We start from the raw sequence: 57118 nt of genomic DNA, 5'->3' as shown, positions 1-57118 counted from the left end.
TTGTCAGCCAGGTCACGTTCGAGCAGCTCACCAATGGGCCCACCTGGCGCCAATACTCTTCGACGCTCGATTTGATTCGCGGCCTGCACAATCGCAGCCTCGACTTCGGGGCCGATGTGCGTGTCGCCATCCACACCCGGATTGTGCAGCCACTGCTCGACACCACGCTGCTGCTGATCGGACTGCCACTGGTTCTGCGGAGCGACAACCGCAACGTGTTCCTGGCGATTGGTCTGTGCATGCTGGCGACCACGCTGTTCATGCTGGTCAATATGGCCTGCCAGTATCTGGGGTCGATCGCGTTGGTCGATGCGGCCATGGCCGCGTGGTTACCGCTGTTGATCTTCGCCCCGGTGGCGGCGTTCACGATCGACCCGCTCCGGATCTAGCAGCACTGCGAATACTTCGCCGGGCTGCTAGCCGGCTTCGGCCGCATGCCGCTATTCTGGATGCCGTCTTCGGGGGAATGAGTTTCGGCCCGACGGGAACGCGCCGATGATCGATGATCGCCCACCGTGGGTCGAAGGGCTCACGATTCCGCAGGTGTTTGCCCAAACCGTGGCACGGCATGGGGACCAGGAAGCGCTGGTATTCTCACAGGCAGGACTGCGGGCCACTTACGCGGAATTCGATCGATTGGTCTACGAGGCAGCCAAGGGGTTGCTGGCCCTCGACGTGCGCCGCGGCGAACACGTCGCCGTCTGGGGCACGAACGTCCCGGAGTGGGTCATTCTGCAGTTCGCCACCGCGCGGATCGGCGCCGTGCTGGTCACGATCAATCCGGCGTATCGCTCCTTCGAACTCGACTTCGTGTTGCGGCAAAGCGATGCCGTGGCATTGTTCCTGGTCGACCGGTTCAAAAGCTCGGACTACTTGGCCATGCTCCGCGAGGTATGTCCCGAGCTGCCCCATAGTTTGCCAGGAGATTTGCAAAGCGAGCGTTTTCCGCGGTTGAGGGCGGTCGGGGCGCTGCGCGGCGCGGCACCTGCCGGTGTCCTGCCCTGGCACGAGTTGCTCGATCGGGGACGGATGATCGATCGACGCGACCTCGAGCAGGCCTCTCGGGAACTGACTCCCGAACAGACGATCAACATTCAATACACCTCGGGCACGACTGGATTCCCCAAGGCGGCGATGCTGTCGCACCGCAATTTGCTGTTGAACTCGTATTACGTCGGCCAGCGGCAGCGAATGAGCGCGGCGGATCGAATGTGCATCCCGGTGCCGTTTTACCATTGTTTCGGCTGCTCGATGGGGACCATGTGCGCCGTCGTCCATGGCGCGACGATGATCATCCCGGCCGAATACTTCGAGCCGGCCGCCACGCTCGACGCCGTTGAACGCGAACGCGCCACGACGCTCTACGGCGTGCCCACCATGTTCATCGCGCAGCTCCAGGACGCCTCGTTCCCGCGGCGCGACCTGACGAGCCTGCGCTCGGGAATCATGGCCGGCAGCCCCTGCCCGATCGAGATCATGCGCCAGGTCGTCGACAAGATGGGAGTGCGCGAAGTCACGATCGCCTATGGTCAGACTGAGGCCTCGCCCGTGATCACGCAGACCGCCTGGGACGACCCGCTCGAGCTGCGCGTCGAAACCGTGGGAATGCCGCTACCCGGCTTGGAGGTCAAGCTCGTCGATCCCGAGTCGGGTCAAGAACTCAGCGAACACGAGCAAGGCGAGCTATGTGCCCGCGGGCACGCCGTGATGAGCGGTTACTATCAGGACCCGGTCGCCAGCCAGAAGGCGATCGACGCCGAAGGTTGGCTGCACACCGGGGACCTGGCTACGCGGCTGCCGAACGGCTATTACCGCATCACCGGCCGATTGAAAGACATGGTCATCCGTGGCGGGGAGAACATCTATCCCCGCGAGATCGAAGAGTATCTGTTTCGCCATCCGGCCGTCGAACAGGTGGCCGTCGTGGGCGTGCCCGACGCGAAGTACGGCGAGGAATTGTGCGCCTGGGTCAAGCTCAAGCCGGGTGCCAGCGCCCTGCCCGACGAGCTGCGTGAATACTGCCGTCTGGCCTTGGCACACTACAAGGTGCCGCGCTACGTGCAGCTGGTCGCAGAATTTCCCCAGACCGTGACCGGCAAGATTCAGAAATTCAAAATCCGCGAGTGCGTTATCGCCGACTTGGGACTGAGCGAGCCGGAGACGGCATAGCCGGCTGCTCGGGATGGCGCGCGAGCGACTCGTGTTTGCGCACGTCGCGCATCTTCGATTCGTAGTTGTAGGCAAACGTGACGATCGGCCAGGGATGCGGATCGTCGAACAACGGCATCGACTCCAGCGATTGCCGCGCCGACAAGTGCCGCTCGCGGATGTCGTAGATTGCCAGTGCCTTCACGGTTCGCTCGCGGCCGTGTTGGCAATGAATCCAGACGGGATAAGTCGCCGGGTCGTCGAGTATCTGTTCCATCCGTTCGACGCTGTCGTAGTCGACGTTCCAGGTGTCGTTCGGCGGAAACGGCAACTCGATCAGTTTTGCGCCCGCACCTTCGACGGCCCTGCGTTCGCTCAAATTACGATCGCCCATTTCGCCCGGGTAACAAAGATTGACGACCGTCTTGATCTTGTACTTGCGGATCAGCTCGGCGTAGACGTCCGACTCGAGCCACGCGGAACGGTAGACGCGATTCGGTTCGTGTACGGCGAAATGCTTGTAGCGATGCCGTTGATGGAGGACCGCGGCGATCACGAGCAGCGCGATCGCTACGCCCACCATCAGCATCCAACGTCGTTCCAGCAGCTTGACCCAACTCGACGGCATACCTCGCTCCTCGGCCGGCTGGCCGACTGCAGTGCTAGCAACCTTCGCCGCCATAGCGACCGCAGGCATGAATAACCCGTCGTGGCCATCCGCGTCGAGAGCGCTTCGACAAGGACAAACCGGACTTGCCCGCCCCGCGAGCTTCGGCGTAAACCGGGCCGTATGACCGCCACCAAAGCTGCGCACGCCGCTCCGTCGTACCTCGCTACCCGGGCTCGCTTTAGCGCCGCGGCCACCGCGAGGCGCTACCCCGACCGCTGGCGCCCGACGGCGCGCGATCGCCGCGAGCAGGCCTGCATTCTCCAAGGGCTGTCCAGAGTGCCGCGCGGCGCCCGGGTGCTCGACATGCCGTGCGGATCAGGACGCTTGCTCGAACTGCTCACCAAGCGCGGGTTCGACGTGATCGCGGCCGACTTCTCGCTTCCCATGCTGCACCGCGCCGCGGCGACCGATCGCACTTTGGACGAAGCTCAACCGCGGGCGTTCGGACCGCGACTGCTGGCGGCCGACGCGCTCGCCCTGCCTTTTGCCGGCGATGCATTCGACGCCGTGATCTGCAATCGATTATTCCACCACTTTTCCGAATCGGCCGCACGCGTCGGGGTGCTCAACGAATTAGCACGCGTCTGCCGTGGCACGATCGTGGCGTCCTTCTTTCACCGGTCCTCGATGGGCGCCTGGCGATTCTGGGCACGCCATCGGCTGCGAGGTACGACGCCGTCCGATCGAATTCCCATCGCTGCTCAGGTATTTGCCGCGGATGCCCGTGCGGTCGGTTTACGCGTGGACCGGTTTATCCATGTCGCGCGCGGAATTTCGCCGCAGTGTTATGCCGTGTTGCGGCGTCCCTGAATCTCGCGCAGCGCGAACGGCGCGATCCCATCCCACGATGGTCTTCTCTCGAACCCCTCCTTCGGGCCAGAAAGGGAGCGGAACGCGCGTTCCGCGAGGCCAAACACTTTCATCATTCTTAACTCGACTTATGCTCATGTATTGATCCGTCGAGGTCAAATCCGCCGGTCTTGCTCGGCCGGTACCCCGTAGGCCCGCGCGCATGTCCGAACCCCGAACGACACAACGCGCGCTGGGCATCACGTTTGCGATCTGTCTGGCGCTGTCGGCCACGAGCACTCTCTGTGCTGCCGGGGGCGTGCCGTTCTTCCCGGTGCGCTACGTGCTCGATGCCGCGGCCGCGGCCGTGCTCGTGTTGACGGCGATTGCCGTGGTCTTCCGGCATCGCATCTATCGCTATGACCGGGTGATCGTCTGCACGACCGGTGTCCTGCTGATGGCCGTGCAATTGGCCGCCGGCTCCGGCGAATACTGGCTGTTCGGCGACGGGGGCCTCATGGTCGGGACGTCGTTCAAGCGGCTCGTGTTGCAGCCGCTGGCCGACGTGGTGCTCGTGCTCGGTGCGTATGGGTTGTCGTACCTTTACCTTTTCGGTTGGGAACAGCGCAACGACGCCTTGCGCCGCGCCGAGAGCGAGGCCGCGCTGCAATCGAGCGCCGAAATCCTCGAACAACGCGTCGTCGAGCGTACGGCCGCGCTGGAAGCCACGAACAGTCGCCTGCAGGCCGAAATCGAACGCGGCTCGCAAACGGCGGAAAAACTGCGCGGTCAACAGCGCGTGCTCGAGGGATTGCTGGCCGCGCATGATCGTGATCGCCAGATCCTGGCCTACGACATTCACGACGGGCCCGTGCAACTGCTCACCGGCGCGTTGTTTCAGCTCGAGGCGGCCCGCTCGTTGTGCCCGGAGATCCCGCCGGAGGCGCTGGAACAGTTCGTGATGGCCTTGGGCCAGATCCGCCGTGCCCTGCACGATTCGCGGAACGTGATCAGCGGCATGCGGCCCCCCATTCTCGACGAACAGGGGCTGATCGAAGGCCTGCGCTACCTGGTTGCCGAACATCTCGAGGCCGACGGCTGCCCGGTCGAATTTGTTCACCAGGGCGACGGCCGGCGTTTGTCGCCCCTCATCGAAGGCACGATCTACCGCATCGCCCAGGAATCGTTGCAGAACATCCGGCGCCACAGCCGCGCGAGCCAGGCTTGGCTGCACCTGGACATCGGCGCGGAAACCATGCAACTCGAGGTCCGCGACAACGGCGTCGGCTTCCTTTTCCCTTTCGAAGCGCCAAGCACCGGGCGGTTCGGCATGCGCGGAATCTTCGACCGCGCGTCGGCACTCTTGGGCCATGCCTCGATCCAATCGGCCCCTGGTCAAGGCACGCGGGTCGTCGTCGAATTGCCCTGCGTCGATGCCCTGGAACGGGCGATTCGCGACCGGATGCTCGCCGAGGCGACGCTGGCCGAGCGCGAGCGGCTGTACCGGTTGTTGGCCGACCATTCGTCCGACGTCATCGCGCGCCACGCGGCGGACGGCACCGTGCTGTATATCTCGCCTTCGTGCAAAGGGATGTATGGCTACGATCCCGAGGACATCGTGGGCCGGTCCCCCTTTGAAGTGGTCCATCCGGACGATCACGAGCAAGTGCGCGCCAGCATGGCCGAACAAGAGGCGCGGTCCGAGCACCTGCGATTCACGTTCCGTGCCATGAACAAACGGGGCGAAATCCGTTGGATCGAATGCTACGGTCGGCGAATCATCAACGAGGAGACCGGGCAGATCGAATACGTCACGGACTCGCGCGACGTGACCGACCGGCACGATGCCGAAGAGCGATTGCGAACGAGCGAGGAAATGTTTCGTTCGACGATCGTTTCGGCGCCCATCGGCATCATCATCGGTGAAGGCGACCCGGGCAACATCGTCTATGCCAACCCGAAGGCGCGCGAGATGGCCGAGGACACCGACGGCAACATTCTCCGCGGCCAGAATTGGCACCAGCTTTTCGATCCCGTCGAGTTGGAGCGCGCCTTTCAAGCGGTGCTCGCCGGCGTGGTGCACCGCCAGTTCAACGGCATCACCTTGCGAGTTGTCACCCGCAGTGGTCAGGAAAAATGGGTGCGATTCGTCGCCGACATCGCGCGCACGAATGGTCCGTCAGGGCCGCGCCGGATCGCCCTGGCCGAGGACGTCACCGAGACAATTCGCGCCGATGCCGCCCGTCGCGAGGCCGAATCCCGGTTCGCGGATCTGGTCGCGGCCTTGCCCGACATGGTCTTCCGCGTGCGCTACGACGGCACGCTCGACGATTACGTGCCCGCCGAGGGGCTCGCGCCGCATGTGCCGGCGGCGCAGTTTCAGGGACGCCGCCTGAGCGAAGTGCTGCCCCACTCCGTCGCCGAGGCCGGACTACATGCCATCGAACGCGCGATCGAAACGGGCAGGTTGCAAGTGATCGAATACGATCTTCCCGAGGCCGACGGAGTCCGACGCTACGAGGCCCGCGTAGCGCCGACCACGGGACGAGCCGCGTTCGTGTTTGTGCGCGAAATCGCGCCGCGAGCGACGCGCGATGGACACGACCGCGAGCACACGACGGCCGGGGCCCCACACCTGGGCGCTACCGGCGACCTGGGCCTGTCACGGGCCGCGGCGGTGCACCCGGTGCAGCCAGACCCTGGTAGAGCAGGTCCGTGACGCGCGCGGCACTGTCCCAGCCGCGGAGCGCCCCCTTGAAGGTTTTTGCCCACCGCGGCTGTTGTTAGTCTTATTGGCATGATGCAAGTTGAGCCGGTCACCCTCGTCGGACGCCATGTGCAATTGGAGCCGCTGACCATCGAGCATCTGCCCGAATGGCTCGAAGTGGGCCTGTCGGGCGATATCTTTCGCTGGTTTCCTTGGCAAATCGACACGCCGGAGACTCTGACTCTGTACCTGCAGGGGTGCCTGGCGTTCGCCGCCGAAGGCAAGATCGTGCCGTTTGCAACCCGCGATTTGGCCTCGGGTCGCGTCGTCGGTGGAACGAGCTTTCTCGCCATCGAGCCGGCCCACTTTCGGCTGGAAATCGGCGGAACCTGGCTGGCGCCCGCCTGGCAGCGGTCCGGTTGCAACACCGAAGCGAAACTCCTGCAGCTGACGCACTGTTTCGAGCAACTGGGCTGCATGCGCGTCGAATTCAAGACCGATGCCCTGAACACGGCGTCGCGAGCGGCGCTGTTGCGGATCGGGGCCAAAGAAGAAGGCACCTTTCGCCAGCACATGCTTTGCCCCGGCGGCCGGCGCCGCGACAGCGTCTATTTCAGTGTCATCGATCGCGAATGGCCGACCGTCAAACAGCGGCTGGCAGCTCGACTGCAACCAGGCTAGGCAAGCCGGCCGCGGCGCACCGGGCGCAACCTGGGCGAGGCAGCCGCTGGTGCCGTTCCCTCCGGCCAGCGGGCATGCTCAACTAAGGCCCTCGCGGCCGCCGTGTTTCGATCGCCTGCGGGGATTGCGGCGGCCAATTCATCGTCAGGGTTCGAGGCTGCCTCATGGGCCTGCTCAAACCAACGCCATTGCCTTACGACCCGCTGGAATGGGTCAAGCTTCCCTTCCGCGAGCGTGCGCAACAGGTGTGCCGCGCCTGGGCGTTGCAGGGATACGGGGCCCCGCTGGCCATCTATTTCGTCTATGCCCTCAAGATCGCCGCATACATCGGCGCCTGGATCTATTTCTGCTCGTGGTCGCCGAGTCTGGGCGGTTGGACCACGTTCAGCTCATGGTGGCTCGAGCCGCTGGCGTTTCAGAAGGCGATCCTGTGGAGCATGCTGTTCGAGGGGCTCGGTCTGGGCTGCGGCAGCGGACCGCTCACCGGCCGTTATTTTCCGCCGATTGGCGGCGCGTTGTATTTTCTGCGGCCGGGCACGCTGAAGCGTCCCTTCTTCGCCGGCCTGCCGGGACTGGGCGGCAACCGGCGGACCTGGATCGACGTCGCCTTGTACCTGGCGCTGATCGTTTGCCTGCTGCGCGCGCTGGTCGCCCCTGCGCTGGCCGTCGAGCATTTGTTGCCGATCGCATTGCTCGTACCTGTGCTGGGCCTGGCCGATCAAACCGTGTTCCTGGCCCTGCGTGCGGAGCACTTCTGGACCGTCACACTGTGCTTCCTGTTGTCGAGCAACTGGATCGCGGGGGCCAAGTGCGTGCAACTGGCGCTGTGGTTCTGGGCCGGCGTATCGAAGCTGAACCACCATTTCCCGACGGTGGTTTGCGTCATGACCAGCAACAGCCCGTTCACGCGGTTCGCGTGGTTGCGGCGCCGGATGTACGCCCACTATCCCGACGATCTGCGGCCCTCGCGGTTGGCCGTGGCGCTAGCACATTTCGGCGCGGCGCTCGAATTCTCGGTGCCGTTGACCTTGGCCTTCGTTCCCGGCGAGTTCGGGCTCAAGCTGGGCATGGTTCTGATGTTGATGCTGCACGTGTATATCACCAGCAACGTGCCGATGGCGGTGCCAATCGAATGGAATTTCCTGGTGGTCTATAGCGGCTTTGCGCTATTCTGGGCGCACCCCGAGGTGTCGCCGCTCGATCTGCGATCGGCGCCGCTGGCGGCGTTGCTGCTGGTGGCGCTGGTGCTGGTGCCGCTGGTCGGCAACTTGTTTCCCGAGCGCGTGTCGTTCTTGCTGTCGATGCGCTACTACGCGGGCAACTGGCCCTATGGCGTGTGGCTGTTCCGAGGCGACAGCTATCGCAAGCTCGACCAGCTCACCAAGTCGTCACCCTGGGTCTACGATCAACTCGAGCGTTTCTACAATCGTTCGTCGGCCGTCGGGCTGGTGGGCATGGTGATGGGCTTTCGATTGATGCACCTGCATGGCCGCGCCTTGGCCGACCTGATTCCCCGGGCGGTCGATCGGCTGCAAGACTACGAGTACATGGACGGCGAAATCATCTGCGGCATCGTCTTGGGCTGGAACTTCGGCGACGGCCATTTGCATGGGGAGCCCCTGATCCAGGCCATTCAGCAGCAGTGCCATTTCGAGTCCGGCGAGCTGCGCTGCATCCTGATCGAAGCGCAATCCCTCGTCGGCCGGACGCTGGCCTATCGCATCGTCGATGCGCACGACGGCCAAATCGAGCAAGGCGCGCTCGATATCGCTACGCTCCGCCACCGGCAACCGTGGGAATGACGTGACCGAGCCCGACGTGGTGATCATCGGTTCCGGTCCCAATGGGCTGTCCGCCGCCGTGGCCCTGGCACAGGCCGGCGCCGCGGTGGTCGTGCTCGAAGCGCGCGACGACTTGGGCGGCGGCACTCGAACGGCCGAGTTGACCCTGCCCGGCTTTCACCACGACGTGTGCTCGGCCGTGCACCCGATGGGCATCTTGTCGCCCTACTTGCGGACCTTGCCGCTGGCCGAGCACGGCTTGCACTGGATCTGCCCTCCGGCGTCGGTAGCGCATCCTTTGGACGACGGTCCGGCGGTGCTGCTACGGCGGTCGCTCGACGAGACGATCGCCAACCTCGACCCGGTCGACGCGGCGACCTATCGCCGGATGGTCGAACCGTTCTTGGGCAATCCGCACGGGTTGCTGCGCGACGCCTTGGCCCCGCTGGGCATGCCCCGCCATCCCCTCTTAATGCTGCGCTTTGGGCTGCAGGCGATCCGCTCGACCACATCTCTGGCCCGACGTTTTCGCGGCGATCGCGCGCGGGCGTTGTTGGCCGGCTGCGCGGGACACGCGATTCAGCCACTGGAGCATCCGTTCACGGCCGCCTTGGCGCTGATGTTTCTGATCACAGGCCACGTCGAGAACTGGCCGGTCGCCGCGGGAGGTTCGGCGTCGATCAGCCGTGCGCTGGCCAGCTTGCTGGCTGCGCTCGGCGGACGGACGCAAACCGGCACGTGCGTACAATCGCTCGACGACCTGCCCGCCGCGCGGCTGTATTTGTTCGACACTAGCCCTGCACAACTGGCGACGATCGGCGAACCGGTGTTGCCGCCAAGCTACGTGCGGCGGCTGCGTCGTTACCGGTATGGCCCTGGCACGTTCAAGCTCGACTTCGCGCTGTCCCGGTCGATCCCCTGGCGTGATTCGCGCTGCTTAGAAGCCTCGACGGTGCATCTCGGCGGCACGCTGGAAGAAATCGCCGCGGCCGAAGCGGCCGTCTGGCGCGGCGAGCATCCCGAGCGTCCGTATCTGCTCGTGAGTCAGCAAAGCGAGTTCGATCGATCGCGCGCGCCGCAAGGCCAGCACACCGGCTGGGCGTATTGTCACGTGCCGTCGGGTTCCACGGTCGACTTGACCGACGTCGTGGAGCGGCAGATCGAACGGTTCGCGCCCGGCTTTCGCGATTGCATCCTGGCCAGGCGAACGACCACGTGTGCCGACTTCGAGCAGTACAACCCGAATTTTGTGGGCGGTGCCGTCACCGGCGGAGTGGCCGACTGGTCGCAATTGTTCACGCGCCCCGTGGCGCGATGGAATCTCGATCCGTATACGACCCCCAACCCGCGCGTGTTGATTTGCTCGGCGTCAACGCCCCCGGGCGGCGGCGTGCATGGGATGTGCGGCTACCATGCCGCGCAGACGGCGTTGCGGCGGCTGTCGAGATTCCGCGTGTCGCGGTTGCGCGCCGATTGAACGCGGCTGGGCCTCTCGAAGCTGCCTTGGTCGCGCAAACTCTTGTAAAAAGCGAATGAGACCGGTGGGACTCGAACCCACGACCCTGGCATTAAAAGTGCCATGCTCTACCGACTGAGCTACGATCTCGCAAGCTGCTGCAGGTGAGTCTCGCCCTACGCGCCGTGAGCGTCAAGGGCCTGCCGCTGCAGCAGTCACAGCGATCTGCCCGCTGCGCTGTTTCTGAAGCCCCACCACGCTATTTCTGAAGCAAGGCCGACTCGTCAAAAGTCGCCAGATTGATCACCGTTCGCTCGTGGGACGTGTAGACGAGCAGAATGCGGCCGTCGGCGGCTTGAATGACGTACGGATACGCATAGTCGTAGGGCCCCACGGCAATGTTGCGGCGATGGGGATAGCTCCGGTCGCCGTCGGTTGACAACGCCACGGTCAACGGCGTGCGATCGGTCATGCTGTCGTTGTACACCAGCAGCAGGTTTCCGCTCGCCAGCCGCAAGAAATCGACCGCGGCATTAGGGTTGGGAAACTTCGTGTCTTCGCCTTTGCTCCAGGTGCGCCCGCCGTCGTGCGATTCGCTCCGGACGATGAAACCATCGGGAATCGGATCGTAACCGCCGCCGCGCCGGCAGTAGGCCACGAGATGGCCAGGGCTCAATTCGGCCGCAGCCGGTTGCAGGTTACCTAGCCGCGACTCGATGCGTTGGCTCTCCGTCCAGGTTTGATCGGCAGGATGAAAGCGCAGAAAGTAAGACGACGTGTCGGGGCCGACCTTTTCGATGTCGTGCCCGGTCTCGTGGTAGACCGGCAATAGGTAGTCGCCGTCGGCCAAGGCGAGCGGACGCCCGCGCACCATGGTGCCCTCTTCGAGCGTCAACAGCGCAGGATCGGACCAGGTCTGCGCGCCATCGCGTGAGATCTTGAAATTGATCCGCGAACTCGACCACGTGTCGCCGAATCGCACGACGTAGAACAACCAGACCAGCCCATCGGGGGCCTGCCAGACCACGGCGTTCCCCTCTGAGCGAAACGGCGTATCGGCGATCACGACCGGCGCCGTCCATTGCTGGCTGCCCTTGGCCAGGCGCGACCCGTACACGGCCGTGTCCCGGGCATACTCGCCTTCGCCGCCGTAATAGGCGATGTACAAGTCGCCGCCGGCCAACTCGGTAATCGAAGCAGGGTGCTTATAGGGCCCCGGCGCCTCGGACCCGAACACGCGCTGGACCTGCACCTCTCCGGCCATCGCCGGAACGAAGAACAGTCCCGCAAGTACGAACATCCCGGCCGTCTTCACCATGTGTATCCAGGGTCCTTTCCCGCTAAGCGTGGCCACCCCTGGCCCCGAGAATAACCTGGCGCCGACGATGAGACGAGCGGTACCGCCCGGCAGGGCCGTTTCCGCCGGGCGGCTGCTCCACTAGAATGCTCGCCGTGCGACAAAAACGCTCGCCCCGCTGTTGAAGGGAATTGTCGATGGGAAGACTCGTTGGCTCCGTATTGACGCTGGTCCTGGGTGTCTGGTTCGCTGCCGCGGCCCAGGCCGACGAGCTGGACGATGCCGTGGCACAGATCGCCCTCGTGGCCACCGAAGGTCAGGGGAACGAAGCTGCAGGCGTCGCGTGGGCCACGCTGGCCCAGACCAAGTCCGGCGAATTGCCCCGGCTCCTGGCCGCGCTCGACCGAGCCAGTCCGTTGGCAGCCAACTGGATTCGCTCGGCCGTCGACGCGGTCGCCGACAAGGCCCTCGACAGCGGTGAAAAGCTGCCGGTCCAGCAACTCGAAGAATTCGTGCGTAACCAACGCCACTCCCCGCGGGCGCGGCGCGTGGCCTATGAATGTCTGTGCCGTGTCGATGACCAGGCGCCGGACCGTTTGATCCCCGGCATGCTCGAAGACCCCAGCGTCGAATTCCGTCGCGATGCCATCGACCGGCTGATTCCGCAGGCAGAAGCGGCGATCAAGGCCGACAAGAAACCCAACGCGGTGGCCATTTACCGCCAGGCCTTCATGGCCTCGCGCGATCTCGATCAGGTGCAACAGTTGGCCACCGAGCTGGAAAAACTCGGTGACAAGCCCGACCTGATCACGCATCTGGGTTTCCTGATCAACTGGCAACTGGCCGGTCCCTTCGACAACACCGACGGCGCCGGTTTCGACAAGGTCTACCCGCCCGAAGCGAAGCTCGATCTGAACGCTGAGATGCCCGGGAAGAATGGTCCCGTCAAATGGCAGGCGCATTCCACCGGTGAAGCGCTCGGCAAGGTCGACCTGAACAAGGTGCTGGGCAAGGAAAGCGCCGTCGTGGCTTATGCCTTGGCCGAGTTCAATTCGGAACGGGCCATGGAAGTCGAGATCCGCTATGGCACGGCCAACGCCACGAAATTGTGGGTCAACGGCCAGCTCGTGGCGGCCGACCAGGTGTACCACGCCGGCAACGAGCTCGATCAATACGTGGCCCGCGTGGCGCTGCAAACGGGCCGCAATCTGATTCTGTTCAAGCTTTGCCAAAACGCGATGAAGGAAGACTGGGCCCAAACTTGGGACTTTTCGCTGCGGGTCTGCGATGTCACCGGTGGCGGGATTCTTTCGGCCAAGGTCGTGGCCGCGAATCGCTGAACATTCGACAAACCAGGTAAGGGAATCAGGCATATGAGCAGGTGGGTTTACTCGGCGGCGATCTTGACGGCCTGGCTGTCGCACGTTGCTGCGGCGCCTGCGGCCGACTGGCTGCAATTCCGCGGCACGGACAACACGGGCGTTTCCGCCAGCACGGCCCCGCCCGCCGAGTTTGGCGACAAAAAGAACGTGGCTTGGAAGGTCGAGCTGCCCGGCGACGGAGTTTGCGGACCGATCGTGCTCGGCGATCGCGTGGTGGTGACCGCCTCGAGCGGCCCACGCCAGGATCACCTGCACATCCTCTGCTTCGACGCGGCACAGGGCAAAAAGCTCTGGCAGCGCTCGTTCTGGGCCACGGGGCGAACCCTACACCATCCGACGAGCGCCGTGGCGGCGAACACGCCGGCCAGCGACGGCGAACACATCTTTGCCTTCTACTCGTCGAACGATCTGATCTGCACCGACCGCGATGGCAACGTGAAGTGGCTGCGCGGACTGACGCACGACTATCCGCACGCCGCGAACGACGTGGGCCTGGCTTCATCGCCAGTCGTGGTGGACCAGGTGGTCGTCGTGCAAATCGAATGCCAGGGCGACTCGTTCGCCGCCGGCATCGACGCGCACACCGGCAAGAACCGTTGGCGCATTGCCCGGCCAGCTAACGCCAATTGGGCCTCGCCAACCGTGCTCACCATGCCCGATGGTCGCTCGGCCGTCGTGTTGCAGTCCGGCAAGTCGGTGGAAATCTTCGATCCGCAGACCGGCAAAGAAATTGCCCGCTACGAAGGCGATACGCAAACAATTCCTTCGACCACCGTGGCGGGCGACGTGCTGTTCGCCCCCTGCTCGGGCCTCACGGCGCTCAAGCTGCCGCGCGAGGGCTCGACCATGGAGGTCTTGTGGCAAGCCGCGAAGCTGAGTCCCGGGGCAGCCAGCCCCGTGGTCTACAAGGGCCAGGTCTACGCACTCAATCGGGCCGGCGTGTTGATCTGCGGACGTGCAGCCGACGGCGAAGTGCTGTGGCCCTTGCGTCTGCCCGGCGGACCCTATTGGGCCACCCCTGTCGCGGCCGAAGACCGGCTGTATTTCGCCAGCGAGAAGGGCACCGTGCACGTCGTCCAGGTCGGCGTGGAGAAGGGCGAGATTCTGGCCAGCAACGAATTGGGGGAGCCTCTGCTCGGCACGCCCGCGGTCGTCGACGGCGCGCTCTATGTCCGGGGCGAAAAGCACCTGTGGAAGATCGCCGCGCCGTGACCCGCACTGAGACGGTTCGAACGTCGGGGCCGATCGACGCGCGCATACGGCCGCCGGGGTCGAAAAGCATCACGAATCGGGCCCTGGTCTGCGCGGCGCTGGCCGATGGCAGTTCGACGCTGCGCGGCGCGCTCGACAGCGAAGACACCCAGGTCATGATCGCCGCCCTCGGCCAGTTGGGGATCAAAATCACGCCCGGACCTTTGCCCCGGTCATTTTCGGTCGAGGGCGCCGGCGGCCAGATCCCTGCCACCGAGGCCCACCTGCACGTCGGCAACAGCGGCACGACGATGCGCTTTCTCGCGGCCATGCTCTCGGTGGGCAAAGGGCATTATGAAATCGACGGCGTGTCCCGGATGCGCGAGCGGCCGGTCGGCGACCTGCTTGAGGCCCTCGTGCAATTGGGAGCCAAGGCCACGAGCCTGACCGGTAACCTGTGCCCGCCCGTCTGCATCGAAGCTGACGGACTGCCCGGCGGAACCGCGACGGTTCGCGGTGATATTTCCAGCCAGTTCCTCAGCGGCCTGCTGATGGCGGCCCCCTACGCACGTGCTCCGGTCGAGCTGCGGGTTCCCGGGCCGCTCGTTTCGCAACCCTATGTGCAGATGACACTGGACGTGATGCGGGAGTTTGGAGTCGAAGTGAACGTCTCCTCGACCAACGGTGCAACCTACTCGGTGCCGACCGGGACCTACCGCGCGCGGGACTACTCCATCGAGCCTGATGCGTCGGCCGCCAGCTATTTTTTTGCCGCGGCTGCGATCACCGGCGGGCGCATGACCGTCGAAGGGCTGTCGCGCAAGAGCCTGCAGGGCGATGTGGCGTTTGTCGACGAGTTGGCCCGGATGGGCTGCCAGATCGAATCCGCGGACGATTCCATCACGGTCGTCGGCCGGCCGCTACGAGGGATCACGACGCGGATGACCGATATCAGCGATACCGTCCAGACGCTCGCGGCCGTAGCCTGCTTTGCCGACGGGCCCACGACGATCACCGGCGTGGGCCACATTCGCCACAAGGAAACCGATCGCATCGGCGACTTGGCGCGCGAGTTGCGCAAACTGGGCGCGCAAGTCGACGAATTCCCCGACGGACTGCACATCGTGCCGGGGCGCCTGCAGGGCGCCACGATCGAAACCTATCGCGACCATCGCATGGCCATGAGCCTGGCGCTGGTGGGACTGCGGGTGCCGGGCGTGCAGATTCTCGACCCGGACTGCACGGCGAAAACGTACCCCGAGTTTTTCGCCGATCTGGCGCGCGTCACCGCGGCCACGGTCAATTGACCTAACGGGCACCAAGTCGATGTTCATTCACCGCCGTAATCCGCTCGATCCGGTCGGTGGCACCGAAACGCCCGAAACGGTCGCGATGCACCGCCGCAAATGGCTGCGGGCGGCGGGGCTCTCGGTGGCCGGGATCGCGGCCACCGGCGCCGCGGGCTATGCCGGCTGGCAATGGTGGCGCGGCGATCCGGCCGACATTCTCGCGCGCGGTGCGCCCACGCCGGCTGCTCCAGGGAAGGCGCCGGTCGCCTACCCACTGCGCCGCGACGAGCGATTCGCGTATGGACGAGCGGAAACCATCGAGGTCGAAGCGGCGCGCTACACGAATTTCTACGAGTTCTCGCAGTTCAAGTCGTCGTGGAGGTTGGTCGAGCCCTTTCGGACGACGCCCTGGGAACTGGTGATCGACGGTCTCTGCCGGACGCCGCGGCGCATGCCGATCGACGATTTTCTTGCCCGCTATGCCGATGCCGCCTGCGAGCGGCAGTATCGGCATCGCTGCGTCGAGCGTTGGGCCATGGCGATTCCCTGGAGCGGAGTCCCCTTGGCCCGTGTGTTGAAAGACGTCGATCCCCTGCCCGCGGCGCGTTTCGTGCGATTCACTTCGTTCTTTCTTCCCGAGCAGGCCGGCGGCTTTGAGCGCATGCCCGAGGCCCCGTGGCCATATACCGAAGGGCTGACGCTTGATGAGGCAGGCAATGAATTGACGTTTCTAGCCACGGGGATGTATGGACACCCGCTGTTGAAGCAGCACGGCGCGCCGATCCGGCTCGTCGTGCCTTGGAAGTACGGCTACAAGTCGATCAAGTCGATCGTCCGCATCGAACTTGTCGCCGAACGGCCAGCGACTTTCTGGTCGACGCTAATGCCCGAGGCGTATCCGTTCGAGTCGAACGTCGAACCGGACGTGCCGCGCCCCTGGCCTCAGGACACCGAACGCATGCTGGGAACGAACGAAGAATTCGTAACCCAGCTCTTCAACGGCTATGGCGACTATGTCGCGGGCCTCTACCGCTCGAATCCAAGCGGCTGAAAAACCCTGCACGCTCAAGCACGCGTGCTTGCACTCCTCCGCAGCGATGCCGCGGACAGGAAACGGCAATGGAAACCAGCTTGCCAGGCCATCGAACCGTTAACCGGCCAGACCAATGCGTGCCGATGCCTCGCGCAACAGGGCCTCGGCGCGCTGGAGCAGGGCCGACTCTTCACCCTGGCGAAGGCGAATCGTATCCGGATCGGTGGCGATGAAGTGGCTACGGCAATGCTGGCAAGTCACACCGCGGCCCAGATACTCGACGTTGATCTCGGCCGAACGGCCACAGGTCGGGCACTCTTGGCGGTAGAAAGCTGTCCGACGCATTGGGTATCTCCCTCCACCTTCTTGTCCACAATCCCCTGGGACACCAAGATGGTAGCGAGTCGGTCAAGCTCGATCAAGTATATCCGCCGAAGAATTGGTCATATGAATGGCTCTTTTTTGGAAACCTATTTGGACCATTTGATGCGACGGTCAAAGCTTCACTGATCGTCCTTCATCGCTTCGATCTGCGGCAATTAGTCGCAATCTCCGCGAACATTTCAAGCGCAGACAGTCTCAACAACCCATTTGAACAAAACATCTTAGGTCGATCTTTCAAGTCACCGCGCGAACGACGTCTAGCCGTCGTCCCGACCCTGATATCCTTGGTATCAACCTCGAGCAACGGCTGGAGTTATGACGCTGGTGAACGTGTTTTTCCCGACAAACATGGAAAACGACGATCACCATCTACAGAGGGGTTTCCATCGCCCTCCGCGTCGAGATCAGCGCGCCGCAACCCAGTCTATGAGCTAGGCTTGCGATGACAGGTTGCCGCACCCTATCGGGGTGAATACGGCTGCTTCCTGCAAGAGGTTTCATTCCAGGTAGCGTCAAAATGGAGAAACTCTTCACGCGGACCTTGCCGGCGCTGTTTCTCGCCATCTGCACGCTGCTGGTGATTTTGCCGCAAACCAGCGGGCGCGTGATGGCCTTCGTCGCACAGTTGGTCTACGGCAACTGACGCCAGGCCCGGCTCAAACGCGCCGGGACCCGTTCATTCGGCGGTCAGCCGAATGTGTTCAACGCCGTGGCGCGTCATCCACTCGAGCCAGGCCTCTTGTTCCTCGGTAAGTTCGAGTTCGGTCCTATTTTCGCTGTCCAGAGGCGAAACAATGCGGACTACGCCGTCTTCGAGGCAGGTGCGCGCTTCATCCAGTCGAACCCAATATTCGCCGGCGGGCAGTTTCGGGATGCCGTGCTCGCCGGGGACCGACATGAAATAAGCCACCTCGTGGCGAATCCGGTCAGGCATCACCAGAGGAGCAAGTTCGGGCCGGCCTACGGCGTGAATCAAAGTCGGCATGGAAGCAAGGCAAAGGCTGACGGTCGTAACGGCTGCGGGGACACAAACGCCTGGAGAATCGTCCGCACGGAACTAGCCACGGTATCGCATCCTGGCTTCCGGGGCCATGGCGGGCCGAATTGGGATTTCCCGATTGGCGGCCCCGAATCTCTTTGGTCGATGCTTAACAAAGAGGTACATGGGGGGGAATTCCAATGAATCGTCGACGCAACACCTGGTGCTGCAACTCGACGGCCGCCGCATTGGTGCTGGCTGTTTCGACGGCCATGGCGTCGACGCCGCGCCCGGATTTTCCGGATTTCAAGCAGGTCGTTCACGTCGTTCGCCAGCAGTTCGCCACTGTGCGTCCCACGTGGCGCCCGATCGAACTGATCACGCAATCGCAGGTCAGGGCCGCGCTCGACACCTTGGCTGCGCGCGGCTGGAAGGTCTCGGACCGCGACGCGATTCTCAAGAGCGTGATCGCCGACGGTGATTCGCTGGCGGTGCAATTGAATACCCCCGCCGGGCGCAAGTTCAGCGAACGGATTGCCTCGCTGCCCGGCGGCTATGACCGTGTCGATCGGTTGCGCAAGATCCCCCGCGGAGAGCGTTTCTTGAAGGACATGATCGCCGGTCCGGACGGTGACAAGCTGATCGAGTATTTCACGACCACCCCCGGCGGAGCGGAAATGGGACGGATGCTGGGCAGCGTCCCCGGCGGTGCGCGGTTCAATCAGCCCACGGGCATGATCTATACCGAGCGGCAATTCATCGCCCGGCTCGCCGAAAGTTATCAGCGCGACCTGGCCGAGCGGCAAAGCACGGACGCATCGAGCGGCCGTTAGCGGACGGTCGTCTGCCGCGGTGCCGCAGCGTTTCGTACGGGCAACTCTTCGACCCGCCGAATCGAGCGAATCACGACCGGCTCGACGGGAATCAATTCGAATTGATCGGTGGTGCGCGTTTCGACCTTGGCAATCCGGTCGAGCACGTCGAGCCCCTCGATGACCGACCCAAAGGTGCAATAGCCGTAACCCTCGGCCGTGCGGCTGCGGTGGTCCAATCCAGCGTTGTCGTGCAGGTTGACGAAGAATTGGCACGTCGAACTGTCGATCGACGACAGGTCGCGGGCCATGGCAATCGTTCCGCGGACGTTCTTACCGCCGTTATGTGCCTCGTTCCGGATGGGCGTCCGCGACGGCTTCTCGGCCAATTCGGGCGTGTACGCTCCGGCTAAGGCGATATAGCCTTCGACGACCTGGTGGAAAATGGTCCCGTCGTAATGTCCCTCGTCGACGTACTGCAGAAAGTTCTCGACCGTCAGCGGTACGTGTTCCGAGTCGAGTTCGACCACAAAATCGCCGAGGTTGGTGGCAATCTTGACGCGGGGTGGGCCCTCGGGTTCGCGGCGGGCCATGCGCACGTCGGACTCACTTGCCTGTGCCTGCGGTGCCGCGTGATCGGCCGGTTTGCTGCAACCGCCCAGGCAGAGCCCGCAGCCCAGCACACCGGCGAGCTGTAGCCAGATGAATGCGGGAAACGCGTTATGAAGCCGCGGTGCCCGGCTGATCAAACGGCAGACGCGCCGCAGCGGCGAAAGCGCAGCGTGGCTGCGGACACGACCCCCAAGCGATCGGTTGCCTTCCATGGCGATGCGATCTCCGGCCCGAGTGCAGCCCGGGAACCATGGCCCGGGACGAATTAGCGGAGCGGTATGATGCGACAGCACCCCCTGGAAATGCAAGCTCGGTTTCAGCCCTGCTGGCAGCCGCGACGAGCGCGGCGGTGATTCATTTTTTGCGCCAGCGCCGCAACGCGTAGGTAGAATCAAGTACGGAACCCCGTCGCGATCGGTCCCGGGACGGGCGAAGAGGCCGCATGCCGGAAGCCGCATGTCGAATCGCTGGTTGAATTTGGCGATTATTGCCCTGTGGCTGGCGAGCATGACTTGGCTGGTCGTGGCCAAGGTGCTGCCGCCGCTGCTCGTCGGCGAGCCGCCGTCGTATGCCAGCATGCTGGATGGTGGGCCCCAGCATCTCGCCTGGGATATCCTGCTCGACGATCGACGGGTCGGCGAGGCCCGCAGCACGCTCGAAGACCGCGGAGGATTGACGAGCCAACTGACGAGTGACGTGCGACTCGACGGGCTGCCGCTCGACAAGGTGACGCCACCGTGGATGGTCCCCCTGATGAAGGCCATGGGCGGAGTTAACCTGGCCGGCGCCGAAATCAGCCTGCACGCTCAGAGCTGGATCAACATCGACCCCTTGGGGCAACTCATCGACTTCACCACCGCGTTGAGCTTCGGCGAACTACACGACTTCGTGCAGATCCACGGCGAGGTCGACGAAGGGCGGCTGCCGATCGAAGTGCGCTGTGGCGATCTGCGAACGCGTACGATGGGGTACTTGCCGCCCTCGGGCATGATTTCCGACGCGCTGTCTCCCCAGGGCCGTTTGCCAGGGCTGCGCGTCGGCCAGCGCTGGACCGAGCCGGTCTACAGCCCCCTGCGACCGGGCAACAGCCCCATGGAGATTCTGCAAGTGAGCGTCGAGCGCCAGGAGCCGCTCGAATGGCAAGGCACGCTCGTCCCGACGCTGGTGGTCGAATACCGCAACGATGCGGGCGCGAAGCTGGGCGCTGACGATCGGGTTCGTGGCCGGATGTGGGTCCATCCGCGCGGCGACGTCCTCAAGCAAGAGATGTATCTGCTCGAGACGCGGCTGATCTTTGTTCGCAAGACGCCGCTGGACGGCGCGCGCTCTGAGAAAGCGGTCGCAGCCCGCACGCCGGTGTCCGCAGACGAGCGAGGCGCGCCATGATCGAGCTGGAACACGTCTCGAAGTCTTACGGGCGCAAGCTGGCCGTCGACGATCTGCACTTGACGGTGCCCCAAGGTGAGCTGTTCGCCTTTCTGGGCCCCAACGGCGCGGGCAAGACGACGACGATTCGCATGCTCGTGGGCTTGCTGCGGCCCAGCTCGGGGCGCGTGCGGCTTTGCGGGCACGACGTGACGGCCAATGCCCGCGCCGCGGCGCAGTTGCTCGGCTACGTGCCTGACGAGCCGTACTTGTACGACAAGCTCACGGGCCGCGAATTCCTGCAGTTCATCGTCGACATGTACGGCATCTCGGGGAGCGAAGGCACGCGATTCATCGCCCAGCAGATCGACCACTTTGAACTGTCCGCGTTCGTCGATGAGCTGACCGAAACCTACTCGCACGGCATGAAACAGCGGCTGGTGTTTGCCGCCGCGATGCTCCACCAGCCGCAGGTGCTGATCATCGACGAGCCCATGGTCGGGCTCGACCCGCGCAGCGCGCGGCTGGTCAAAGACCTGCTGCGCGAACGGGCCTCGGCGGGAACGACGATCTTCATGTCGACGCACACCCTGGCAGTGGCCGAAGAGATTGCCGACCGCATTGGCATCGTCGATCACGGGCGGCTCCGCTGCCTGGGAACGCTCGACGAGCTGCAGCGCGAACTCTCGCTGCACGGTTCGTCGCTGGAGCGCATGTTCCTCGAAGTCACCGGGGCGAGCAACGCGGCGCCGGCGCCTGCCGAAACGGTACCGGAATAACGGCCGGAGAACTGCATGGCGAGCCTGCCCATCGTCGGTCGATTGCTGGGCGAGCGCGAAGAAGCGCTCGTCTTCGGGCGATTGCGCCGCACGATGATGGGCAATGTGCTGCATCAGGCGCTGACCGAAGGACGGCTCCGCGTGGCCGTCGTAACCGCGCTGAGCCTGACCTTCTGGCTCGGCCTGTTCTGGCTGTTTGCCGACGCGTTCACGTTCTTGCAGGACGTCCTCACGCACCCGGCCACGAAAGAACAGACCATCGAAACCATCTTCGACGTGTTCTTCGTCTCGTTGATGGTGATGCTCACGTTTTCGACCGCCATCATCCTCTACGGCGCCTTGTACCGGACGCGTGAAGCGGAATTCTTGATGACCCTGCCCGCGCGGCCGCAGCGGGTGTTCCTCTTCAAGCTGCGTGAGGCCGTGCTGCTGAGCAGTTGGGGGTTTGTGCTGCTGGGCACCCCGGTGCTCGTGGCCTACGGCATCGTCACGCTCGCGCCCTGGCATTTCTTCGCGTTGCTGATGCCGTTCTTGATGGCCTTTGTCCATGTGCCAGCGGCCATCGGGGCGATCCTTTGCCTGGTGGTCGTCGAATGGCTGCCGCGGCTGCGGATTCACCTGCTGACGACCCTGGCGGTGCTGTTCCTGGCCGGCGCCGTTTACTTGGGCTGGACCGTCTTGCAAGAGCCGGTGAACGGCCTGTTCACACCCACCTGGTTCCGCGACATCCTGGCCCGGCTCAGCTTCAGCAAGAATCGCCTGTTGCCGAGCTGGTGGCTGTCGCATGGGCTCCTGGAAAGCGCCGCGGGCCGGCCGACGGAAAGCCTGATGTTCCTGACGGTGTTGATCGCCAATGCCCTGTTTGGCCAATTGCTCGCGGTCCTCGTGGCCGGCAAGTTGCTGCGACCGGGCTACGCGGCGCTGCACGGCGAAAAAGCCGGGCGCGTGCAGGTCGACCTCGGCTGGATCGATCGCGCGGTCGACCGGCTGGCGTATCCGCTGCCGACCTCGATGCGTCTGTTGCTGGTCAAAGATCTGCGGTTGTTTCGGCGCGATCCCATTCAATGGTCGCAATATGCGATCTTCTTCAGCCTGTTGGCGTTTTACTTCTTGAACATTCGCCGGCTGAGTTACGACGTCAGCCACGTGTCGTGGGTCAATGCGGTGAGTTTTCTCAATCTGGCCGTGGTCGGGTTGATCGTGTCGATTTTCACCAGCCGGTTCGTATTCCCGCTGATCAGTCTCGAAGGCCGGCGGTTCTGGATCCTGGGACGACTGCCGCTGGCGCGCGACACAATTCTGTGGGGCAAATTCGTGTTCTCGCTGGCCGGCTCGCTGGTCCCAGCGTTGTTGCTGGTGCTGCTCTCCGACTGGATGCTGCAAGTCCGCCCCGTGGTGTTGGGGTGCCACCTGCTGAGCGTGGTCGTGCTGGCCGTGGGGCTTTCGGGCATTGCCGTCGGCCTGGGGGCGCTGCTGCCGAACCTGCGCGAAGAATCGCCGTCGAAGATCGCCGCCGGGTTTGGCGGCACGCTCAACCAGGTGCTGAGCACGCTGTACATCGTCGCGGTGACGGCGCTGACTGCGGTGCCGTGCCATTTCTACACGGCCTCGTCGACTGCCCTGATGCCCGTCACCTTGCGTTGGGTGCTCTCCGGACTGGCTGCCGCGGTGCTGATCGGCGCGCTGGCCACGGTTTGGCCCATGTCGCTCGGGGTACGCGCCTTTCGACGGCTGGAAATGTGAGCTGGCATAGCGCAACCCAAGACCGCACAAGCCCTTTGCGCTCGACTCGAGGAGCCGTATAATTCGCGACGTCGAGGCCCTGTTGCACAATTCGTAGCGCACGGGCCCCCTCGTCGCGGCTCGTCGAACCCTCTAGGATTTGAGAGACGAACTGCAGGAAGGAAACGCACGAGCGATGAGTGCCCCGCGACGGCGGCTGCGTGTCGGAGCCGTCAACTACCTGAATACCAAGCCGTTGATCTACCGGCTCGACGAGCTCTATCCCGACGCCGAGCTGGTGCTCGATCTGCCTAGCCGATTGGCCGACCGCCTGGCGGCCGGCGAGCTCGACGTGGCCCTGATCCCGTCGGTCGAGAGCTTTCAAGATCCGACCTACTCGATCGTGTCCGACGCCTGCATTGGCTGCCGCGGTCCGGTCTGGAGCGTGAAGCTGTTGAGCCGGGTGCCGGTCGAGCGGATTCAGTCCTTGGCCCTTGATGAAGGGTCGCGCACCAGCGCCGCGTTGTGCCGGATCCTGCTGCACGAGCGGTATGGCCTGCAGCCGCGGCTTGAACGGCTCGATATCGGCCAATCGCTCGAGGACACCCGCGCCGACGCGGTGTTGTTGATCGGCGATCGCGCGATCCACTCGCCGCCGGGCCGGTACGACGCGGTGTGGGACCTGGGCGATCAATGGTGCCGCTGGGCCGAGTTGCCCTTCGTGTTTGCCATGTGGACCGCCCGCGCCGGCGTCGACACCTCGGGCTTGGAGCCTGCGTTGGCCGAATCGCGCGACTTAGGCCTGCGCAACCTCCCGCAAATCGCCGCCGGCGAAGCGGCCAAGTTGGGTTTGACTGAGCCGGAATGCATCGGTTACCTGCGCGACAATCTCCATTTCACGCTCGGCCCGCGCGAACAGCAGGGTCTGGCGTTGTTCCACCGTCTGGCCGGCCAGATGGGCCTGGCCCCCAAAGGAGTCGAACTTGACTTCTCCGCTTACAAAGATTCTTGACAAAGCCGTCGCCGGCGAGCGGCTCTCGCCGGACGAGGGGCTGCAATTGCTCGAATCGCACGACTTGACCGCCCTGGGCCAGGCGGCCGACGCGGTGGCGCGCCGCCTGCACCCCGAGCCGTACCGCACGTACAACATCGACCGCAACATCAACTACAGCAACATCTGCACGGCGGTGTGCGATTTCTGCGCCTTCTACCGGGGCCCCAAGGATCCGGAAGGCTATGTCCTGGACCGCGCCGAGATCCTGCAAAAGGTGCAGGAAACGGTCGACCTGGGCGGCGAACAGATTCTGATGCAAGGCGGGTTGCATCCGCATTTCAAGCTCGATTGGTACGAAGACCTGCTCGCCGATATCAAGCGGCACTTCCCCCAAGTCAACATTCACGCGTTCAGCCCGCCGGAAATCCACCACTTCACCAAGGTCAATAAGCTCTCGCTCGAAGAAGTGCTCGGCCGGCTCAAGACGGCGGGGCTGGGCAGCCTGCCCGGCGGCGGTGGCGAGATCCTCGTCGACCGCGTGCGCAAGGAGATCACCCGCGGCAAAGTGCTGACCGACGATTGGCTCAACGTCCATCGCGTCTGGCACCGCCTGGGTGGCCGCAGCAGCGCGACGATGATGTTCGGCCACGTCGAAACCCTGGCCGAGCGCATCGAGCATCTCGAGCGGCTGCGACAACTGCAGGACGAGACGGGCGGCTTCACCGCTTACATTTGCTGGACGTTCCAGCCCGGCAATACCGAGCTGGACCATCTGCCGCCGGTCGGCGCCTTCGAGTATCTCAAGACCCAGGCCGTGAGCCGGCTGTATCTCGACAACATCGCCAACGTACAGGCGAGCTGGGTCACACAGGGCTTGAAGGTCGGTCAGCTCGCGTTGACCTATGGCGCCAACGACATGGGCAGCCTGATGATCGAAGAAAACGTCGTGGCCTCGGCCGGCACCGTGCATTACCTGACGCTCGAGGAGATTCGCGACGCGATCCGCGAGCAGGGCTATGTTCCCCGGCAGCGCAACGTGTTCTACGAGCTGATCGACGAGCCGGGCGAGGGTCCGCAGGCCTCACAACCGGTAATGGCCGTTTAAGCGGAGCGGCAAGGGAACTGCCCCCGCTCGATGGTGGTTCTCCGCGCCGGAAACGGGCTCGATAAGCTAAATTCTGGTATCTCGAAGTTGCTGCGGGCGGTTGCGCTGACGGGGCGCACACGCGGGGAGATCGCGGCCACCGGCGTCCCTGAGATCGGCCTGCCGTTCATGATTCACGTCCGCGAGTTGCGCAAGACTTACGCCGACCTTCGCCGTGGCCAGCTCGTGGCCCTGGGGGGCGTGACCTTCGATTGCCACGAGGGCGAGATCTTCGGGCTGCTTGGACCCAACGGCGCCGGCAAGACCACGACCTTGCGGATCCTCAGCACCATGTTGCGCCCCACCGGCGGCGCGGCCACGGTTAGCGGCTACGACGTCGTCACGCAGGCCGCCGAGGTGCGCCGCCAGATCGGCTTCATCACGGCCAACACCGGCGTCTACGACCGCATGAGCGCCTGGGAGATGGTCGGCTACTTCGGCCGCCTGCACGGACTCGACGAAGACCACCTGCAGGCCCGCATGGAAGCGATTTTCGCCCGGCTGCAGATGGACGAGTTTCGCGACGTGCTCGGCGCCAAGATGTCGACCGGCATGAAGCAGAAGGTGTCGATCGCCCGCGCCATCGTGCACGATCCGCCGGTGCTGATCTTCGACGAAGCGACCTCGGGACTCGACGTGCTGGCCGCACGCTCGCTGCTGAAGACGATCGCCGAGTTGCGCGACCACGGCAAGTGCATCATCTACTCGACGCACATCATGCGCGAGGCCGAAAAGCTTTGCGATCGCGTCGGCATCATGCACCAGGGTCAGCTCCTGGCCCTGGGCACGATCGGCGAACTGCGCGAACGCTACTGCGAGCCCGATCTCGAAGAGACCTTCTTCCGGCTGATCTCGGAGCACGATGCCCGACATACGACGGCGGCGGGAGGCGGCGCGCGATGAGCTACCGCAACGTGCGACTGATCTTCTCCCGCGAGGTCCGCGACCAGTTGCGCGACCGGCGAACGATGTTCATGATCGTCGTGCTGCCGATTCTACTCTACCCGCTCTTGGGGATGAGTTTCTTTCAAGTCTCGCAGTTTGTCCGGGGCCAGGCGACTCGCGTGCTGGTGATCGGCGCGCGCGATCTACCCAGCGAGCCGCCGCTGATCGACAACCGGCGGTTTGCGGCACAGTGGTTCTCCGATCCCACGCAGGCCCGGTTGCTGGAGCTGCATTTCTCGCCGCGCGAGCTGCAAGGCACCGCGGCAACCAGTGCGGAGCACGACGAATCGATCAGCGAAGCCGATGCGGCCAAGTTGATTCGGGATTCGGCCTATCACGTTGTGGTCTATTTCCCCCCCGACTTCGGCGAACGACTCGAGGCCTATCGCCAAAGCCTGCGCGACCGTCCGGCCGCGCCCGAGAGCAACCCCGTCGCGGGGCAGCACGCACCCGTTCCGCGCCCGATCGTGTTTCACAACAGCGCCCGCGAGGAATCGCAGATCGCTTATGTGCGCGTGAGCGAAGTGCTCGAGCGCTGGATTTCGGACATCGGCCGCACGAATTTGCTGGCCAGCGGCGTCGATCCCGCGGCCGCTACGCCCGTCGATGTCGATCGCCGCGACGTGGCCGAGCAAGGGCACAAGGATGCGGCCGTCTGGTCGAAGGTGCTGCCATTCGTCGTGCTGCTCTGGGCCTTGACCGGCGCGTTCTACCCGGCCGTCGACCTGTGTGCCGGAGAAAAAGAGCGCGGTACGATGGAAACGCTGCTCTGCAGCCCGGCCGATCGCACGGAGATCGTGTTCGGCAAACTGCTGACGATCATGCTGTTCAGCATCATGACCGTGGTGCTCAACGTGATCAGCGTGGCGATTACCGGGTACTTCGTGCTGCGCGAGCTGCCCGAGGTGAGTTGGCCGCCACTGTTGACCCCCGTCTGGCTGCTGCTGGTCCTGATTCCCGTGTCGGCATTATTCAGCGCGCTGTGCCTGGCTTTGGCGGCGTTTGCCCGCAGCAGCAAAGAGGGCCAGTACTACCTGATGCCCGTGCTGATGATCGCCATGCCGCTGGTGATGTTGCCCCTGGCGCCCGGCGTCGAGCTGACGCTGGGCAACAGCCTGATTCCGATCACCGGCCTGGTGCTGTTGCTGCAGGTGCTGCTCGAGGGCGACTATGCGCGTGCGGTGCCCTATCTCGCTCCGGTGACGCTGATCACGCTGGGCGGGTGCCTGGCGTCGATTCGCTGGGCGGTCGACCAGTTCAATTCGGAAAAAGTACTGTTCCGCGAAAGCGAACGGCTCGACCTTGCTCTCTGGCTACGGCAAATGCTCCGCCAGCGCGAGGCCACACCCAGCCCGGCCATGGCCGTGTTCTGCGGCGTGCTGATCCTGCTGGTGCAGTTCTTCCTGAGCTTGAGCCTCAAGGTCGGGGAGAAGGCCAGCTTCAACGATTTTGTGATGCTGGCGTTGGGCACGCAATTGGTCGTGATTCTCACGCCCACACTGCTGATGACGATCATGCTCACGCGGTCGGCCGTGCAGACGCTCCAGCTGCGGCTGCCCACGTGGCGCACCGTCGGCGCAGCGCTGGGTCTGGTCGTCACGCTGCACCCGTTGTTCAACTACCTGAAGATCCTGGTACTTCGGCTCTACCCGATCGACGACGAGATCCTGCGGCAGATGGACCGTTTGTTGGCACAGCCGCCTAGCCTGTGGCAGGCAATCTTGGTCGTGGCCTGCGTGCCGGCGATTTGCGAGGAGCTGGCCTTCCGAGGGTTCATCCTCACCGGATTGCGGCACCTGGGCCACAAATGGCAGGCCATTGCGATCGCGAGCTTTTTCTTTGCGATCACGCATGCGATCTTGCAGCAATCGCTCGTCGCCTTTGCGCTGGGCTTGTTGTTGGGCTACCTGGCCGTGCAAACGGGTAGCATTCTTCCGAGCATCGTGTTCCACATGTCGCACAACGCCCTGGTGCTGATCACGGCCCAATTGACGCCGCAATTTGTCGAGGACAATCCGGCCGCCGGCTGGCTCGTGGCGCATGCGGCCGATGGCACCATGCTCTATCATTGGCCCATCGTGCTGGCCGGCGTGCTGGTCGCGGCCACGATTCTCATCTGGTTGTCGGGCCACAAGCACCCACGCTTGCCAGAAGAATCGCTCTGCGAGGCGATGGGCAGCCCGCCGGCGGGGTCGTTGGCCGGGTAGAATCCCCGGTCGGCGATTGACACCGCTACACGGCCTCTCCCTTCGGCTACGGCTCCTATGTCGCTGCACGCCTTTCGCGCCCGGTGGGTCATTCCGGTGGACGGCTCGCCCGTCGACGGCGGCATCGTGTCGATCGATCAAGCGCAGATTGTCGGCGTCGGCCGAGCAACCGACACACGCTGGGCCGGCGTGCCGGTCGAAGATCTGGGCGACGTGGCCCTGCTGCCCGGCCTGATCAATGCACATACGCATCTGGAGTTCAGCGATTGCAGCTCGCCCTTGGGCGCAGCAGGCATGGCGCTGCCGGCTTGGATCGCTCAGGTCATCGAACATCGCCGCTCGATGCTCGATCACCGCGCGGAAACGACGCGTCAGGGTCTGCAAGAGTCGCTCCGGGCCGGTGTCACCACCTTGGGCGAGATTGCCACCGCGGGCTGGGACCCGACGGCGTTTGACGCGGCCGTCCCGGCGGCGGTCGTGTTCTACGAATTGATCGGCCTCGGACCCGCGCGGCTCGCGCCGAATCTCGAACTCGCGCGGCGCCATTTGGCCACACCCGGCACGTATGTGGCCGGGCTGAGTCCGCATGCCCCCTACACCGTACATCCCGAGCTGCTGGCCGGCCTGGTCGACCTGGCCGTGGGCGCAGGCGCACCGATTGCCATGCACCTGGCCGAGTCACGCGAGGAGCTCGATCTGCTGGCCGACCAACGCGGCGCATTCGTCGAGCTGATCTCGAGCCTGGGTGCCTGGTTTCCCGACGCCATCCCGCGCAGCACTCGACCGCTCGACTACTTGCAGCAGCTCGCCCGAGCGTCGCGCAGCCTGGTGATCCACGGCAATTACCTCGACGACGAAGCCATCGCCTTCGCCGCGAGACAAAGCGAGCGCATGAGCGTGGTTTACTGTCCGCGCACACATGCCTATTTCGCGCACGAGCGTTATCCGTTGACGGCCATGCTGGCGGCCGGCGTGCGGGTTGCGCTCGGAACCGATGGCCGCGGTTCAAACCCCGACTTGAGCCTGCTGGCCGAAATGCGTCACGTCGCGCGAACGTTTCCTGAGCTTGCCCCCGACGTCGTCATCCGCTTGGGCACCATTGAGGGCGCACAAGCCCTGGGTCTGGCCGGCAACCGTGGAACTCTCGAGCCAGGCAAACGCGCGGACCTGATCGCCTTGCCGACTCGTGCTGCCACTCCACGCGCGGCCGTCGCCGAGATCCTGGCCGGCGATCAGCCGGTCGGCGGCGTGATGCTCGCCGGTTGCTGGGCGCGCGATCCTAGAGCCGGCAATTCATGATCGCCGTTTCGAGAATGGCCGAGGCTCCGAGCGCCTCGAGCCGCTCCATGATGCCGATCACTTCATTGCGCTTGACCATGACCCGGACCGCGCACCAATCGGGGTCTTCGAGGGCGTTGACCGTCGGCGAATTGAAGCCCGGCGTGATTTTCTCAGCCTCGGCCAGCCGCGTACGCGGGACGTTGTATTCCAGCAACGAGTAGCTCCGGGCAATGACCACGCCTTCGATCCGCCGCACGACCCGGTCGGCGAGCTCCGCGTGACGCTGCTGGCGGTTCTGGATCAGCACCGTCTCGTAACTGCCAATGTCGCAAAGGATTCTCAGCCGGTTCGCCGCCAGCGTGCTGCCGGTCTCGACCAAGTCGACGATCGCGTCGGCCACGCCGAGAGCGATCATCACTTCGACCGAGCCGGACAGCTCGACGACGTGGGCCTGGGCTTGATGCGCGGCCAGGAACTTGCGCGTGACGTGCGGAAAACTCGTCGCGACGCGCAGCCCATCGAGCCCCTTCGGGCTGGTGTGGGGGGCATCGTCCGGTACGCAAATCGCCAGCCGGCACTGACCGAAGCCGAGCTTCAGCCGGGTCTCGAGATCGGCGCCGCTCTCTTCGACCAGGTCCGATCCGGTGATGCCCATGTCGATGGCACCCTCGGCGCAGAGTACCGGAATGTCTTCGGTCCGCAGCAGCGTGACGTCGACCGGCATCTCGCGCACGCGGGCAAACAGACTGCGGGCTTGCTGCCGAAAGCTCAGCCCCGCGTCTTTGAGCAGCGGCCCGGCGATCTCCGAGATACGCCCTTTGCTGGGGATGCCAATACGAAGATTGTGCGTCACTGCGTCGATCCTTCCGCTGTGGGCGGGGGCTGCGAAGGTGAATTCGCCGAGCCGGAAACGCCGCGCGAAGCCTTCTCGTCGATGCCCGAGATTCCGAATCGCCGGGCCAATTCCGCTTCGACGTCGGCCAGCCGCACGTCGCGATGGGCCAACATGACCAGCAGGTGGTAAATCAAATCGGCCGCTTCCCGAACCAGGTGAGCCTGGCCGTCGGCCCCGGGTTCGCCGGCCGCCTCGACCACCTCGGCCGCCTCCTCGGTCACTTTGGCCCCGATCTTGGACACGCCGCCGGCGAACAGGGTCGTGGTGTACGATTTCGCCGGCGGATGGTCGCGCCGGTCGACAATCACCTGCATCAGCCGGGGCAGGATCTCCGCGGAAGCAGCCATCGGTCCAAAACCTGGTCGTCGCGACGGTACGATGAAGTTCAAGGTCGGCAGTTCGCACTTTAGGTGACCGGCGGGAAACTGGCAAATGGGCGCAGCAGCGTGCATCCGCGGCAAAAAATCGGCATGAACGTTTCGCCTTTGCCTGTCGAGTGCTGGTATCTCACCGGGCCGACGGCCTCGGGAAAATCGGCCGTCGGGGTCGAACTGGCCAAACAGTTGGACGCCGAAATCGTCTCGCTCGACTCGATGGCCATCTATCGCGGTATGGAGATCGGCACGGCCAAGCCCACCGCCGCCGAGCGGCAGCGCGTGCCGCACCACTTGATCGACCTCCGCGAACCTGCCGAAGAGTTCAGTGTCGCCCAGTACCTGGCGGCCGCCCATGAGTGCGTCGCCGGCATCCGCTCGCGCGGGCGGCAGGCCGTGTTCGTCGGCGGCACGCCGCTCTATCTGAAGACCCTGCTGCGCGGGCTCTTTCCGGGTCCGCCAGCCGATCGCGAGCTGCGTGCCCGATTGAGCGCAGAGGCCGAGCGCACAGGCAGCGATGCGCTGCACGCGCGGCTGGCCGTCGTCGATCGCGAAGCCGCGGCGCGAATTTCACCGAGCGACGTGCGTCGCCTCGTGCGTGCCCTGGAGGTTTACGAGCTGACCGGACGGCCGATCAGCGCGTGGCAGCAGCAGTTCGACCGCGCGCGCCCCGCCGAGGCGTGCCGCGTGTTCTGCCTGTCGTGGCCGGTGGCCGAATTGAATCGGCGGATCGACGAACGCGTCGACGCCATGTTCGCCGCCGGTTGGGTCGAGGAAGTGCGCCGACTGCGCGCCGCGCCCGGCGGCCTGGGGATGACCGCCTTGCAGGCCGTTGGCTATCGCGAAATCGCCGAGGCGCTCGACGGCCAACTCGAACTGCCGGCGGCCATCGAGCAGATCAAGCTGCGGACGCGCCAATTTGCCAAGCGCCAGCGCACCTGGTTTCGCAGCTTGTCGGAGTGCCGCATGGTCGCGATGCATGTCTCGCGCACGCCGCGAGCGGTTGCCGCGGCGATTGCCGCCGAAGGCCTGGCGACGGCCCCTGCGGATCGCCCGCTCGCAACCGCGCGCGAAGACGACGCGAACTCGGCTTGATCCCTACCCCGCCGCTACGTCAGCCGGCAGGTTGCGGCACGACGATCGGCTGGTCGGCAGGCGGCACGGCGAACTTCACCGGCTCCCACCTGGCGTGATCGAGCTGCACGCTGATCTCGGCCTGATCGCCGTGCTTGAACCAATCGAGGGAAACCTGCCCCTTGGTGTCGGTCTTGAGCTGCACGGGGTCGGCAGCCGAGTGATAGGCCAGGTGCTCGACACCCGTTTCGGTCTGCCGCCGGCTCGGTTTGACCGCGGCATCCGCGATGGGCTGGCCCGTCGGGTCGACCAACGTCAACACGAACCTGTCGGCCGGCTCGAGCACGCACAGCACGGTCTGTGCCGTCGCCGCGCCATCGTCGGCCGTGCCGTCGAAGATCTGGTGATGAAAGGCAAACGCATGCTCGGGCGCAAAGACGCTCACGGCGATGCCGTGCCGGCGATTTGCCGGCAGCAGGTCTTTGAACACGGCGCGACCTTCGGCATTCGTCTTGGCGGCAAACGGTTGACCTTGAAAGCGTCCATCCGGCCAGGTCTTCAAATAGACCAGCACCTGGGCGTCGGCGATTGGCTCTGCCTCGTTCTGCGCGACCACGTTGAGGCTTTTCCAGCGGACCGGCCCCTGATCGCCTTCGACGGCTGCCTTGACGTTGGCGATCACAGCCTGGCGTTCGAGCATGGCCACGAGCCGCTGCTTTTCTGCTCGCTCTTCGCTCAAGCCGAAGAACAAATACAGAATCGCTCCGGTGAGCACGAGCACGTAAACCAACAAGATACGCACCAGCATGATCCGGTCTCCTCGGTCAACCCATTGGCAATCGCGAGCGTGCCGTTCGAACGGTCCAAAACGATCGCGTGCCGTGCTTTCCGCCTGTGGCAATGTCAGACCTTGTTCCAGCCCGGCATCGACGAGTGCCTGGTAGTGAAACTCCAGTTCCTCGCGAATGTCGGCGTCGATTTCCCTGGCCGGTCGCCAATCGCCCGGTCGCAACCAGGCACGAAACAACGCCAGTCGACTCATGACGGTCGCCCTCTCGGGTGAAAACCCAGCACACGATTGATGGCTTCGCTCATCTGCGTCCACGCGGCGGTCTGTTCGGCGAGCTGCTTGTGTCCCGCTTCCGTCAGCCGGTAATACTTCGCGCGCCGGTTCGACTCCGACACGCCCCAGCTCGACTCGATCCAACCGCGACGCTCCATGCGATGAACAGCAGGGTACAACGAACCCTCTTCCACTTTCAGAAACTCGTCGCTGATCTGGTGCAGATGGCGAGCAATGCCATAGCCGTGTTTGGGACCGCCTTCGAGGGTCCGCAGAATCAGCAAATCGAGGCTGCCTTGCAGCACTTTGGCCTTATCTGGGGTTTCCATGACCGTCACTCCCCTAGGTCTTCTAGGGGAATGATAAACAACTCCCCTAGAACGTCAAGGGGAAAGAAAAGAATCTCGCGGCAACGTTGCGACGGTTCGTCCGTAGCCGCGCGAATCACGCAATTGTGACGAGAAGCGTGCCCGATCGCCGCCCGAGGGAAATGGCTCCCTCACGGGCGTTTGCGCCGCGCGCGCAGCGAACCTAGGCGACTTCCCGCCCTCAGGCTTACAATGATCGCTTTTCTCACGCCGGCCAGTAGTTACCCGGCGGTTTTTGCGATGAGGAACTCCCCGACCGTGCTACGTACCCATACCTGCGGCGAACTGCGTGTGAACCAGGCCGGGCAGACGGTAACGCTTTGCGGATGGGTCGATACGAACCGCGACCACGCCGGGGTCCAGTTCGTCGATCTGCGCGACCGCTACGGCAAAACGCAGATCGTTTTCGGGCCGGAAAGCGGGGCGGAAATCCAACAAGCGGCCCGTGGCCTGCGGGCAGAGTTCGTCGTCCGGGTGACCGGCAAAGTGGCCCGTCGCCCCGAAGGCACGGTCAACCCGAAGCTCGACACCGGCGAAATCGAGGTTCGTGCAGCGCAGCTCGAGGTGCTCAATCGCAGCCAAACGCCGCCCTTCCAGCCTGGCGCGATCGACGCCCCCGGCGAAGACATCCGGCTGAAGTATCGCTATCTCGACCTGCGCCGGCCCGAAATGCAGCGGATCATGCTGCTGCGTGGCCGGCTGGTCAAACTGATGCGCGACTACTTCGACCAGCACGGGTTTCTCGACGTCGAGACCCCCATGCTCGGGCGCAGCACGCCCGAGGGCGCCCGCGACTATCTGGTTCCCAGCCGAGTGAACAAGGGCAGCTTCTATGCCTTGCCCCAGTCACCGCAGTTGTACAAGCAGATTTTGATGGTCGCCGGCTACGACCGGTACGTGCAAGTGGCGCGCTGTTTTCGCGATGAAGACCTGCGTGCCGATCGTCAACCGGAGTTCACTCAGTTAGACCTCGAAATGTCGTTTGTCGACAGCGAGGACGTGATTGGGATCATCGACGGCCTCGTCCAACTGGCAGCCAAAGACTTGCTGGGCCTCGACGTGCCCTTGCCGCTGCCGCGCATGACCTACGACGAGGCGATGGAGCGCTTTGGCCACGATGCGCCCGACTTGCGCTTCGGCATGGAGCTGATCGATGTGACCGACCTGGCGCGCGAGGCGGAATTTCGGGTCTTTCGCAGCGCGGCCGACTCTGGGCAGCGTGTGCGCGGGATGAATGCCCGCAGCGCCGCCGACCGCTACAGCCGCAAGGCGATCGATGAGCTGACCGCATTTGTGATGCAGGACTTTGGCGCCAAAGGGCTGGTCTGGTTCAAGGTCGAAGCCGACGGCGCCTTGGCTTCGCCGACGGCCAAGAACTTTGCCCCCGAGCTGCTCAAGCGATTGGCCGAGCGGCTCGAGGCGCGTCCCGGCGACTTCCTGCTGTTCGTGGCTGACACATTCGAGGTCACCTGCAAGGCGTTGTATGGCCTGCGCAAACGGCTAGGCGCCGAGTTGCAGCTCTACGACCCCAAGACGATGCACTTTTCCTGGATCGTCGAGTTTCCGATGTTCGCCTGGGATGGCGAGGAACAGGTCTGGGCGGCCATGCACCACCCGTTCACCGCGCCTCGTAACCAGGACTTCGACAAGCTCGCGACCGAACCGGGCGGCTGCCGTGCCCAGGCCTACGATCTGGTGATCAATGGCTACGAGGCCGGCGGCGGCACGATCCGAATCCACTCCCAGGAGATCCAGCAGCAGGTTTTCCGGCTGTTGGGCATCAGTCCCGAGGCAGCCAAAGAGCGGTTCGGGTTCTTGCTCGACGCGCTCCAGTTCGGCGCCCCGCCGCACGGCGGAATTGCCCTGGGCTTGGATCGCTGGGTGATGCTGTTCGGCGGCCTGGACAATATTCGCGACGCGATCGCCTTTCCCAAGACGCAAAAGGCCACCGATCTGATGACCGAGGCTCCCAGCCCGGTCGATCCGAAACAATTGCGCGAGCTGGCGATTCGGACGAATCTCTAGCGCAGCAACCGACGATCGTGGCATCGTCGGGTGCGTCCGCTCCGTTGACGTCTTTGCCTCGGGGGACCGATACTGCAAGCTGGTGCCAACATCCCGCTCTAGGAAGGTCCGGATCGCGATGATGAGGAAGCCCCTTCGAACCGCGCTCGGCTGCTTGCTGATCGCGGCGCTGTTACCGTTGGTGGGCTGCTCGGGAAGCAAGACAACCGAAGAGACGGGGGCCGAGGCGCCGACGCCTCCGGTCATCGAACCCGGCCCCGAAACAGAACCAGGCTCACCGGCAGCCGAAACGCCGCCCACCCCCGCGGCGCCGAGCGGCGACGCTTCGACCGAAGCAGCGCCTGCGGTCCCCGCGACGGAACCGGCCGGCGAGTCGACTAAAACCTCAACAGACACTGCCTCTGAGAAGCCGGACGACATGCCCGCCGAGCCGACCGCCGATGCGACGGCACCCGCCGCGACGCCTGTGGCCGAGGCCGCCCCCTCGACAACGCCGACCGTCCCTGCCGTAACGCTGGTCGAAGAGGTTACCGCCATGCCCGCGGTCGAAATGACCGAGGCCCAGGCGGCCACCTGCGTGGTCAAAGTCGGCGACACTTTTCCGCAGATCTCCGCCGCGACGTTTTCCGGCGAAGCCAAGCAGCTCGCCGAGCTGCTCGGGCCGCGCCTGACGGTCGTGGCCTTTTGGAACGCGAGCAATCCATACGCCGTCTGGGAGCTGAAGCGCGTCGGTGAATTGATTGCCATGCCCCTGACCGATGCCGGTGTCAGTGTGGTGGCGATCAACTGCGGCGATCCTGCCGAGCTGGCGCAACAAACTGCGGCCGCGTCGCCGGAAAAAGTCGTCCAGCTGATCGACCCCCAGCGCGCGGCATTCGCGCAGGTTGCCACAGCGCGGTTGCCGCGCGTCTACCTGCTCGACGCGTCCGGCAAGGTCTTGTGGTTCGACCTGGAGTACTCGCAAGAGACCGAGCGCAGCTTGATGCAGGCCGTACACTTTGCCCTGCAAGGCTCCGGTGGGTGAATCTTGGCACGATCCGCGACGAGCGCCGAAAAAACCGCTCCCCGGGCAGTTACGCGCGAAGCGGCTCAACCGTCGCCCGCGGAATCCGCCCACGTGATCCGCATCGCGCTCGCCCAGATTGCGCCGTTCTTGGGTAATCGGGCTCAGAACCACGCGCGCCACGTCGAACAAATCGCCGCGGCCCGCACACGCGGGGCGGACTTGATCGTCTTTCCCGAATTGTCGCTGACCGGCTATTTTCTGCGCGACATGGTGCCCGAGATGGCGTTGCACGCCGAGGCGCCGGATATCGGCGAGCTGGCCGCCGCCGCGGGCGACAGCGCACTGGTGGCGGGCTTCGTCGAGGAATCGTCGAACAACCGCTTCTACAACTCGGCCCTGCTGGCCGAGGGCGGCCGCGTCGTCCACGTCCACCGTAAGGTCTATCTGCCCACCTACGGCCTGTTCGAAGAGCAGCGTTATTTCGCCGCCGGCGAGCGACTGCGCGCCGTCGACAGCCCGCGGCTGGGGCGCATCGGCCTGCTCGTGTGCGAAGACTTTTGGCACCTTTCGGCGATTGCCGTGATGCAGGCCGAGGAAGTCGACGTGCTGGTGTGCGTTGCGAACTCGCCGGGACGCGGCGTGAGCGACGACGAGCCTGCCACGGCCCGTACCTGGCGACTACTGGTGCAGGCCTACGCTCAAGCGCTGGGAGCCGTGGTCGTGTTCGTCAATCGCGTCGGTTTCGAAGACGGCTTGTGCTTCTGGGGCGGCAGCATGGTCGTGGGCCCCGATGGCCAAACGCTCGGCGCGGCCCGACTGTTCGACGAAGATCTGACGATCGTCGCGTTCGATCGCCGCGAACTGCGACGGCAGCGGCTGCTGACGCCGTTGGGCCGCGACGAGAAGCTGCTGTTGACGATCGAAGAGCTCAATCGAATCAAGCGACGTCGCTATGAAGGCTGATTCCCAGCCGCCGGCTCCACCGCCATGGGAAGGCATGCGTATCTCGGCGCCCTTGGTGACCGAGGTCCTCTGCCGTTTCATCCGCCAGGAAATCGTGCGCACCGGCTTTACCCGCGCCGTGCTGGGCCTCTCCGGCGGTATCGACTCGTCAGTCGTCGCGTTTCTGGCAGCGCGAGCCCTGGGGCCGGAAAACGTCCTGGCAGTGACCATGCCGTACAAGACGTCGAGCGCCGAAACGATCCGCGACAGCCGCCGCGTGGTCGAAGCGACCGGCGTGCAAGCGCTCGATGTGCCGATCACGCCGCAGATCGACGCCTATTTCGCTCGGTTCCCCGACGCCTCACGGATGCGGCTGGCCAACAAGTGCGCCCGCGAGCGGATGACCGTGCTTTACGATCACAGCGCCGCGTTCGGCGGGCTGGTCTTGGGCACCAGCAACAAGAGCGAGCTGCTGCTTGGCTACGGCACGCAGTTCGGTGACCTGGCCTCTGCGATCAATCCGATCGGCGATTTGTACAAGACCCAGTTGCGGCAACTGGCCGAGCACCTGGAGTTACCGCCGGAGATTCTCGCCAAGGCCCCCAGCGGCGATCTGTGGGTCGGCCAGACCGACGAAGGCGAACTCGGCTTCAGCTATGCCGAGGTCGATCGGCTGCTCTATCTGCTGGTCGATCGCCGCGTGTCGCCCCACGAGGTCGAGGTCTACGGCTTCGAACCGGCGTTTGTCGCGCGCGTCGGCGAGTTGATCCGGCGCAATCACTACAAGCGCCGCCTGCCGATCATTGCCAAGCTCTCGAACCGCACCATGGATCGCGACTTCCGCTATCCGCGCGATTGGGGAACCTGAGCATCGAGCGTCCCGTTCGGCGCGCGAACCCGGCCGCGCGGCCTCAAAACTCCGTGACCAACACGGGGGGCCATTCCCCCCGGGCCACGAGCCACAGCCCGACCGTGACCGCCGCGACGAGCAACACGGGAATGATCCACCAGTAGAAATAGCGCAGCAAAAACTTCATGGTTGCACGGGTACAGCAGGGCCCGGCACGGTATGCTCGCGCAACCAAGCGGCCAAGACTTGGGCGAGCTGCTCGCAGCCGCGGCAGTTCAAATGATAGTCGTCGTAGAAGTTCGCTTCCCAGCCCGATAGGCTCGCGGCCGCATCGACCACCTCGGCACCCGTCGCCCGGCCAACCTCGAACGTCGCGGCGTTGAACTCGTCGATCATCTTGCGCCACCGCACGATCTCCGCGGGCTGGAACGATCGCGGGCGCAACTCGGCACGGGCCAGCCAGAGGCGTTTGGCCGCTTCTTCGCCCAGAAACTCGTTCCACAGCACGGGCTGCGTCACTAGGAGCAACCGCACCCGGCGTGCTTGGGCAGCTTCGACCAAGTCGCGCAGCCGCCGCGAGTATTCCTGGGTTTCGCGGGCCAGGTCAAAGTCGCCGGGCGGCAGCACCAGCCGGCCCAACCGCCGGAGCCGCAGCGTCGATCCGTCGTGGTCGTAGTAATAGCCCGCGTGGAGCCGGCCGTTCCAGAGATACCGGCCCAATTCGATCGAGCGCGATTTCAGCCAGTGCGGCGCCGTCGCCGAACGCGCATCGAGCCGCAACATCGCGCCTACCAGGTCGTTGACGCCCACGAGGGCGATCACGCAGTCGACCTGGCCAACCAGCGGCGATTCGCGCATGAATCTTAGATGTTGCTCCGTGCCGAACTCGCTCACGGCAGCGGCCCCGACCCAGGTGTTGCGATCCGCCACCCGGGGCACCTTTGCCGCGAGCAACGCCGGCCAGGTGGCCGCGTCGTCGATATAGATGCACTCGGTCGTGCTGCCGCCGAGGCACAGCATGCGATACGTTGCCGCACGGTCCAGCCAATCGGCGCCACGAATGCCGTGGGCGTTGTAACTCACCTGCGCGACGGCCGACGTGCCAGGCAGTTGAAAGACCTCCGGCTCGAACACGTAGCGCGTCTGTGGGGTCCGCAGATGAAACGGGGGAGACGGCCACAGGTAGTCCAACGCCCCCTCCGCACCGATCAGCGCCAAGAGCGAGGCCGCGCCAAACACCCAGCATCCGGATCGGTTTCCGGCCAGCCAAGTTCGCAGGTGCAGCGAGACCGACGCCAGGACGAGACCGCCAAGGAGCGCGCCGGCCGCAACATAGGCTAGCAAACCGAACGTCCCGGCCAGGCGCGGCGACCAGCCGCGCAGGCCGGCCGCTGCGCTGTCGAGCACCACCAGAAGCGGCACCAACAGCAAGCCGCAGAGCGAGCCGTACGCCGCCACGATCGAGATGCGCTGGGCGGCCGAGGGCTCGCTCATCGGTCGTACTTGCCCCATTCCGAGGCGCAAGCCCCCTTAAAGTCGTGCAATCGCGTCACGATATTTGTCGGGTTCGCCAGGGTCAAGCGAGGACCGATCAGGCGAGGTCTTCTAGGGCCCGGTCGAGCAACTCGGCGGTGCGATTCAAGCGTCGCAAGCCGGGCGCCACGCGCGGGTGGACGAGCACACGCACCCGCTTGACATAATCGTCGAATTGCTCGCGCGCCAACGTACGAACCACGGGAGACACGTCGTCCAGCCGGCGGTAGCAACGCTCTTTGCCGAAATGGACCTCGATATTGAACTCGACTTCGCGTTTGACCGGCGGAGCGTCAAAAATCACCTCGTGCGGCGCAATCACCCCGCCGAGCGCCGTGCTGGCCACGGCGGCAAACCGCTCGGCCAACTGCACCAGCCACGGATAGGGCCGCCGCGCCAGGCGATCGTAATGTGCCCGGTGCTGGAACAGGCTGAACTGGGCCAGGCGTTTGTAGAGCCGCCGGGTGCGTCCAAACAGCCCGTCGAGCAAGTCTTGCGCGGGCCCCTGGCCTGCGGCCGCCAAGAGTTCGCCGACAAACGCGCTCTCGTCGAGACGAAACAGCGCATCGAGATCGAGCTGCCCGTAGAGCAGGAAGAACGCCCGCTGGAGCATGGCCGTGGCCGAGCGCACAGCGTGATGCCAGTAGACCTCACTGAACATCACATAGCGGGCAAAGACCATCAATTCGGCGGCCGTTTTCGCCTTGTCCGTGATGGCCAGGGCATCGCCGGCCTCGTTCAGGCACAGCCCGCTGATCAGCCGCGCCTGGTCGAAATTGCGGCCATACGGCACCCCGGCGTGCAGGCTGTCGCGCGCCAGGTAGTCCATCTTGTCGATGTCGATCGGGCCGGAAAGCATGCTCGAGAGAATCTGCATCGGCACGTCGCGAGGCACGTCGGAAAGCAGCATCACCACGTCGCGCGGATTGACGCCCCAGGCATCGCGCAACGCATCGGCGATCTCGCCTTCGAGCAGATAGCTGTTTGCGAACAACTCGTGCGACGGCACGCCCGGCAGGCGGATATCTTCGATCGGGTGACAAAACGGCCAATGCCCCAGGTCGTGCAACAACGCCGCGGCGATGAACAGCTCGGCATGGTGCCGGTCGATCACGCGGGCAAACCGCGGGTCATGGCTCAGATGGCGCAGGTACACGAGCGCCAGGCGATAGACCCCCAACGCATGCTCGAACCGCGTGTGATTCGCCGCCGGGTAGACCAGCGATACCAGACCGAGCTGGCTGATGCGCGCCAAGCGGCGAAACTCGGGCGCGTCGATCAATTGACGTACCCGATCGGTCAGCGGAACATCGACCTCCGGCGGAATGCGGATCAATCCTTCATGGGCGTCCAGGGCGGCGATTTCCGGGATCGAACTGATTGCACCCATGCTGTGCCTCAGTCTTCGACCGTCGTGCAGTGCGGCCCGAACAGTTCGAGGACCAGCTCGGCGACCGTGTCCAGGGGGCGCTCGGTGCCCATCTGCGCCAGCTCGGCCCAGAGCCGCGCCCCGGCCTGCACGGTCGGTTCAAGATGCGGCGGGCAGGTGAATTGAAACTGGGCATCCGGCCGCAAGGCCGTGAACCGCTGCCGCAAGGCCGCCGGCACGGCCGCCATTTCGCGCACGGTGACGAAATCGGCCTGGCCCACCAGCAGCGGATTGTCGCGCCCGACAATCATCGACCGCTCGTCTTCTTTGTAGATCACCACCGGCTTCCCGAGCATCCACGCCATGGTCAATTCGGCCACGCCGCCCTCGTCGGGTACGCGGCCGTTCATGTTGAACACCAGCGCCCCGCAACCGACCAGCACCTGGTAGACGTCCAGCGCGAAGACGGCCGAATGGACGATCTGCCCGACCACGGCCGGCTCGTGGCCTTGGGCCGCCAACAGGGGCCGGACACGGGCAAACTCCATCCCGTCGGCATGCGGTACGAAGGCTTCAAACCCGGCGCCGGTCAAGACGTCGGCCAGGTGTTCCATTTCCAGGCGTTCGGCCCGATTGAACAGCGGGCCCGCACAATAGACTCGACGCGGGAAACGATGCGGCTCGATCAGCAGCGGCTGGCGATCCATAGGCGATTGCTTCGCGTGCGCCGCAACTTCGAGCTTTGCGGCGCGGGCGACCTCCGTGCGGCCCGGGAGAAATCCTTCGATTCGTAGGGTAACCTACCGGGATGCAATTCGACGTGCAAGAACATCGGCCATCGGGAATAGCGACGCGCTGGGCCGACTTCTCGCAGTTTGTCCGCGGGGGGTTGCTGTGCATCGCGCTGGCGGCGGCGCTCGGCGCCGATGCCCGGGGCGACGTGCCCGTGGCCGGTCGCTTCGAAGTCGCCTTGCCTGCCGGCATCGAGGCGCCGGATGCAGGACGATTGTTCGTGTTTCTGTCCGCGCGCGCCGCGCCGGAGCCCAGACTGGGCCCCAATTGGTTCAAGCCGGAGCCGTTCTTCGGCATCGACGTTGAAGGGTGGGCAGCGGGCCAACACGTCGTCGTCGACCGGCAGGCCGACGGCTATCCGGCCACACTCGATCAACTGCCGTCGGGCACCTACTTCGCCCAGGCCGTGCTGCACACGTCGTTCGATTCGCCCTTTCCCGGGCGCGGCGCGGGAAACCTGTATTCGCAGCCACGGGAGTTTCGTTTCGATGCCGCGTCGGAGGAGTGCCTGGTGTTGGAACTCAGCGAGACAGTCGCCGAAGAACCGTTTCCCGCTTCGGACCGGTTGGAAGAGATCGTCCTGCCCAGCGAATTGCTGTCGCGATTTGCCGGGCGGACGGTCGTTCAGCGCGCCGCCATCGCGCTGCCCGAAAGCTACGCCGATTCGCCCGAGCGGCGCTATGGCGTGATTTATGAAATCCCCGGATTCGGGGGCAGCCACCGCACGGCAACGCGCTATCTGGCCACGCCCGCGACCTCGCATGACGCGACAGAGCCAGGCGACTCGCCACGGCCCGCGGAGTTCATTCGCGTCCTGCTCGCGGGGCAGTGCGCCTGGGGTCACCACGTGTACGCCGACAGTGCTACGAACGGACCGCGAGCGACGGCGCTGGTCGAAGAGTTGATCCCGTACATCGACGCCCATTACCGCACGATTGCCGAGCCAACCGCACGGTTCCTCACCGGCCACAGTTCGGGCGGTTGGGCCAGCTTGTGGCTCCAGGTGCGCTATCCCGGCACGTTCGGCGGGGTGTGGAGCACCGCGCCCGACCCTGTCGATTTTCGCGACTATCAAGGCGTCGACCTGTACGCGACACCGCCGCAGAGTCTGTATGTCGATCCGTCCGGGATGCGGCGCCCGATCGCCCGGCGGGCGGGCAAACCGGTGCTCTGGTACGACGATTTCGCGCGGATGGACGACGTATTGAAACGGGGCGGCCAGTTGCGCTCGTTCGAGGCCGTTTTCAGTCCACGCGGGCCCGACGGCGAACCCTTGCGGCTATGGGATCGCACCACGGGACGCATCGATCCCGCGATCGCGACAGCGTGGGAGGCGTACGACATCCGCCTGGTGCTTGAGCGCAACTGGGACACGCTCGGGCCCTTGCTGGCAGGCAAACTGCACGTCATCGCCGCGGGACTCGACACGTTCTATCTCGACGGCGCCGTGCGGCGCCTCGCAGAGTCGCTCGATGAACTCGGCAGCGATGCCGTGATCGAGGTCGACGAAGACAAGGACCACGCCACGCTCTTGAATCCAGCGCTACGCGCGCGGATCCTCACCGAAATCACCGAGACGTTTCACGTGCATCACCCCCTGCCAGAGCCGGCGCAGGCCGCGCCCTGACGCGCCCTTCGACCAACGGGCCCTGCTTACAACGGTCAGGTCCGCTAGCCGGTCACCCAGGTGGGCGGAAACAGCGCAGCGCAGTAGCCGAGCACAATCGTCAACAAGGCATAAAAGCCGTAGTGCACGGCCGCAGTGCCGAAGTCGAAATCGAAGGTGGCGAAGGCCGCCGTGGCGCCGGCCAAAAAGAACGGCGGGACGATAAACATCCACACCCACAGCTCCGGCCGTTCGACGTAGATCGGCAGCAGCCAGGCAAATGCTGCCCAGGTGACCGTATAGACCAGGCCGCAGATCGCCCCGCGAATCCACAACGACCAACCGCGATAGGGCTCCAACTCGGCATTGCGCAATAGCGCGTAACAGCCCACGGCAATCGCCGGCGAAATCAGCACCAGCCCCACGGCGGGAACCACCACTGGCACCGCCGGCATGAAGCGGAGCAAGACGGCCAGGACGACAACGGCCAGGCTACCGACGACGACGGCGAAGACCGTAACCGGGTTGAACTTCGTCTCCTGCCGCGCGATCGGCTTGGTCGACGGGCGCCCTTTCGAGTCCTTTCCGCCCGAGGCGTGCTCCTCGGGGACATGGATCTTGATCTCTTCCGCAGTCGCCGCCGGAATGTTGATCGTGGTCTTGCAGCGCGGACAAGGGCCCTGTTTGCCCGCGAATTTGTCACTGACGCGAAAACTCGCCTTGCAGCCGGGGCAAACGACCGGAATGGGCATGCAACCACTCGAAGGACGCGTCGAATTCCTGAAATCGAAGGCGCCAGTTTGGCACGGCCGCGCCGCATGAGCAAGCGTTGTCGCCGCCGAGTGCGGCGCGTACGATGCGGCTGCTGCTTTTCCCGTGGCGATCGTTCAAGGGCGCGTGCGCATGTCCGAGCAAAAGCTCCTCTTTCTTTGCCCTTCGGGCCATCAATTGCACGGTCCGTTGAGCCTTGCAGGACGCGCGGGGCAATGCCCGCATTGCGGCGTGCGGTTCCGCATTCCCACGCTCGAGGAGATGGCCGCGGCCGAGGAAGAGGTCTCCGCTGCGCCGCCAGAAGAGCAACCCGGCGAAACGTCGGAGGAACAAGCTGAAGAGTTCATGCCACCGCCGATCGAGGAATTCGCCGAGGGCGAGCTGATCGAAAACATCGAAATCGTCGAGGAAGAGGTGGTCGGCGGCGATTGGGAGCCAGCGACGGCATCCCCCGTCGCCTGGCCGCATTCAATGGCCGTGGCCTTCGAAGAACTTTGGCCACTCAAGGCCGCCGGCGTCACCGTAGAGATCCACCTGCGCTCGAACGAGACACTCACGCCCGATCATTACGCCGCGAGTCTTTCGCAGCGTGCCGTCGGCGTGTTCGCCGTGCGCGATGAAAGCGGCCTGTATACGCTGGCCGCGATTCCCTGGGATCAGGTCCGCCGCGTCGATGTGCGCGGCGTCGACGCGCTGCCCGAAAACCTGTTCGAATAACCCAGCCTGCGGGCCGGCGTACGCGGCTCCCTAGCGCAGCACAAGACCAAGACCTGACGCCGCCACAGGCAGGCGCCGCGGCTATTCGTCGTCGTCCTGCAGATCGCCCTCGGTCACCATGTTGAACCGCTTCGAAGCGAGCGTCGCCAAACCCGCTTCCAGGTTGTCGACCATCAGCGCCACGACGGGCAGGCCGCGTGGGCGGCTCAGCAGCGGGTAGACCTGCACGATGTTGACTTCGGCCTCGAGCAATGCCTTGCACACCCGGAGCAGCGAATGAGGTCCCGGCGGCAACTCCACCCCGATCAGATCGCTCTCGATCAAGGCCAAGCCGGCGCGCTCGAGTATCTCGCGTCCTTGCTCAGGATGGCTGAGCAGGAACCGGGCAAACGCACACTCGGCCGAGTCGGTGACGCTGAGGGCCACGATCCGCACTCGGCTTCCCTCGAAACGTCGGACCACCTCGAGAAGCTGCCCGACCCGGTTTTCCAGAAACACCGTAAACTGGCGAATCGTCGGGTAGTTCCGTCCCCGCATCGTCGCCAGATCCGTGTCGTCGCTGTCGCCAATGCTCATGATCCATCCTTCCAGGGCGGACGTCCCGACCGGGTGGACGCACAGGGGGGCGTCCGCGCACCGGGCGTTGCAGCCACGGGCTCCAATGACGATAAATTTATGCCGCATCGGCAGTTCCGTCAACGCTAGCTGATCGCGACCGCAGCCCTCGCGGCGCATCGCCAAGAAAGGACTCGCCCTCGATGTCTGAGCCGACTGTGGACGGCGATACGCCTGAAAATCGGCCGCCCTCGCTGCCGGAAGTGGTGCATCGCGAGCACGAAATTGAAATTCGCGTGCGCTACCAGGAGACCGACGCGATGGGCGTGGTCCACCACGCCAACTATTTCACGTACTTCGAGATGGGCCGCACCGAATTGCTGCGCGCCAATGGACTCGCCTATCGTGCCGTCGAGGAAGCCGGGTTGCTCATGGTGGTCGTGCGGATCAATGCCCGATTCCACCGGCCAGCGCGGTACGACGACGTGCTCCGCCTCTGCACACGGACCTCCCGGGTCTCGGCCGCCAAGATCGAACACGAGTATCGGATCTTTCGCGGTGCAGAGCTGTTAGCCGAAGGGGCCAGCACGCTGGCCTGCGTCGACCGTGAAGGCAGCATTCAACGCGTGCCGGAATGGCTGCGCACCGAGTGAGCTTCGGGCACGGCCGACGGGCGGACGCTAATCGCGCAGCCCCACGGAGCGCATCAGTCGTTCCGTTTCGCGGTAGGCCTCTTCGACCCAGGCCACAATCTGATCCGGTTCGGGAGAGTATTCGAGTTCGATCGAAATCGAACCGTCGATCCCCAACGCCTGGATCTCGCGCAGGTAGGGTTCGAACGGCACCACCCCGCGCCCCGGCGGCAGATCGCCGTGGATCTGGCCATTGCAGTCGGACAGGTGGACATGGGCGGCACGCCCGCGCAAGCGGCGCAGTTCCTCGGGCGCGACGTGCGACAGCACCAGATGGGAGATGTCGACATTGGCCCGCACGTTCGCGAGCCCTACGTCGTCGAGCATGCGCACCATCGTGTCGATATCGTTGACGAGCGACAGCCGAAATGGCTCGAGTTCCAACGCGATTTCAAGCCCCAGATCGGCAGCGTAAATGCCCAGCTCGCGCAGCCGTGCCACGGCCGTTTGCCACTGTTCGGCCGGGGCAATCACTTCTTGTTGCCAGACATATTCACCCAGCACCAGCAACACGTTCCGTGCCCGATATTCGTAAGCCAGATCGAGAAACGCCCGGACCCGGGCCACGTGGAACTTTTGCACGCTGGGATTGAAGTCGATCAAGCCGAGGGCCACACAGCACAACGAGACGATCGGCAGTTCGAGCCGTGCGCATTCGTCCCGAATCAGCCTCCGCTCGCGAGCGCCCATTTCCAGCGGATCGGCAAACAGATCGATCGTGTCGAAGCCGATTTCCTTGGTCTTGCGCAGGCCGAACTCCACCGGCTGGCCGGCTTGTACCCAGGCCGAGTTGATGAGTCCCAGTTTCATCGCCGTCGGCCCTCGCCTCGCTACCGGAACAATCGCCGCGTATCCCCGTGGGTCGCAATCGTAGTGCGCCCTGGCCCCAGGCTCAACTTGCCGCGTTCACGACGTGTCGCGAGCGACGGTATATTGCTCGCCATGTTGCGCATCTGGCTGGGTATCCTTGCACTGGCATTCCTGGGGTCCATCCTCGGCCACAGCGGCGTGCTGCCTGCCGCGCTGGCGGCCGTGGTCAGCGGCGCGTCGGAGTTTGTGTTGTCGCTGATCTGCCCGCTGTGGCTGATGACGTTGTTCCTGATGCCGGGCCTCTACCAGGAATCGCTCCGCTCGGCGCAGATGTGGTTCGAGCGGCTGCGCGGCGCGGGCGACCAAATCGACGATTTGCAGCGCAAGATCGCCCACATGGACAAGCCGCATCACATGCTGCAGCTTGCGCAGGTTTATCTGAAGCATGGCAATCTGGCCAAGGCACGGCGTTGGTTCGAGTCCTGCCTGCAGCGCGAGCCGGAGCAGCTCGACGCGCAATATGGCCTGGCACAATGTCGCTTCGCGCGCGGCGAATACGCCGAGGCTGCCGAGCTGTACGAGCGCGTGTATGCGACCAAGCCGGAACACGACTATGGCGCCACGTATCTGCGACTCGCCCAATCGCAATTGCGGTGCGGCAACTCGGACCGTGCCCGGGAAGTGCTCCACCAGATGCTGCGGTTCTATCCCGGTCATCCCGAGGCGAGCTATGAGCAGGCCCTGTTGCAGGAGGCGGCCGGCCAGCACGACGAAGCTCGCCGCTTGATGGAAGAGGTCGTGTTCAGCGTGCGTCACAGCCCGCGCTTTCAGCGCCGCCGCAACCGGCATTGGCTCATGAAGGCCCGGATGTGGCTGTGGCGCCATGGGCGCGGGTAGTCAGGGCCCCGCCGCACCATCGCTCGGAACACCCCAAGGTTTGCCCGCCTCGAACTGTGCGAGACGCGCTGCGAGTTCGCCCTGCAATCGGGCGTCGGTGTTCAAGGCCAGCGCCTGCCGGCAGGTCTCGACCGCCTGGGCGTATTGACCGGCGGCGGCGTAGGCCACGGCCAAGGTATCAAGCAAAGTCGGTTGGCGCATCTGGGTCTCCTGGCAAAGCGCCTCGGCCAGCTTCAAGGCGCCTTGGGGATCCCGCACCGCCCGATCGCGGCTCGTGGCCATGAGCCATGCAAGGCTGTTGCGCAGCTTCAGGTTCTGCGGGTCGAGTTGCAGGGCGGTACGCAACTCAACCGCCGCCGCGCGATCGTCCCCTGTTGCCTGATAGGCCGCGATGAGCTGCACGCGCGGAGTGAGCTGTTGGGGCAACTGCTCGACGAGAAACCGGAGCAGGAAGATGCCCCCCTGCGGCTGGCCGAGGCGCAGAGCGTCGGCCGCGAGTCCTGGAATCGCGGCGAGCGTCACCGTATCGAGGCGTACGGCCGCGACCAACAACTGCCGCGCTTGCGTCTCGTCGCCGCGCTGTGCTGCGATCAGCGCGAGATTGAGCGGAAACATCGGCTGGCGCGCGTCGATCTGCCGACCATCGGCAAAATACTGCTGCGCGGCGTCGAGCTGGCCGCGCGCCAACATGGCGCGCCCGAGGTGATGGTAAACCTCGGGGATTCGGCGGTCCTCCTTCATGGCCGCTCGCCAGAGCTTTACCGCGTCGTCGAGGCGCCCCTGGCCGCTCAACTCGGTCCCCACGTTGAAGAGGGTCACCGCATCGTCATCGAAGCGCGGCAGGTCGACCGGCACATTGCAGAACACGAGCCCCAGCAACCCCAACGCGACCCCCGTGGCCGTTTCCCAGATAGGCCATGCCTGCAAACTCCGCACGCGCTCGACGAGCGTCACGCCACCCGCTGCAGCAAACAAGGTCAAGGCCGGCGCCAGCGGATAGCGGTAGCGCGCGAAGACGTAAAACAGGGCCACCGCGGCGGCCATTCCGAGAATCACCAGGTACAGCACCGCCAGTCGTCGATACGCGCGGCGCGTGAACCAAATGCCGGCCAGCGCCAGCGGCGTCAGCGTGCCGAAATGCCATACGGGGCTCAGCAGGCCGAGTACCCGGGAATAGCGGGCGTGCGTATAGAGGCTTTCCGAATCGATCAATTCGTGACCATTGAAGGTCCACAGCCATTTGCGCCACAACAGCGAACACCAGCGGCCCGGTGCCGCGCCGATGTCGCTGATCGCACGGTGCAACCAATAGCGCGAGATTTCCGCCGGGGTCAGTTCGTGTCCCGCGGCACGTTCGGCCAATTGCCGGGCGTCTTCGCGTTCGAAGCGCGGATCGCCACGGCCCGGCCGTAGCGAATCGTAGGTGCCGTTTGCCTCGGCCCGGTTACCGATGTAGAAGTTCGGTCCCAATTGCGAAGTGGTCAGGGCAAACATGCCGCCGACGCGGTAGTTGCGCGCCCCCACCGGCACTAACACCAGTGCGATGCCGACGAGGAACGCGGCGCTCCAGCCGACGGTTGCCCAGGGTCGACGCGGCCACGAAAGCCACACCAGCCAGCCGAGCAGAATCGGCGCAAGCACTGCGGCGTTCTCGCGATTGAGCGTCGTCGCCCCGACAAGGACGCCGGCCAACCCAAACCGCCATCCGCGCGGCCGATCTTGGACCGAAGCCAGCACCCACAACAGCGCCGACATCAAGAGCAAGTCGAGCGAGGCCTTTTGCAAAATCCCGTCGAAGAAGATTGCCGGCGGAAACGCGGCCAGCATCAAGCCTGCGACCAGTCCGGCGCGTCGATCGAACCAGGCCGCTCCGGCCCGCGACAGAAACACGCACGCCGTCGCGCCGCACAGCGCCTGGGCGATGCGGACGACCCAGTAGTCGTGGCCGAAGCACCGATACAGCCCGGCCAGGAGGTACGGATACAGAGGCGTCTGGTAGAACACCTCCTTGCCAATCCAATCGCCGCCGACAATTGTCTGGGCCCAAGCGTCGTATTGGCGCGGATCGGAAATGAGCACCTGGTAGATCAGCGTGCCGCTCATTTGCCACAGATGTACCCCGCGCAGAACCAAGGCGACGGCGAACACGACGGCCACGTCGACCCAGACGGGCAACGAACGAGGCGGCGGCGAGCTCTCGCCGGCCGATGGCAACTCCAGGCGACGCGCGGCGCTACGTGATTTGCGGCTCATGAATCCCTGTTCGATCGCTCCGGGCCGCGAGTCTAACGGGACGGCAAATTGCCTCGCAAGCCTGCGAGCAGAACAAGGCTCACCGCCAGGCGCAATGCGCCCGGCGGACGAACACATTGCTGCAAGCTCGCGCCGCGTGGCCGCATGCAGGTGGGCGGTGAGGGACTCGAACCCCCGACATCCACGGTGTAAACGTGGCGCTCTAGCCGACTGAGCTAACCGCCCAAGGTGACACGCAGCGAACCATCTGCGGTGGCACGAGGCAATCCTAGGTTGCCTGCGCGCAACCTGTCAAACGCTGCGCGACGCCACTCGTCGCGAGGGCCGATTGCGGCGGGGAACTCCACCTGCGCCCCTGTGCGATCGGCGCGGTCGAGCGCTATAATGCCCCCCTTGCACGACATCGGCCGCATGTCCGCGTCGATTGCTCCCTGCCTTGCACCGCGCTTCGAGCCGCTTTCGCATGCTTCACGGTCTGTTGGTCACTTTGCTCAACGTCTTGACGGCGGCGCATCTGCTGGCGGTGAACCTCGCGACGGCGGGTCCTCTCGTCGCACAGTGGCTGCATCGGCGCGAGCGGCGTAACGGTGACTTGGCCGCGGGCCTGACCGGCCGGCGACTGATCGCGCAGTCGCTGTTGGCGCTCGTGTGGAGCGTGCTGTTCGGGCTGCTGGGCGTAGGGCTCCTGGCCTGGCTCTATCCACGCGCTTGGTTCGACACGTTGCTCCAAGTACCCGCTCGACGCCTCTGGTTCGGCGCCATCGAACTCGTGTTTTCAGGAGTCTGTCTCCTGGCGTATCTCTACGGTTGGCAGCGATTTAGCTATCGCTCGGCGTGGGGTTGGCTGCATGCGGCCTTGCCTGCGTTGGCTGCGACGAACCTGGCCTATCACTTCGCAGGCTTGTTCGCCATTGTCGCCGTGGCGGCGACCGATGCGGGCTTGTCGTCCGAGCACTTTGACTTTCTGACGCTGGTCTCCAATCCCGAAGTCTTGAGCCGCGTGCTCCACAACGTGCTTTCGGCAGCGGCCGTCGCCGGGGTCGCGATGATGCTGTTCGCCCGCGCGAGCGAGCGATATGGCGCGGCGAGCGCCGATGTCGCACGGCTCGTCACTTGGGGCGCCCGCGTCGCGTTAGTGCCCACGCTCTTACAAACGCTGGCCGGCATGCATTTGCTCCTGCAACTGCCCGAGGAATCGCGTAACCTGCTGCTGGGCGGCGATGTTCGGACAACGGCCATGTTCGGGCTTTCGATGGCGGCAGCCTTGGCCCTGGCCTATCAGCTTGCGACGACGGCACAAGGCGAGACCGAAGCCTCCGACGTGCGTCGCGCCGTGGGCTGGCTGCTGTGGACGGTGCTGTTGATGGTCGCCGCGCGACAAGCCGCGCGCGGTCCTGCCTTGGAGCGCCGAGAACGACCGCCTGCCGCCGCGCACTCAGACTTGAGTCCCAACGACAACTTGAAACTCGGCGCCTTGCCGCGAAGCACATCCACATGAGCCTGGAAATCATCACACTGCACGACGATGCGACCGGATCGAGCGCGAGCATCCTGCCTGGACGCGGGTTGAATTGCTACAGTTTTCAAAGCGTGCACGGCGGCAAGAAGACTGAAGCGCTCTGGTCGGTGCCTGATTTCGCCACTGGCGGCGGACGCGCGTCGGGCAGCGGCAATCCGCTGCTGTTTCCCTTCGCCGGTCGCCTGCGTGGCACTCGGTTTCGCTTTCGGGGCCGGACGTACGAGGTGCCTGCCGGCGACGCGCACGGCAACGCGATTCACGGCTTCGTGATCGATCGCCCTTGGGACGTAGTCGACCAATCGGCCACGCGTGTCGTCGCACGGTTCCAGGCGTCGAAGATCGAGCCGCAGATCCTCCGCATGTGGCCCGAGGATTTCCTGATTTCGATCACCTATGAATTGTCCGGGAACACGCTCGACATGCTGGTCGACGTGCAAAACCCCGGCTCAGGTCCGCTGCCGTTCGGCTTTGGCACGCATCCGTATTTTTGCGTCCCTCTCGGTGAGGGCGGCAAATCGTCGGCCTGCTCGATCAAGGTGCCTGCGGTCGGATACTGGGAGCTGGCCGAAATGATTCCGACGGGGCGCAAGCTGCCTCTGATCGGCGCGCGTAACATGACGGCCGGGCTGCCGTTCGACGAGGTCCGGCTCGACGACGTGCTCTGCAACCTGTCGTACGAAGGCGGCCTATGCGTGACCTCGATCGTAGACCGTGCCTCGGGCCGGACCATGGTGCAGACGTTTGGACCCGAATTCCGCGAGTGCGTGGTCTACACACCGCCGCATCGCGAGGCGATCTGCATCGAGCCGTATTCTTGTGCGCCGGACGCGTTTGCCTTGGCGGAACAAGGCATCGACGCCGGGATGACGATCCTCGAGCCCGGCCAGCGCTGGTCGGGGCGTGTGACGATTCGCGTCGATTAAGACTCGTCGTGCCCCCCTGCATGGTCCGCAAAAAAGCCGGGCGAGCGGCCGGTGGAACCCCGGCCGCTCGCCCGCGTGAATTCACGGACGTAACGCGAGAGGCAACGCTCGCGAGCTATTCGGCCGCCGGCTTGTTCTCAGCCGGAAGCTTGCCTTGCTTGATCAAGTCGCCAAACGTCGGCGAGCTCGGATCGTCCGGGTTGCTGTGCATTTCGGCGACTTTGTCGAGGGCGGCGCCCACCTTTTCGGCGTCCTTCTGATCTTTCTTCTCGACCAGCGGATCGAGCGCCATGCCGTAGGCGTTCTTCTTCTTTTTGTCCTTCTCATCCGAATGGCACACGCCGCAGCTCTTGACGGCCTTGACCGCTTCGGCGAAGGCCATCTCGGCGGGATCCTTGCTGTCCTTCTTGACGTACTTGTCCTCAAAAATCTTCTTGAAGCCGGGCAGGGCGAACGCCGTGTTGACGTTGGCACTCAACACGCTCACAACCGCCACAACGACGGCCAGGCTCAACGCGAACTTCCTCTTCATACCGACAAACTCCCATAAACATGTGTGGATGGTTGCGGACCGAGGTTTCCTCACGCTCGCGTCCGAAATCGCCCTGGTGGCGCTGCCGGCGAAAGGCAATCCCGCCCGCCGACAGTGGACAAGTAGCCAGTAGAATCCGAGTAATCCGGACAGTCAAGCAGCGGCAATTTGCCCCTGCCGAGCCGCCGCCTAACGCCGTAACCGCAATGAACACAATGACCTGCGTCGGGCAATGCAGGACGATCGCCGCGACTGCCATGGGCCTATTACGCAGCCCAGGCGAAGCCGGATCGATCAGAACTTTGGACCGCTACGACGATCGGCGGTCCAGCCGTGGATCAAGCGCGTCGCGCAAGCCGTCGCCCAGCAGATTGAAGCCGATCACAGCCAGGGCGATCGCCACGCCCGGCCCCAGCGCTCCCCAATGCAGCTTGCTCAGGTTGTCTTTGACGGTCGTGAGCATGTTGCCCCATTCGGGCGTCGTGGATTCACCGGCAATCCCCAGGAACGACAGCCCGGCCACTTCCAGAATGGCGGTGCCAAGCCCCAGCGTGGCGAGCACCGCCAGCGGGCTGACCAGCGCCGGCAGGACAACCCGCAACAGTAAGTAGGCTGGCGAAGCTCCGGCCGCTCGGGCTGCGGTCACATAGTCGAGATGCCGTACGGTCAGCACGGTTGCCCGGACTTGCCGACAAAAAATCGGGACGTTGATCAGCCCCACCGCCAGCATCACCGGAACCCAGCCGGGACTGAGCGCAGCCACGACCAACAGCGCCACGAGGATGCTCGGAAACGCCAGGATCACATCGATCGCCCGCATGACGAGCGTGTCGAGCCAGCCGCCGACGAAACCGGCCACGGCGCCGGCAGCGGTGCCGATCACCATCGCAACCAGTACGCTCACCGCGCCTGCGGCGAGTGACAATCGTGCCCCGTAGATCAGGCGACTGAAGAGGTCGCGCCCCACGGAATCGGTCCCCAGCCAGTGCGCGGCCGACGGAGGCTCGAACGGGTCGGCCACCAGCGCTTCGGGATTGAAGCTCGTGACCCCATCGGCCGCAACCGCCGCCAGGACCAACAGCATCACGATTGCCGCGCCGACCCAAGCCGAAGGGCTGCGAAACATGCGCCGCACCGCCCGCAGCCGCTGGTCCGCCCGGTCTTCGCCGGCCTCGTGCTTCGCGCCGTGTTCAGCCATCGATTTCTCCGCTTCCGCGCACGCGCGGATCGAGCACGGCGTACAGGGCATCGGCCGCCACATTGACGACGACGAACACCGCGGCGACGAGCAATACGCCGCCTTGAACGACGCTGAAATCGCTTACCTGGACTGCTTGAACCAGATGTCGCCCCAGCCCCGGCCAATCGAACACGCTTTCGGTCAATACGGCACCGGACAACAATTGCCCCGCCTGTAGCGCGGCGATGTTGGCCACCGGGATGGCCGCGTTGGGAAAGGCATGATGCAAGACCACGCGCAGGGGCGAGCCTCCTTTGGCCCGGGCTGTGCGAACGTAGTCGGCCGCCAACACTTCGATCATGGCCGCACGGGTCACCCGGGCCACGAGCGACGCGGGAATCGTGGCCAAGGCCAGCGCCGGCAGCAGTAGATGTTCGAGGGCACTGAGAAACACGTCGAATTGACCGCGCAGCAGACTTTCCAACGCAATGAACTGCGTCGTACCTACAAAGCTGGCGCCAGGCGGTAAGCGCCTCCCCGTCGGCAGATCACGGAACACGCTCATCAGGCAAATTCCCAGAAAGAACACCGGGACGCTGACGCCCAGCAGCGAGCCCGACGTGCAGACAAAATCGGGCCAGCGGTTACGCCAGACCGCCGCCGCGACGCCTGCACCAATGCCGATCGGCAGCGCCACGAGCAGCGCAGCCAGGGCCAACTCGACCGTCGCCGGAAAGGTGCGCGCCAGGCCCGCGGTCACCCGCTCCGGATAGAAGAATGACTCGCCCAGATCGCCGTCGCGCACCAGCCGGGAAACGAACGCCGCAAGTTGCTCCGGCAAAGGTCGATCCCAACCCTGCCGGGCCATTTCAGCGGCGACCTGATCGGGCACGGCGTGTTGTCCGAACCGCGCGAGCACGGGGTTATTGGGGAGCAGCCGGATGGCAATGAAGACGAGCACCAGCGCCACAAGCGTAGTCAGCACCACTTGCGCGGCGCGGCGCAGCAGAAACACGATCAAGGCGCCGCCCTCAAAAAATGCGCTTCGCGCAACCAGGCCAACGCCGTGGGATGGAGCCGATATCCTTGCAGTTCGACGCGCTGGGCAATGCGCGTGGTGGTATGGACGAGCGGCACCATCGGCGCGTCGGCAAAGATTTGTTCTTGGGCCTGGAAATAAAGCTCCTTGCGGCGATCAAGATCCCGCTCGCGCTTGGCGGCGAGCAACAGTTCGTGCACGGTCGCATTGCGGTAGCGGCAGATATTGTTGCCGCCGCGATCGTTGATGTTGTCCGAGTCGAGCAACTGGTAGAGAAAATTATCGGGATCAGTGTTGTCGCTGCTCCAGCCGGCGAGCGCCAACTGGTGTTCGCCGCCGGTCAGGCGTTTGAAGTGCAAAGACGTCTCGCTGGTGACGATCCGCAGTTCCAGGCCGATCGCGCGCAGCTGCTCCTTGATGAATGCGGCGGCTTCTTGCGGCTGTTGCAGATAAGGGCGCGGCGTGGCCATGACGAACAGATCGAGCGTCAAGGGCAATTGAAACGACGCCTCGCTCGCGGCTTGCTCGATGAGCGCCTTGGCTTTCGCGACGTCGAACGCACGATCTTTCAGGCCCGGGTGCGATCCCCACAATGTCGGCGGTACTGGAGTGAGGGCCGCCTGGGCATGGCCGGCATAGCACACGTCGATGAACCGGGCCTTGTTGATCGCGTGCCAGATGGCTTCGCGGACCTGCAGATTGTCCAGAGGCGGCTTATCGGCGTTGATCGCCAGGTACCCGATGTTGATGCCCGGCACTTCCTGCAGGCGAATGCCCGGGTGGGACGCCAGAGCATCCAACTCGGCCGGCGGCAGGTCGTCGGCCAGGTGAATTTCGCCGCGGTCGAGCTGCTTGACGCGGACGGCAGGCTCCTTGACTGGGACGAACACCACGCGATCGATTTGCGGTCGCCCGCGCCAATGTTCGGCATTGGCCTCGAGCACCAGTTCCTGTTGACGAACCCAACGGACGAACTTGAAGGGCCCGGTGCCCACGGGATTGACGCCAAAGCTGCGTCCATGACGTTTGACGGCCGTGGGACTGACGATCGAGGCGGGAAACATCGCGAGATTGGCCTCGAAGACCGCGCTGGGTTCCTTCAGCCGAAACTCGACCACCAGGGGCGCCACGGCCTTGACCTCGGCGATCGTGGCAAAATCCGGCGCGTACGGAATCAGCGGATCAAACACACCGGGATGGTTCGGCACGATCAGCCGCTCGAAGGTGAAAACCACGGCGTCGGCATCGCAAGGCGTGCCGTCGTGAAATCGCACGCCCTCGCGCAATTGAAATGTCCAGGTGAGCCCGTCGTCGCTGACCTTCCACGAGGTGGCCAGGCCGGGAACGAGCTGCGTCGAGTCGTCGGCATAAGCGATCAAAGTGTCGTACAGGTTGACGATCACCTTGACGCTTTCGCCGGTATCGACGTGGATCGGGTCGAGCTGGTCGCTTTCGCCGCCGCGACCATAGACGAGAACATTCTGGGGCTGTGGCAGCGGGCGACCGCAGCCACAAACCGCGAACAATGCCAATGCCGCCCACGCCGCCGAGCACGGCCAGCGTGGTCTTGGCGCCGTCGAACTGCGAGCCGCGAAATCTGCTGGAGACACGCGATGTTCCTTTCGCGCGGGGCGAACTCATCGCGGCATTCTAGGTCAACCGCGCCGCGCGTGACAGTGACTGCG

General features: G+C 64.6%; 51 protein-coding genes and 2 tRNA genes (1 of these 53 running past the window's edge). 31 read left to right on the top strand and 22 right to left on the bottom strand.

The annotated features are described in order from the left end of the window. Together K1X74_12120 and K1X74_12115 are read left to right on the top strand one after the other, a co-directional pair. Positions 1 to 389, top strand: partial view of an LptF/LptG family permease gene (locus K1X74_12120; GenBank protein ID MBX7167066.1) — the 3' portion only. Its footprint begins 754 nt before the window's first position; only the last 389 of its 1143 coding nucleotides appear in the window; its start codon lies off the left edge, out of view; its stop codon occupies positions 387 to 389. A 106-nt stretch (positions 390 to 495) separates the two neighbouring features. Continuing rightward, complete coding sequence (locus K1X74_12115; protein ID MBX7167065.1) at positions 496 to 2169, top strand: AMP-binding protein; 1674 nt, start codon at positions 496 to 498, stop codon at positions 2167 to 2169. Here the strand turns inward: K1X74_12115 and K1X74_12110 are convergent. Further along, positions 2129 to 2776 (bottom strand): hypothetical protein, encoded by a 648-nt coding sequence (locus K1X74_12110; GenBank protein ID MBX7167064.1) that lies wholly within the window; start codon positions 2774 to 2776, stop codon positions 2129 to 2131. The genes K1X74_12115 and K1X74_12110 overlap by 41 nt on opposite strands. Positions 2777 to 2938: 162 nt before the next feature. Here K1X74_12110 and K1X74_12105 point away from each other — a divergent pair, with 162 nt between their 5' ends. The 5 genes from K1X74_12105 (at position 2939) to K1X74_12085 (ending at position 10253) form a co-directional block, all read left to right on the top strand. Then, positions 2939 to 3628 (top strand): class I SAM-dependent methyltransferase, encoded by a 690-nt coding sequence (locus K1X74_12105; protein ID MBX7167063.1) that lies wholly within the window; start codon positions 2939 to 2941, stop codon positions 3626 to 3628. Positions 3629 to 3830: 202 nt separating this feature from the next. Continuing rightward, positions 3831 to 6326 carry a PAS domain S-box protein gene (locus K1X74_12100; protein ID MBX7167062.1) on the top strand — a complete coding sequence of 832 codons (2496 nt, stop codon included), beginning with the start codon at positions 3831 to 3833 and terminating at the stop codon, positions 6324 to 6326. 78 nt (positions 6327 to 6404) lie between these two features. Then, positions 6405 to 6995 carry a GNAT family N-acetyltransferase gene (locus K1X74_12095; GenBank protein ID MBX7167061.1) on the top strand — a complete coding sequence of 197 codons (591 nt, stop codon included), beginning with the start codon at positions 6405 to 6407 and terminating at the stop codon, positions 6993 to 6995. Between the two features lie 164 nt (positions 6996 to 7159). Further along, the gene (locus K1X74_12090) at positions 7160 to 8797 is read left to right on the top strand and encodes a DUF3556 domain-containing protein (GenBank protein ID MBX7167060.1); all 1638 of its coding nucleotides are present in this window, start codon (positions 7160 to 7162) and stop codon (positions 8795 to 8797) included. A gap of 1 nt (position 8798) precedes the next feature. After that, positions 8799 to 10253, top strand: a complete 1455-nt coding sequence (locus tag K1X74_12085; GenBank protein ID MBX7167059.1) for an NAD(P)/FAD-dependent oxidoreductase — start codon at positions 8799 to 8801, stop codon at positions 10251 to 10253. 56 nt (positions 10254 to 10309) lie between these two features. Here the strand turns inward: K1X74_12085 and K1X74_12080 are convergent. Together K1X74_12080 and K1X74_12075 are read right to left on the bottom strand one after the other, a co-directional pair. After that, positions 10310 to 10382 (bottom strand) — tRNA-Lys (locus tag K1X74_12080). A 109-nt stretch (positions 10383 to 10491) separates the two neighbouring features. After that, positions 10492 to 11550: an exo-alpha-sialidase gene (locus tag K1X74_12075; GenBank protein ID MBX7167058.1), complete on the bottom strand. Its 1059-nt coding sequence runs from the start codon at positions 11548 to 11550 to the stop codon at positions 10492 to 10494. 176 nt (positions 11551 to 11726) lie between these two features. Here K1X74_12075 and K1X74_12070 point away from each other — a divergent pair, with 176 nt between their 5' ends. Genes K1X74_12070 through msrP form a run of 4 tightly spaced genes read left to right on the top strand, consistent with a single transcriptional unit; the run spans position 11727 to position 16442 of the window. Then, positions 11727 to 12869 (top strand): hypothetical protein, encoded by a 1143-nt coding sequence (locus K1X74_12070; protein MBX7167057.1) that lies wholly within the window; start codon positions 11727 to 11729, stop codon positions 12867 to 12869. A 33-nt stretch (positions 12870 to 12902) separates the two neighbouring features. Further along, positions 12903 to 14123 (top strand): PQQ-like beta-propeller repeat protein, encoded by a 1221-nt coding sequence (locus tag K1X74_12065; protein MBX7167056.1) that lies wholly within the window; start codon positions 12903 to 12905, stop codon positions 14121 to 14123. Further along, a complete protein-coding gene (aroA, locus tag K1X74_12060) occupies positions 14120 to 15409 on the top strand; it encodes a 3-phosphoshikimate 1-carboxyvinyltransferase (protein ID MBX7167055.1) in 1290 nt (429 codons plus the stop codon). The genes K1X74_12065 and aroA overlap by 4 nt, the downstream gene beginning before the upstream one ends. Before the next feature lie 19 nt (positions 15410 to 15428). Next, on the top strand, positions 15429 to 16442 hold the full coding sequence (gene msrP / locus K1X74_12055) for a protein-methionine-sulfoxide reductase catalytic subunit MsrP (GenBank protein ID MBX7167054.1): 1014 nt from the start codon (positions 15429 to 15431) through the stop codon (positions 16440 to 16442). Positions 16443 to 16541: 99 nt separating this feature from the next. On the opposite strand, the gene K1X74_12050 is transcribed toward msrP, so the two are convergent. After that, positions 16542 to 16769 (bottom strand): response regulator, encoded by a 228-nt coding sequence (locus K1X74_12050; protein ID MBX7167053.1) that lies wholly within the window; start codon positions 16767 to 16769, stop codon positions 16542 to 16544. A gap of 715 nt (positions 16770 to 17484) precedes the next feature. Further along, positions 17485 to 17718 carry a hypothetical protein gene (locus K1X74_12045; GenBank protein MBX7167052.1) on the bottom strand — a complete coding sequence of 78 codons (234 nt, stop codon included), beginning with the start codon at positions 17716 to 17718 and terminating at the stop codon, positions 17485 to 17487. 269 nt (positions 17719 to 17987) lie between these two features. On the opposite strand from K1X74_12045, the gene K1X74_12040 reads away from it, so the two are divergent. Continuing rightward, positions 17988 to 18620: a hypothetical protein gene (locus K1X74_12040; GenBank protein ID MBX7167051.1), complete on the top strand. Its 633-nt coding sequence runs from the start codon at positions 17988 to 17990 to the stop codon at positions 18618 to 18620. Here K1X74_12040 and K1X74_12035 read toward each other — a convergent pair. Beyond that, complete coding sequence (locus K1X74_12035; protein ID MBX7167050.1) at positions 18617 to 19423, bottom strand: peptidylprolyl isomerase; 807 nt, start codon at positions 19421 to 19423, stop codon at positions 18617 to 18619. The genes K1X74_12040 and K1X74_12035 overlap by 4 nt on opposite strands. A gap of 244 nt (positions 19424 to 19667) precedes the next feature. Here K1X74_12035 and K1X74_12030 point away from each other — a divergent pair, with 244 nt between their 5' ends. From K1X74_12030 to K1X74_11995, 8 genes are all read left to right on the top strand, one after another. After that, the gene (locus tag K1X74_12030) at positions 19668 to 20597 is read left to right on the top strand and encodes a hypothetical protein (protein MBX7167049.1); all 930 of its coding nucleotides are present in this window, start codon (positions 19668 to 19670) and stop codon (positions 20595 to 20597) included. Further along, the gene (locus K1X74_12025) at positions 20594 to 21355 is read left to right on the top strand and encodes an ABC transporter ATP-binding protein (GenBank protein ID MBX7167048.1); all 762 of its coding nucleotides are present in this window, start codon (positions 20594 to 20596) and stop codon (positions 21353 to 21355) included. The genes K1X74_12030 and K1X74_12025 overlap by 4 nt, the downstream gene beginning before the upstream one ends. A gap of 15 nt (positions 21356 to 21370) precedes the next feature. After that, positions 21371 to 23098 carry a hypothetical protein gene (locus tag K1X74_12020; protein MBX7167047.1) on the top strand — a complete coding sequence of 576 codons (1728 nt, stop codon included), beginning with the start codon at positions 21371 to 21373 and terminating at the stop codon, positions 23096 to 23098. 175 nt (positions 23099 to 23273) lie between these two features. Continuing rightward, on the top strand, positions 23274 to 24089 hold the full coding sequence (locus K1X74_12015) for a menaquinone biosynthesis protein (protein MBX7167046.1): 816 nt from the start codon (positions 23274 to 23276) through the stop codon (positions 24087 to 24089). Continuing rightward, positions 24061 to 25176, top strand: coding sequence for a dehypoxanthine futalosine cyclase (gene mqnC / locus K1X74_12010; GenBank protein MBX7167045.1), 1116 nt, complete (start codon positions 24061 to 24063; stop codon positions 25174 to 25176). The genes K1X74_12015 and mqnC overlap by 29 nt, the downstream gene beginning before the upstream one ends. A gap of 168 nt (positions 25177 to 25344) precedes the next feature. Beyond that, positions 25345 to 26118: an ATP-binding cassette domain-containing protein gene (locus K1X74_12005; GenBank protein MBX7167044.1), complete on the top strand. Its 774-nt coding sequence runs from the start codon at positions 25345 to 25347 to the stop codon at positions 26116 to 26118. Beyond that, on the top strand, positions 26115 to 28367 hold the full coding sequence (locus tag K1X74_12000) for an ABC transporter permease subunit (protein ID MBX7167043.1): 2253 nt from the start codon (positions 26115 to 26117) through the stop codon (positions 28365 to 28367). The genes K1X74_12005 and K1X74_12000 overlap by 4 nt, the downstream gene beginning before the upstream one ends. A gap of 57 nt (positions 28368 to 28424) precedes the next feature. Continuing rightward, positions 28425 to 29666, top strand: a complete 1242-nt coding sequence (locus K1X74_11995; protein MBX7167042.1) for an amidohydrolase family protein — start codon at positions 28425 to 28427, stop codon at positions 29664 to 29666. Here the strand turns inward: K1X74_11995 and hisG are convergent. Together hisG and K1X74_11985 are read right to left on the bottom strand one after the other, a co-directional pair. Then, positions 29647 to 30510, bottom strand: coding sequence for an ATP phosphoribosyltransferase (gene hisG / locus K1X74_11990; GenBank protein ID MBX7167041.1), 864 nt, complete (start codon positions 30508 to 30510; stop codon positions 29647 to 29649). The genes K1X74_11995 and hisG overlap by 20 nt on opposite strands. Continuing rightward, entirely contained in the window at positions 30498 to 30890 is a 393-nt protein-coding gene (locus K1X74_11985; protein MBX7167040.1) for a phosphoribosyl-ATP diphosphatase, read from the bottom strand. Before K1X74_11985 ends, hisG begins: the two co-directional genes overlap by 13 nt. Positions 30891 to 31013: 123 nt before the next feature. Between K1X74_11985 and miaA the strand changes: the two genes are divergently transcribed. Further along, on the top strand, positions 31014 to 32012 hold the full coding sequence (gene miaA / locus K1X74_11980; GenBank protein MBX7167039.1) for a tRNA (adenosine(37)-N6)-dimethylallyltransferase MiaA: 999 nt from the start codon (positions 31014 to 31016) through the stop codon (positions 32010 to 32012). A 19-nt stretch (positions 32013 to 32031) separates the two neighbouring features. On the opposite strand, the gene K1X74_11975 is transcribed toward miaA, so the two are convergent. Beyond that, positions 32032 to 33033: a hypothetical protein gene (locus K1X74_11975; protein ID MBX7167038.1), complete on the bottom strand. Its 1002-nt coding sequence runs from the start codon at positions 33031 to 33033 to the stop codon at positions 32032 to 32034. Continuing rightward, positions 33030 to 33383: a PadR family transcriptional regulator gene (locus tag K1X74_11970; GenBank protein MBX7167037.1), complete on the bottom strand. Its 354-nt coding sequence runs from the start codon at positions 33381 to 33383 to the stop codon at positions 33030 to 33032. Before K1X74_11970 ends, K1X74_11975 begins: the two co-directional genes overlap by 4 nt. Positions 33384 to 33662: 279 nt before the next feature. Here K1X74_11970 and aspS point away from each other — a divergent pair, with 279 nt between their 5' ends. The 4 genes from aspS (at position 33663) to K1X74_11950 (ending at position 38263) form a co-directional block, all read left to right on the top strand. Beyond that, a complete protein-coding gene (aspS, locus tag K1X74_11965; protein ID MBX7167036.1) occupies positions 33663 to 35447 on the top strand; it encodes an aspartate--tRNA ligase in 1785 nt (594 codons plus the stop codon). Between the two features lie 418 nt (positions 35448 to 35865). Further along, the gene (locus K1X74_11960) at positions 35866 to 36471 is read left to right on the top strand and encodes a redoxin domain-containing protein (GenBank protein ID MBX7167035.1); all 606 of its coding nucleotides are present in this window, start codon (positions 35866 to 35868) and stop codon (positions 36469 to 36471) included. A gap of 93 nt (positions 36472 to 36564) precedes the next feature. Then, positions 36565 to 37416, top strand: a complete 852-nt coding sequence (locus K1X74_11955; protein MBX7167034.1) for a hypothetical protein — start codon at positions 36565 to 36567, stop codon at positions 37414 to 37416. A 34-nt stretch (positions 37417 to 37450) separates the two neighbouring features. Beyond that, positions 37451 to 38263 (top strand): NAD+ synthase, encoded by an 813-nt coding sequence (locus K1X74_11950; protein ID MBX7167033.1) that lies wholly within the window; start codon positions 37451 to 37453, stop codon positions 38261 to 38263. A gap of 165 nt (positions 38264 to 38428) precedes the next feature. Here the strand turns inward: K1X74_11950 and K1X74_11945 are convergent, their stop codons facing one another. The 3 genes from K1X74_11945 to K1X74_11935 all read right to left on the bottom strand — a co-directional run bounded on the left by K1X74_11945 (position 38429) and on the right by K1X74_11935 (position 41854). Next, complete coding sequence (locus tag K1X74_11945) at positions 38429 to 39739, bottom strand: hypothetical protein (GenBank protein ID MBX7167032.1); 1311 nt, start codon at positions 39737 to 39739, stop codon at positions 38429 to 38431. Between the two features lie 97 nt (positions 39740 to 39836). Then, positions 39837 to 41168, bottom strand: coding sequence for an HD domain-containing protein (locus K1X74_11940; GenBank protein ID MBX7167031.1), 1332 nt, complete (start codon positions 41166 to 41168; stop codon positions 39837 to 39839). An 8-nt stretch (positions 41169 to 41176) separates the two neighbouring features. Then, positions 41177 to 41854, bottom strand: a complete 678-nt coding sequence (locus K1X74_11935) for a nucleoside 2-deoxyribosyltransferase (protein MBX7167030.1) — start codon at positions 41852 to 41854, stop codon at positions 41177 to 41179. 101 nt (positions 41855 to 41955) lie between these two features. Between K1X74_11935 and K1X74_11930 the strand changes: the two genes are divergently transcribed. Beyond that, entirely contained in the window at positions 41956 to 43566 is a 1611-nt protein-coding gene (locus tag K1X74_11930) for a hypothetical protein (GenBank protein ID MBX7167029.1), read from the top strand. A 44-nt stretch (positions 43567 to 43610) separates the two neighbouring features. Here K1X74_11930 and K1X74_11925 read toward each other — a convergent pair whose 3' ends face one another. Then, complete coding sequence (locus K1X74_11925) at positions 43611 to 44297, bottom strand: hypothetical protein (protein MBX7167028.1); 687 nt, start codon at positions 44295 to 44297, stop codon at positions 43611 to 43613. A gap of 151 nt (positions 44298 to 44448) precedes the next feature. Here K1X74_11925 and K1X74_11920 point away from each other — a divergent pair, with 151 nt between their 5' ends. After that, positions 44449 to 45033 carry a hypothetical protein gene (locus K1X74_11920; protein ID MBX7167027.1) on the top strand — a complete coding sequence of 195 codons (585 nt, stop codon included), beginning with the start codon at positions 44449 to 44451 and terminating at the stop codon, positions 45031 to 45033. Positions 45034 to 45114: 81 nt separating this feature from the next. Here K1X74_11920 and K1X74_11915 read toward each other — a convergent pair whose 3' ends face one another. Next, a complete protein-coding gene (locus K1X74_11915) occupies positions 45115 to 45570 on the bottom strand; it encodes an acetolactate synthase (GenBank protein ID MBX7167026.1) in 456 nt (151 codons plus the stop codon). 221 nt (positions 45571 to 45791) lie between these two features. On the opposite strand from K1X74_11915, the gene K1X74_11910 reads away from it, so the two are divergent. Continuing rightward, complete coding sequence (locus K1X74_11910; GenBank protein ID MBX7167025.1) at positions 45792 to 46241, top strand: acyl-CoA thioesterase; 450 nt, start codon at positions 45792 to 45794, stop codon at positions 46239 to 46241. A 27-nt stretch (positions 46242 to 46268) separates the two neighbouring features. Here the strand turns inward: K1X74_11910 and K1X74_11905 are convergent, their stop codons facing one another. Beyond that, positions 46269 to 47090: a sugar phosphate isomerase/epimerase gene (locus tag K1X74_11905; GenBank protein MBX7167024.1), complete on the bottom strand. Its 822-nt coding sequence runs from the start codon at positions 47088 to 47090 to the stop codon at positions 46269 to 46271. A 132-nt stretch (positions 47091 to 47222) separates the two neighbouring features. On the opposite strand from K1X74_11905, the gene K1X74_11900 reads away from it, so the two are divergent. Continuing rightward, positions 47223 to 47987 carry a tetratricopeptide repeat protein gene (locus K1X74_11900; GenBank protein MBX7167023.1) on the top strand — a complete coding sequence of 255 codons (765 nt, stop codon included), beginning with the start codon at positions 47223 to 47225 and terminating at the stop codon, positions 47985 to 47987. On the opposite strand, the gene K1X74_11895 is transcribed toward K1X74_11900, so the two are convergent. After that, the gene (locus tag K1X74_11895; GenBank protein MBX7167022.1) at positions 47988 to 50240 is read right to left on the bottom strand and encodes a glycosyltransferase family 39 protein; all 2253 of its coding nucleotides are present in this window, start codon (positions 50238 to 50240) and stop codon (positions 47988 to 47990) included. A 151-nt stretch (positions 50241 to 50391) separates the two neighbouring features. Further along, a tRNA-Val gene (locus tag K1X74_11890) sits at positions 50392 to 50465 on the bottom strand. Between the two features lie 238 nt (positions 50466 to 50703). Between K1X74_11890 and K1X74_11885 the strand changes: the two genes are divergently transcribed. Both K1X74_11885 and K1X74_11880 read left to right on the top strand, forming a co-directional pair. After that, positions 50704 to 51738, top strand: a complete 1035-nt coding sequence (locus K1X74_11885) for a hypothetical protein (protein MBX7167021.1) — start codon at positions 50704 to 50706, stop codon at positions 51736 to 51738. Beyond that, positions 51735 to 52682 (top strand): aldose 1-epimerase, encoded by a 948-nt coding sequence (locus tag K1X74_11880; protein ID MBX7167020.1) that lies wholly within the window; start codon positions 51735 to 51737, stop codon positions 52680 to 52682. Before K1X74_11885 ends, K1X74_11880 begins: the two co-directional genes overlap by 4 nt. 115 nt (positions 52683 to 52797) lie before the next feature. Here K1X74_11880 and K1X74_11875 read toward each other — a convergent pair whose 3' ends face one another. The 4 genes from K1X74_11875 to K1X74_11860 all read right to left on the bottom strand — a co-directional run bounded on the left by K1X74_11875 (position 52798) and on the right by K1X74_11860 (position 56770). Then, positions 52798 to 53214 (bottom strand): hypothetical protein, encoded by a 417-nt coding sequence (locus tag K1X74_11875; GenBank protein MBX7167019.1) that lies wholly within the window; start codon positions 53212 to 53214, stop codon positions 52798 to 52800. A gap of 310 nt (positions 53215 to 53524) precedes the next feature. Then, positions 53525 to 54412 carry an ABC transporter permease gene (locus K1X74_11870; protein ID MBX7167018.1) on the bottom strand — a complete coding sequence of 296 codons (888 nt, stop codon included), beginning with the start codon at positions 54410 to 54412 and terminating at the stop codon, positions 53525 to 53527. Next, positions 54405 to 55415 (bottom strand): ABC transporter permease, encoded by a 1011-nt coding sequence (locus K1X74_11865; protein ID MBX7167017.1) that lies wholly within the window; start codon positions 55413 to 55415, stop codon positions 54405 to 54407. Before K1X74_11865 ends, K1X74_11870 begins: the two co-directional genes overlap by 8 nt. Continuing rightward, positions 55412 to 56770 (bottom strand): ABC transporter substrate-binding protein, encoded by a 1359-nt coding sequence (locus K1X74_11860; protein MBX7167016.1) that lies wholly within the window; start codon positions 56768 to 56770, stop codon positions 55412 to 55414. The genes K1X74_11865 and K1X74_11860 overlap by 4 nt, the downstream gene beginning before the upstream one ends. Positions 56771 to 57118 lie beyond the last annotated feature (348 nt).

It is taken from the genome of Pirellulales bacterium, assembly GCA_019694435.1.
Taxonomy (GTDB): Bacteria; Planctomycetota; Planctomycetia; order Pirellulales; family JAEUIK01; genus JAIBBZ01.
This window is presented reverse-complemented; position numbering and strand designations above follow the sequence as displayed.

What these genes read in the sequence shown, in the direction of transcription:
- K1X74_12115 (MBX7167065.1), top strand. Translation starts at nt 496, where the DNA reads ATGATCGATGATCGCCCACCGTGGGTCGAAGGGCTCACGATTCCGCAG.
- K1X74_12110 (MBX7167064.1), bottom strand. Translation starts at nt 2,776, where the DNA reads ATGCCGTCGAGTTGGGTCAAGCTGCTGGAACGACGTTGGATGCTGATG.
- K1X74_12105 (MBX7167063.1), top strand. Translation starts at nt 2,939, where the DNA reads ATGACCGCCACCAAAGCTGCGCACGCCGCTCCGTCGTACCTCGCTACC.
- K1X74_12100 (MBX7167062.1), top strand. Translation starts at nt 3,831, where the DNA reads ATGTCCGAACCCCGAACGACACAACGCGCGCTGGGCATCACGTTTGCG.
- K1X74_12095 (MBX7167061.1), top strand. Translation starts at nt 6,405, where the DNA reads ATGATGCAAGTTGAGCCGGTCACCCTCGTCGGACGCCATGTGCAATTG.
- K1X74_12090 (MBX7167060.1), top strand. Translation starts at nt 7,160, where the DNA reads ATGGGCCTGCTCAAACCAACGCCATTGCCTTACGACCCGCTGGAATGG.
- K1X74_12075 (MBX7167058.1), bottom strand. Translation starts at nt 11,550, where the DNA reads ATGGTGAAGACGGCCGGGATGTTCGTACTTGCGGGACTGTTCTTCGTT.
- K1X74_12070 (MBX7167057.1), top strand. Translation starts at nt 11,727, where the DNA reads ATGGGAAGACTCGTTGGCTCCGTATTGACGCTGGTCCTGGGTGTCTGG.
- K1X74_12065 (MBX7167056.1), top strand. Translation starts at nt 12,903, where the DNA reads ATGAGCAGGTGGGTTTACTCGGCGGCGATCTTGACGGCCTGGCTGTCG.
- msrP (MBX7167054.1), top strand. Translation starts at nt 15,429, where the DNA reads ATGTTCATTCACCGCCGTAATCCGCTCGATCCGGTCGGTGGCACCGAA.
- K1X74_12050 (MBX7167053.1), bottom strand. Translation starts at nt 16,769, where the DNA reads ATGCGTCGGACAGCTTTCTACCGCCAAGAGTGCCCGACCTGTGGCCGT.
- K1X74_12040 (MBX7167051.1), top strand. Translation starts at nt 17,988, where the DNA reads ATGAATCGTCGACGCAACACCTGGTGCTGCAACTCGACGGCCGCCGCA.
- K1X74_12035 (MBX7167050.1), bottom strand. Translation starts at nt 19,423, where the DNA reads ATGGAAGGCAACCGATCGCTTGGGGGTCGTGTCCGCAGCCACGCTGCG.
- K1X74_12030 (MBX7167049.1), top strand. Translation starts at nt 19,668, where the DNA reads ATGTCGAATCGCTGGTTGAATTTGGCGATTATTGCCCTGTGGCTGGCG.
- K1X74_12025 (MBX7167048.1), top strand. Translation starts at nt 20,594, where the DNA reads ATGATCGAGCTGGAACACGTCTCGAAGTCTTACGGGCGCAAGCTGGCC.
- K1X74_12020 (MBX7167047.1), top strand. Translation starts at nt 21,371, where the DNA reads ATGGCGAGCCTGCCCATCGTCGGTCGATTGCTGGGCGAGCGCGAAGAA.
- K1X74_12015 (MBX7167046.1), top strand. Translation starts at nt 23,274, where the DNA reads ATGAGTGCCCCGCGACGGCGGCTGCGTGTCGGAGCCGTCAACTACCTG.
- K1X74_12005 (MBX7167044.1), top strand. Translation starts at nt 25,345, where the DNA reads ATGATTCACGTCCGCGAGTTGCGCAAGACTTACGCCGACCTTCGCCGT.
- K1X74_12000 (MBX7167043.1), top strand. Translation starts at nt 26,115, where the DNA reads ATGAGCTACCGCAACGTGCGACTGATCTTCTCCCGCGAGGTCCGCGAC.
- K1X74_11995 (MBX7167042.1), top strand. Translation starts at nt 28,425, where the DNA reads ATGTCGCTGCACGCCTTTCGCGCCCGGTGGGTCATTCCGGTGGACGGC.
- K1X74_11985 (MBX7167040.1), bottom strand. Translation starts at nt 30,890, where the DNA reads ATGGCTGCTTCCGCGGAGATCCTGCCCCGGCTGATGCAGGTGATTGTC.
- miaA (MBX7167039.1), top strand. Translation starts at nt 31,014, where the DNA reads ATGAACGTTTCGCCTTTGCCTGTCGAGTGCTGGTATCTCACCGGGCCG.
- K1X74_11975 (MBX7167038.1), bottom strand. Translation starts at nt 33,033, where the DNA reads ATGAGTCGACTGGCGTTGTTTCGTGCCTGGTTGCGACCGGGCGATTGG.
- K1X74_11970 (MBX7167037.1), bottom strand. Translation starts at nt 33,383, where the DNA reads ATGGAAACCCCAGATAAGGCCAAAGTGCTGCAAGGCAGCCTCGATTTG.
- aspS (MBX7167036.1), top strand. Translation starts at nt 33,663, where the DNA reads ATGAGGAACTCCCCGACCGTGCTACGTACCCATACCTGCGGCGAACTG.
- K1X74_11960 (MBX7167035.1), top strand. Translation starts at nt 35,866, where the DNA reads ATGCCCGCCGAGCCGACCGCCGATGCGACGGCACCCGCCGCGACGCCT.
- K1X74_11950 (MBX7167033.1), top strand. Translation starts at nt 37,451, where the DNA reads ATGCGTATCTCGGCGCCCTTGGTGACCGAGGTCCTCTGCCGTTTCATC.
- K1X74_11945 (MBX7167032.1), bottom strand. Translation starts at nt 39,739, where the DNA reads ATGAGCGAGCCCTCGGCCGCCCAGCGCATCTCGATCGTGGCGGCGTAC.
- K1X74_11940 (MBX7167031.1), bottom strand. Translation starts at nt 41,168, where the DNA reads ATGGGTGCAATCAGTTCGATCCCGGAAATCGCCGCCCTGGACGCCCAT.
- K1X74_11935 (MBX7167030.1), bottom strand. Translation starts at nt 41,854, where the DNA reads ATGGATCGCCAGCCGCTGCTGATCGAGCCGCATCGTTTCCCGCGTCGA.
- K1X74_11930 (MBX7167029.1), top strand. Translation starts at nt 41,956, where the DNA reads ATGCAATTCGACGTGCAAGAACATCGGCCATCGGGAATAGCGACGCGC.
- K1X74_11925 (MBX7167028.1), bottom strand. Translation starts at nt 44,297, where the DNA reads ATGCCCATTCCGGTCGTTTGCCCCGGCTGCAAGGCGAGTTTTCGCGTC.
- K1X74_11920 (MBX7167027.1), top strand. Translation starts at nt 44,449, where the DNA reads ATGTCCGAGCAAAAGCTCCTCTTTCTTTGCCCTTCGGGCCATCAATTG.
- K1X74_11915 (MBX7167026.1), bottom strand. Translation starts at nt 45,570, where the DNA reads ATGCGGGGACGGAACTACCCGACGATTCGCCAGTTTACGGTGTTTCTG.
- K1X74_11910 (MBX7167025.1), top strand. Translation starts at nt 45,792, where the DNA reads ATGTCTGAGCCGACTGTGGACGGCGATACGCCTGAAAATCGGCCGCCC.
- K1X74_11905 (MBX7167024.1), bottom strand. Translation starts at nt 47,090, where the DNA reads ATGAAACTGGGACTCATCAACTCGGCCTGGGTACAAGCCGGCCAGCCG.
- K1X74_11900 (MBX7167023.1), top strand. Translation starts at nt 47,223, where the DNA reads ATGTTGCGCATCTGGCTGGGTATCCTTGCACTGGCATTCCTGGGGTCC.
- K1X74_11895 (MBX7167022.1), bottom strand. Translation starts at nt 50,240, where the DNA reads ATGAGCCGCAAATCACGTAGCGCCGCGCGTCGCCTGGAGTTGCCATCG.
- K1X74_11885 (MBX7167021.1), top strand. Translation starts at nt 50,704, where the DNA reads ATGCTTCACGGTCTGTTGGTCACTTTGCTCAACGTCTTGACGGCGGCG.
- K1X74_11880 (MBX7167020.1), top strand. Translation starts at nt 51,735, where the DNA reads ATGAGCCTGGAAATCATCACACTGCACGACGATGCGACCGGATCGAGC.
- K1X74_11875 (MBX7167019.1), bottom strand. Translation starts at nt 53,214, where the DNA reads ATGAAGAGGAAGTTCGCGTTGAGCCTGGCCGTCGTTGTGGCGGTTGTG.
- K1X74_11870 (MBX7167018.1), bottom strand. Translation starts at nt 54,412, where the DNA reads ATGGCTGAACACGGCGCGAAGCACGAGGCCGGCGAAGACCGGGCGGAC.